General features: G+C 66.2%; 48 protein-coding genes and 2 pseudogenes (1 of these 50 running past the window's edge). 28 read left to right on the top strand and 22 right to left on the bottom strand.

What is annotated here, in order from left to right; translation table 11 throughout:
- Nucleotides 1–98, bottom strand: a pseudogene (locus tag ABN028_RS13050) (transposase); its annotated part reaches 10 nt to the left of the window's first position; the annotation flags it as partial.
- On the opposite strand from ABN028_RS13050, the gene ABN028_RS13045 reads away from it, so the two are divergent.
- The gene (locus ABN028_RS13045) at nt 82–492 is read left to right on the top strand and encodes a hypothetical protein (protein ID WP_349696791.1); all 411 of its coding nucleotides are present in this window, start codon (nt 82–84) and stop codon (nt 490–492) included. The pseudogene ABN028_RS13050 and the gene ABN028_RS13045 sit on opposite strands and share 17 nt — an antisense overlap.
- A 257-nt stretch (nt 493–749) precedes the next feature.
- Here the strand turns inward: ABN028_RS13045 and ABN028_RS13040 are convergent, their stop codons facing one another.
- Nucleotides 750–1,466, bottom strand: a complete 717-nt coding sequence (locus ABN028_RS13040) for a GntR family transcriptional regulator (RefSeq protein WP_349696790.1) — start codon at nt 1,464–1,466, stop codon at nt 750–752.
- 150 nt (nt 1,467–1,616) lie between these two features.
- Here ABN028_RS13040 and ABN028_RS13035 point away from each other — a divergent pair, with 150 nt between their 5' ends.
- From ABN028_RS13035 to ABN028_RS13005, 7 genes are all read left to right on the top strand, one after another.
- Entirely contained in the window at nt 1,617–2,705 is a 1,089-nt protein-coding gene (locus tag ABN028_RS13035) for a mandelate racemase/muconate lactonizing enzyme family protein (RefSeq protein ID WP_349696789.1), read from the top strand.
- Nucleotides 2,705–3,709, top strand: coding sequence for an ABC transporter permease (locus tag ABN028_RS13030; RefSeq protein ID WP_349696788.1), 1,005 nt, complete (start codon nt 2,705–2,707; stop codon nt 3,707–3,709). Before ABN028_RS13035 ends, ABN028_RS13030 begins: the two co-directional genes overlap by 1 nt.
- Nucleotides 3,706–4,641, top strand: coding sequence for a carbohydrate ABC transporter permease (locus ABN028_RS13025; RefSeq protein WP_349696787.1), 936 nt, complete (start codon nt 3,706–3,708; stop codon nt 4,639–4,641). The genes ABN028_RS13030 and ABN028_RS13025 overlap by 4 nt, the downstream gene beginning before the upstream one ends.
- A 37-nt stretch (nt 4,642–4,678) precedes the next feature.
- The gene (locus ABN028_RS13020; RefSeq protein ID WP_349696786.1) at nt 4,679–6,340 is read left to right on the top strand and encodes a type 2 periplasmic-binding domain-containing protein; all 1,662 of its coding nucleotides are present in this window, start codon (nt 4,679–4,681) and stop codon (nt 6,338–6,340) included.
- Entirely contained in the window at nt 6,337–8,691 is a 2,355-nt protein-coding gene (locus ABN028_RS13015) for a glycosyl hydrolase family 95 catalytic domain-containing protein (protein WP_349696785.1), read from the top strand. The genes ABN028_RS13020 and ABN028_RS13015 overlap by 4 nt, the downstream gene beginning before the upstream one ends.
- Nucleotides 8,692–8,723: 32 nt before the next feature.
- Complete coding sequence (locus ABN028_RS13010) at nt 8,724–11,201, top strand: X2-like carbohydrate binding domain-containing protein (RefSeq protein WP_349696784.1); 2,478 nt, start codon at nt 8,724–8,726, stop codon at nt 11,199–11,201.
- Nucleotides 11,202–11,386: 185 nt separating this feature from the next.
- Nucleotides 11,387–14,653, top strand: coding sequence for an NPCBM/NEW2 domain-containing protein (locus ABN028_RS13005; RefSeq protein WP_349696783.1), 3,267 nt, complete (start codon nt 11,387–11,389; stop codon nt 14,651–14,653).
- Nucleotides 14,654–14,764: 111 nt separating this feature from the next.
- Here ABN028_RS13005 and ABN028_RS13000 read toward each other — a convergent pair whose 3' ends face one another.
- Nucleotides 14,765–15,781, bottom strand: coding sequence for a LacI family DNA-binding transcriptional regulator (locus ABN028_RS13000; RefSeq protein WP_349696782.1), 1,017 nt, complete (start codon nt 15,779–15,781; stop codon nt 14,765–14,767).
- Between the two features lie 194 nt (nt 15,782–15,975).
- On the opposite strand from ABN028_RS13000, the gene ABN028_RS12995 reads away from it, so the two are divergent.
- Nucleotides 15,976–19,191, top strand: coding sequence for an NPCBM/NEW2 domain-containing protein (locus tag ABN028_RS12995; RefSeq protein ID WP_349696781.1), 3,216 nt, complete (start codon nt 15,976–15,978; stop codon nt 19,189–19,191).
- Between the two features lie 157 nt (nt 19,192–19,348).
- Here ABN028_RS12995 and ABN028_RS12990 read toward each other — a convergent pair whose 3' ends face one another.
- Genes ABN028_RS12990 through ABN028_RS12980 form a run of 3 tightly spaced genes read right to left on the bottom strand, consistent with a single transcriptional unit; the run spans nt 19,349 to nt 21,884 of the window.
- On the bottom strand, nt 19,349–20,395 hold the full coding sequence (locus tag ABN028_RS12990) for a Gfo/Idh/MocA family oxidoreductase (RefSeq protein ID WP_349696780.1): 1,047 nt from the start codon (nt 20,393–20,395) through the stop codon (nt 19,349–19,351).
- Nucleotides 20,392–21,396 carry a Gfo/Idh/MocA family protein gene (locus ABN028_RS12985; RefSeq protein ID WP_349696779.1) on the bottom strand — a complete coding sequence of 335 codons (1,005 nt, stop codon included), beginning with the start codon at nt 21,394–21,396 and terminating at the stop codon, nt 20,392–20,394. Before ABN028_RS12985 ends, ABN028_RS12990 begins: the two co-directional genes overlap by 4 nt.
- Entirely contained in the window at nt 21,393–21,884 is a 492-nt protein-coding gene (locus ABN028_RS12980) for a VOC family protein (protein WP_349696778.1), read from the bottom strand. Before ABN028_RS12980 ends, ABN028_RS12985 begins: the two co-directional genes overlap by 4 nt.
- 238 nt (nt 21,885–22,122) lie before the next feature.
- On the opposite strand from ABN028_RS12980, the gene ABN028_RS12975 reads away from it, so the two are divergent.
- The 11 genes from ABN028_RS12975 to ABN028_RS12925 all read left to right on the top strand — a co-directional run bounded on the left by ABN028_RS12975 (nt 22,123) and on the right by ABN028_RS12925 (nt 33,049).
- On the top strand, nt 22,123–23,058 hold the full coding sequence (locus ABN028_RS12975) for a carbohydrate ABC transporter permease (protein WP_349696777.1): 936 nt from the start codon (nt 22,123–22,125) through the stop codon (nt 23,056–23,058).
- Nucleotides 23,059–23,132: 74 nt separating this feature from the next.
- Entirely contained in the window at nt 23,133–23,948 is an 816-nt protein-coding gene (locus ABN028_RS12970; RefSeq protein ID WP_349696776.1) for a carbohydrate ABC transporter permease, read from the top strand.
- Between the two features lie 5 nt (nt 23,949–23,953).
- Complete coding sequence (locus tag ABN028_RS12965; protein ID WP_349696775.1) at nt 23,954–25,327, top strand: ABC transporter substrate-binding protein; 1,374 nt, start codon at nt 23,954–23,956, stop codon at nt 25,325–25,327.
- A 33-nt stretch (nt 25,328–25,360) separates the two neighbouring features.
- Nucleotides 25,361–26,002, top strand: coding sequence for a DUF624 domain-containing protein (locus tag ABN028_RS12960; RefSeq protein ID WP_349696774.1), 642 nt, complete (start codon nt 25,361–25,363; stop codon nt 26,000–26,002).
- Nucleotides 25,999–27,387, top strand: a complete 1,389-nt coding sequence (locus ABN028_RS12955) for a sulfatase family protein (protein ID WP_349696773.1) — start codon at nt 25,999–26,001, stop codon at nt 27,385–27,387. The genes ABN028_RS12960 and ABN028_RS12955 overlap by 4 nt, the downstream gene beginning before the upstream one ends.
- A gap of 5 nt (nt 27,388–27,392) precedes the next feature.
- On the top strand, nt 27,393–28,292 hold the full coding sequence (locus ABN028_RS12950) for a sugar phosphate isomerase/epimerase family protein (protein WP_349696855.1): 900 nt from the start codon (nt 27,393–27,395) through the stop codon (nt 28,290–28,292).
- 36 nt (nt 28,293–28,328) lie between these two features.
- On the top strand, nt 28,329–29,612 hold the full coding sequence (locus ABN028_RS12945; RefSeq protein WP_349696772.1) for a mandelate racemase/muconate lactonizing enzyme family protein: 1,284 nt from the start codon (nt 28,329–28,331) through the stop codon (nt 29,610–29,612).
- Nucleotides 29,612–30,301, top strand: a complete 690-nt coding sequence (locus ABN028_RS12940) for a FadR/GntR family transcriptional regulator (RefSeq protein ID WP_349696771.1) — start codon at nt 29,612–29,614, stop codon at nt 30,299–30,301. The genes ABN028_RS12945 and ABN028_RS12940 overlap by 1 nt, the downstream gene beginning before the upstream one ends.
- 5 nt (nt 30,302–30,306) lie before the next feature.
- Nucleotides 30,307–31,296 (top strand): NAD(P)-dependent oxidoreductase, encoded by a 990-nt coding sequence (locus ABN028_RS12935; protein WP_349696770.1) that lies wholly within the window; start codon nt 30,307–30,309, stop codon nt 31,294–31,296.
- Nucleotides 31,293–32,342: a zinc-dependent alcohol dehydrogenase gene (locus ABN028_RS12930; protein ID WP_349696769.1), complete on the top strand. Its 1,050-nt coding sequence runs from the start codon at nt 31,293–31,295 to the stop codon at nt 32,340–32,342. Before ABN028_RS12935 ends, ABN028_RS12930 begins: the two co-directional genes overlap by 4 nt.
- Entirely contained in the window at nt 32,339–33,049 is a 711-nt protein-coding gene (locus ABN028_RS12925) for a ThuA domain-containing protein (RefSeq protein ID WP_349696768.1), read from the top strand. The genes ABN028_RS12930 and ABN028_RS12925 overlap by 4 nt, the downstream gene beginning before the upstream one ends.
- 973 nt (nt 33,050–34,022) lie before the next feature.
- Here ABN028_RS12925 and ABN028_RS12920 read toward each other — a convergent pair.
- The 14 genes from ABN028_RS12920 to ABN028_RS12855 all read right to left on the bottom strand — a co-directional run bounded on the left by ABN028_RS12920 (nt 34,023) and on the right by ABN028_RS12855 (nt 47,255).
- Nucleotides 34,023–35,492 (bottom strand): amidase, encoded by a 1,470-nt coding sequence (locus tag ABN028_RS12920; protein ID WP_349696767.1) that lies wholly within the window; start codon nt 35,490–35,492, stop codon nt 34,023–34,025.
- 194 nt (nt 35,493–35,686) lie between these two features.
- A complete protein-coding gene (locus ABN028_RS12915; protein ID WP_349696766.1) occupies nt 35,687–36,817 on the bottom strand; it encodes an ABC transporter substrate-binding protein in 1,131 nt (376 codons plus the stop codon).
- Between the two features lie 48 nt (nt 36,818–36,865).
- Nucleotides 36,866–37,648 carry an ABC transporter permease gene (locus ABN028_RS12910; protein ID WP_349696765.1) on the bottom strand — a complete coding sequence of 261 codons (783 nt, stop codon included), beginning with the start codon at nt 37,646–37,648 and terminating at the stop codon, nt 36,866–36,868.
- A complete protein-coding gene (locus ABN028_RS12905; RefSeq protein ID WP_349696764.1) occupies nt 37,645–38,439 on the bottom strand; it encodes an ABC transporter ATP-binding protein in 795 nt (264 codons plus the stop codon). Before ABN028_RS12905 ends, ABN028_RS12910 begins: the two co-directional genes overlap by 4 nt.
- Nucleotides 38,436–39,296 (bottom strand): ABC transporter permease, encoded by an 861-nt coding sequence (locus tag ABN028_RS12900; protein WP_349696763.1) that lies wholly within the window; start codon nt 39,294–39,296, stop codon nt 38,436–38,438. Before ABN028_RS12900 ends, ABN028_RS12905 begins: the two co-directional genes overlap by 4 nt.
- 154 nt (nt 39,297–39,450) lie before the next feature.
- Nucleotides 39,451–40,149: a deoxyribose-phosphate aldolase gene (gene deoC, locus ABN028_RS12895; RefSeq protein WP_349696762.1), complete on the bottom strand. Its 699-nt coding sequence runs from the start codon at nt 40,147–40,149 to the stop codon at nt 39,451–39,453.
- Entirely contained in the window at nt 40,146–41,084 is a 939-nt protein-coding gene (locus ABN028_RS12890) for a nucleoside hydrolase (RefSeq protein ID WP_349696761.1), read from the bottom strand. The genes deoC and ABN028_RS12890 overlap by 4 nt, the downstream gene beginning before the upstream one ends.
- Nucleotides 41,081–42,022 (bottom strand): ribokinase, encoded by a 942-nt coding sequence (locus tag ABN028_RS12885; RefSeq protein ID WP_349696760.1) that lies wholly within the window; start codon nt 42,020–42,022, stop codon nt 41,081–41,083. The genes ABN028_RS12890 and ABN028_RS12885 overlap by 4 nt, the downstream gene beginning before the upstream one ends.
- Nucleotides 42,019–42,852 (bottom strand): nucleoside phosphorylase, encoded by an 834-nt coding sequence (locus ABN028_RS12880; protein ID WP_349696759.1) that lies wholly within the window; start codon nt 42,850–42,852, stop codon nt 42,019–42,021. The genes ABN028_RS12885 and ABN028_RS12880 overlap by 4 nt, the downstream gene beginning before the upstream one ends.
- Nucleotides 42,853–42,861: 9 nt before the next feature.
- Nucleotides 42,862–43,755, bottom strand: coding sequence for an energy-coupling factor transporter transmembrane component T family protein (locus tag ABN028_RS12875; RefSeq protein ID WP_349696758.1), 894 nt, complete (start codon nt 43,753–43,755; stop codon nt 42,862–42,864).
- A complete protein-coding gene (locus ABN028_RS12870; RefSeq protein ID WP_349696757.1) occupies nt 43,712–44,668 on the bottom strand; it encodes an energy-coupling factor ABC transporter ATP-binding protein in 957 nt (318 codons plus the stop codon). Before ABN028_RS12870 ends, ABN028_RS12875 begins: the two co-directional genes overlap by 44 nt.
- Entirely contained in the window at nt 44,665–45,540 is an 876-nt protein-coding gene (locus ABN028_RS12865; RefSeq protein WP_349696756.1) for an energy-coupling factor ABC transporter ATP-binding protein, read from the bottom strand. Before ABN028_RS12865 ends, ABN028_RS12870 begins: the two co-directional genes overlap by 4 nt.
- 94 nt (nt 45,541–45,634) lie before the next feature.
- Nucleotides 45,635–46,330, bottom strand: coding sequence for an ECF transporter S component (locus ABN028_RS12860; protein WP_349696755.1), 696 nt, complete (start codon nt 46,328–46,330; stop codon nt 45,635–45,637).
- 139 nt (nt 46,331–46,469) lie between these two features.
- Nucleotides 46,470–47,255: a GntR family transcriptional regulator gene (locus ABN028_RS12855; RefSeq protein WP_349696754.1), complete on the bottom strand. Its 786-nt coding sequence runs from the start codon at nt 47,253–47,255 to the stop codon at nt 46,470–46,472.
- Nucleotides 47,256–47,479: 224 nt separating this feature from the next.
- Between ABN028_RS12855 and ABN028_RS12850 the strand changes: the two genes are divergently transcribed.
- From ABN028_RS12850 to ABN028_RS12815, 8 genes are read left to right on the top strand one after another with little or no spacing between them, the layout of a single operon-like run.
- Nucleotides 47,480–48,049: an amino acid synthesis family protein gene (locus ABN028_RS12850; RefSeq protein WP_349696753.1), complete on the top strand. Its 570-nt coding sequence runs from the start codon at nt 47,480–47,482 to the stop codon at nt 48,047–48,049.
- Nucleotides 48,046–49,416 (top strand): aminotransferase class III-fold pyridoxal phosphate-dependent enzyme, encoded by a 1,371-nt coding sequence (locus ABN028_RS12845; protein ID WP_349696752.1) that lies wholly within the window; start codon nt 48,046–48,048, stop codon nt 49,414–49,416. Before ABN028_RS12850 ends, ABN028_RS12845 begins: the two co-directional genes overlap by 4 nt.
- Nucleotides 49,413–50,840: a dihydropyrimidinase gene (hydA, locus tag ABN028_RS12840; protein ID WP_349696751.1), complete on the top strand. Its 1,428-nt coding sequence runs from the start codon at nt 49,413–49,415 to the stop codon at nt 50,838–50,840. The genes ABN028_RS12845 and hydA overlap by 4 nt, the downstream gene beginning before the upstream one ends.
- A 17-nt stretch (nt 50,841–50,857) precedes the next feature.
- Nucleotides 50,858–51,862 (top strand): LLM class flavin-dependent oxidoreductase, encoded by a 1,005-nt coding sequence (locus tag ABN028_RS12835; RefSeq protein WP_349696750.1) that lies wholly within the window; start codon nt 50,858–50,860, stop codon nt 51,860–51,862.
- 11 nt (nt 51,863–51,873) lie between these two features.
- The gene (locus ABN028_RS12830; protein ID WP_349696749.1) at nt 51,874–52,686 is read left to right on the top strand and encodes a carbon-nitrogen hydrolase family protein; all 813 of its coding nucleotides are present in this window, start codon (nt 51,874–51,876) and stop codon (nt 52,684–52,686) included.
- Nucleotides 52,687–52,697: 11 nt separating this feature from the next.
- The gene (locus ABN028_RS12825; RefSeq protein WP_349696748.1) at nt 52,698–53,594 is read left to right on the top strand and encodes an MBL fold metallo-hydrolase; all 897 of its coding nucleotides are present in this window, start codon (nt 52,698–52,700) and stop codon (nt 53,592–53,594) included.
- The gene (locus ABN028_RS12820) at nt 53,591–54,487 is read left to right on the top strand and encodes an IclR family transcriptional regulator (protein WP_349696747.1); all 897 of its coding nucleotides are present in this window, start codon (nt 53,591–53,593) and stop codon (nt 54,485–54,487) included. Before ABN028_RS12825 ends, ABN028_RS12820 begins: the two co-directional genes overlap by 4 nt.
- Nucleotides 54,450–55,448, top strand: a complete 999-nt coding sequence (locus tag ABN028_RS12815) for an ornithine cyclodeaminase family protein (RefSeq protein ID WP_349696746.1) — start codon at nt 54,450–54,452, stop codon at nt 55,446–55,448. The genes ABN028_RS12820 and ABN028_RS12815 overlap by 38 nt, the downstream gene beginning before the upstream one ends.
- 535 nt (nt 55,449–55,983) lie before the next feature.
- Here ABN028_RS12815 and ABN028_RS12810 read toward each other — a convergent pair.
- Together ABN028_RS12810 and ABN028_RS35350 are read right to left on the bottom strand one after the other, a co-directional pair.
- A complete protein-coding gene (locus tag ABN028_RS12810) occupies nt 55,984–56,703 on the bottom strand; it encodes a transposase (protein ID WP_349696745.1) in 720 nt (239 codons plus the stop codon).
- A gap of 121 nt (nt 56,704–56,824) precedes the next feature.
- Nucleotides 56,825–57,214 (bottom strand): annotated as a pseudogene (locus ABN028_RS35350) (IS110 family transposase); the annotation flags it as partial.
- Nucleotides 57,215–57,671 lie beyond the last annotated feature (457 nt).

Here is a 57,671-nt window from a genome sequence, read left to right as displayed (position 1 = left end):
GCGCGGCAGAAGCTGAGCCATCCCGCGCCGTCGTCGGCGCTGGTGACGTCCACACCGAGGATCTCTCGGTGACCGTCGCCGTTGGCACCGGTTGCAGCGGTCGCGCTGATCGATTTCGATCTGGCCGGGCCCGGATCCGCGCTCTGGGATGTCGCGGCGGCAAGCCGCTTGTGGGTGCCCCTGCGACCCGACGCAGACATCGACGATCCGCGCCGGCACCGGACACTGACCTGGCCACGGGAGTTCGCCGACGCCTACGGCCTCAACGATGCGGACCGGCACGGCCTGGTCCACGCCGCTACGCTCAACCACACCTGGTGCATGGGCTACGTACGCCGGAAGGCGCAGGATGGCCATCGATGGTTTCGTCGCCGCTGGCGCAGCGGTGAAGCCGAGCTGACGGATCGGAGCAACAGCTGGTTAGAAACCAGGCAGCCACACTACGCGCCGCCGCATCTGCTACCCGATCCGAACATTCACCAGATTCCCTGAGCTAATTCAAAGCTGCTCACCCAAGAGCGTGCCATGCTTTTGATCTTCGTGCCGTACGTGACCAACCCAGGCCATGGCACCGGCTGTCGGCGCGTACATCGCTCGCCTGGGCTGCGTGTACGTGGCCTCCGGACATCTAGTCACCGCCAACGGCGGATCTATCCAGATGCGCCTCGATCACATCATCGCCAGGTCGCGGCTTCGCAGGACCTCTTTCGGTGCTGGCGGGCTCCTTAGAGCTCGGGAACGCGGGGGTCCTACAGGTCGGCGGAAGGCTCGTCGTATGCACCGAGCAGGCGCGACCGGGACGCCTCGAGGTGTGCACGCATCGCGTGCTCCGCGGCGGTGGTGTCTCGGGCGAGGATGGCCGCCATGATCGCTTGGTGCTCGGCTGCGGTGACCTCGGCGATGCCGTGTCGGAAGTAGAGCCGGTAGGCATGGGTGTGGGCGCGCAGTCGCTCGAGCGTGTCGGCGATCAGCGGATTGCCGCAGGCGCTCGCGATGGTTCGGTGCAGCCTTGCGTCCTGGTTGGAGAAGTCTCGGTACGCCTTGTAGTTGTCGCCGACGATAGCGGGTGCCATCTGACGGATGGCGTCGTCCATCTCCCGCAGGTCGTCGGCGTTGACGTTGGTCGCGGCACATGCCGCAGCCTCGGGCTCCAGCAGCAGCCGGATGTTATAGAGGTTGAGGAGCCCTTCACGGTCGAGGAGCGGAGCCACCGTGTAGCCCGCGTTGGGTCGGCGTACGACTAGGCCTTCGGCCTCGCACCGAAACAGCGCTTCGCGCACCGGCGTCGGCGAGACCTGCAGTTCGCGGGCTAGGCCGTCAATTGAAAGCCGCATCCCTGGCTGCAGGTCGGCGTCCATGAGCAGCTGCTTTACCGACTCGTACACACTCTCCCGCAGCATCAGACGGGGCGCCCGCTTCAACTTGGGCGCAGCGGACGGACTGGCGCCACGCCGCTTCTGCTTCACCACTGGTCCGTTCCCCACATGCCGGGCCGACGCTAGCACATGGCCATCCGATTTCATATCCGATCTTGACAAGTCCTGCCTCGCCGCTGCATGGTTCCAATATCGTATCCGATTGCTGTCGCGACGGAGCAGCTTGCGCGGAAGGGCTTCATGACGAAGATCGCGAACGTCCGGTGTCAGTTGGTCGATCTGGAGCCCGAGACGGCTCGTAGCGATGCGAGCCAGAGCTTCGTCAAGCAGGAGACGGTGCTGGTCACCGTCGAGACGGTGGACGGCATGTCCGGTACCGGGTACTCGTACACCATCGGCACGGGCGGTACCGCCGTGGTCGCGATGCTCCGCGACCATCTCGTCGACGGGCTGCTTGGAGCGGACGCTCGCAACGTCGAGCAGATCTGGCAGAGGATGGTGACCGGCACGCGTGCCACCACGGTCGGTGCCATCACTTCCTTGGCGATGGCGGCGATCGACGTCGCGCTGTGGGACCTACGCGGCCAGCGCGCCGACGAGCCTGTCTGGCGTCTGGCCGGCGGCGCGCACGACCGGTTGCCGCTCTACGACACCGAGGGAGGTTGGATTCACCTGACCTGCGAGGAGCTGGTACGCAACGCGCTCGCGGCCAAGGCGGCCGGTGTTCGCGGAGTCAAGGTGAAGGTCGGCAAGCCCTCCCTCACCGAGGACGCCGAACGGCTGGCCGCGGTACGAGATGCGGTCGGTCCGGCGTTCGAGATCATGGTCGACGCCAACCAGTGCTTCACCGGTGCGGAGGCGGCCAGGCGGGCGCATTCGTACGAGTCGCTCGGCATCGCGTGGTTCGAGGAACCGTTGCCCGCCGACGACCTCGCCGGGCACGTCCGCCTCGCTGCGGCCACGACCGTCCCGATCGCGGTCGGTGAGTCGCTCTACTCGAGCCTGCGGTTCGCCGAGTACGTCGCGGCCGGCGCGGCGGGGATCGTCCAGGTCGACGCGGCGCGGGTGGGCGGCATCACCCCGTGGCTCAAGGTCGCGCACACCGCTGAGTCCTTCAACGTGCCGGTCGCTCCGCACTTCCTGATGGAGCTGCATGCCAGCCTGGCGTGCGCGGTACCCAACGGCATGTACGTCGAGCACATCCCTCAGTTGGGCGCCATCTCGCGCGGCGGGCACGTTATCGAGGAAGGCTGGATCCGGCCACCGGAGTCACCCGGCATCGGCATCGACTGGGACCTCGACGCCATCGACAATCTCCGGGTGGCGTGATGGCGCCGATCACCTCGCCGCCGGGCGCGGTACCAGTTCTTGGCACGGAGGAGCCGGTCCAGCGGCGCCCGCCCGTGCGGTACCGGCGCAGGCGCTGGACCGAGCTGAAGAGGTCGGGGCGACGGCACTGGCAGCTGTACCTGCTGGTGATCGTGCCGCTGGCGTACTTCGTGATCTTCAAGTACATCCCGATCAGCAACGCGGTCATCGCCTTCAAGAGCTACAACGTTCTCGACGGTCCCTGGGGCAGCGACTGGGTGGGGTTCAGGAACTTCGAGCTCTTCTTTGGCAACCCGATGTTCGGAACGCTGCTGAAGAACACCTTTCTCCTCGCGTTCTACCTCGTGCTCGCGAGCTTCCCGATCCCCATTCTGCTGGCCATCGGTCTGAACGAGATCCGCCACGGACTCTTCAAGCGGACCGTCCAGATGGTGACGTACGCGCCGTACTTCATCTCCACGGTCGTCGTGGTCTCGATGACGGTCCTCATCCTGTCGCCACGGATCGGCCTTGTGAATGACGCGTTCGGTCTCTTCGGGATACCGTCGATCGACCTGCTGGGCGACCCGGACTACTTCCGGCACATCTACGTATGGTCCGACGTCTGGCAGACGACCGGCTACGCCGCGGTGATCTACCTCGCTGCGCTTGCGGGGATCGATCCGGCGTTGCACGAGTCGGCAAAGGTGGACGGAGCCAGCAGGCTGCAGCGGATCTGGCACGTGGACCTGCCGGGCATCATGCCGACCGCGGTGGTCATTCTCGTGCTCGGCGTCGGCAACCTGATGGCGATCGGCTTCGAGAAGGTCTACCTGCTGCAGAACCCGCTGAATCTGGCGCAGTCGGAGATCATCGCGACCTACGTCTACAAGACGGGGCTGCTGAACGCGGACTTCAGCATGGCGACAGCGGTCGGCCTGTTCAACTCCGTGGTCAACCTCGCGCTGCTGCTGGTCGTCAACGTGGTGGCCAAACGGATCACCGGGAACGGGCTGTGGGGATGAGCACTCAAACCTTGGGCAGGCTGCGCCGCGAGCGCGTGACCAGCGGGAAGAGGATCCGAGAGCCCTTCGGTGACCGGATCGTGCTGGTCGTCATCACGGTCATGCTGGCGATTGTCCTGCTGCTGGTGCTGATGCCGATCGTCTACATCGTCGCGAACTCGTTCTCCAGCCCTCGCGCGGTGAGCTCCGGCCAGGTGACCTTCTGGCCGGTCGACCTCTCGCTGGTTGCGTACCAGGAGGTTCTGACCAACCCGCAGGTTCTGCAGGGCTACTACAACTCGCTGATCTATGCCGTCGCCGGGACGCTGATCAGCGTCACGCTGACGGTGGCCATCGCCTATCCGTTGTCGCGCCGGACATTTGCCGGCCGCAACGTGCTGATGAGCGTTCTGCTGTTCACGATGCTCTTCTCGGGCGGCCTGATCCCGACCTACATGGTGGTCCAGGACGTCGGGATGTTGAACACCCGATGGGCGCTGCTGATCCCCAACGCGATCGGCGTGTGGCAGGTCATCATCGGGCGTACGTTCTTCGCCCATTCGATTCCTGACGAGCTGTACGAGGCCGCGATGCTGGACGGGGCGAGCGAGCTGAGGTTCCTGTGGTCGGTGGTGCTGCCGCTGTCCAAGCCGCTGCTGGCGGTGCTCGCTCTCATGTACGCCATCTTCCAGTGGAACTCGTACTTCGACGCTCTGGTCTACCTGAAGGATCCCGATCTCTTCCCGCTCCAGATCGTGCTGCGGAACATCATCATCCTGAACACGACCACGGCCGCCTCCGGTGACCTCGGACAACAGCTGGACCAACGCGAGCTGGCCAACGTCCTCAAGTACGCGCTCATCGTCGTCTCGAGCCTGCCCGTACTGATCATCTACCCGTTCATCGCGCGTCACTTCACCAAGGGCGTGCTGGTCGGCGCAATCAAGGGCTAGTCGGGGGGCCACCGTCATTCACCACAAGGAAGGAACCATGTCTCTCAAGATGGGAACGGCTTTGGCGCTGGCCGCGGTGCTGACCGTGGCGGCGTGCGGGTCCGGCGCGCCGGATGACAGCGCCGACGCCGAGATGACCAAGGACGGCAAGGTCGTCGTCGACGTGATGTCGCCGGCCGATCCGAACACGAACATGAGCAAGAACACTGTCACGAAGTTCATGAGTGGCAGGTTCAAGATCCAGTTCCGCTGGCAGCCGACGACGTTCGATGCCGGGCCGGCGAAGGAGAAGCGGCAGATCGCCCTGGCCAGCGGCGACTACCCGGACCTGTTCTTCCTGATCCCGTGGGTCGACGGGTTCACCCAGGCGGAGGTGCAGAAGCTGGGCACCGACGGCATCGCCGTACCGCTGGAGGACCTGATCAAGCAGCACGCGCCGAACATCCAGAAGGCGCTGGACACCAACAAGACTCTGAAGGAGATGGCCACAGCACCCGACGGCCACATCTACGCGATGCCGCAGTGGGCCGACTGCTACCACTGCACCTACCCGGACAAGCTGTGGATCAACAGCGCCTGGTTGAAGAAGCTGGACATGCAGATGCCCAAGACGACCGAGGACCTGCGCACCGTGCTCAAGGCATTCAAGACGCAGGACCCGAACGGCAACGGCAAGGCCGACGAGATCCCGATGACCACAGACGTCCAGGACAGCAGCCTGATCGCCTACCTGATGGGAGCATTCGCCTACGACCCGGTCGGTGCGAACAACGGCGTACGGTCGCTTCTCGCCCTGGACGGCGACAAGGTGGTCACGCCGGTCGACGACCCGGAGTGGCGCGAGGGGCTGAAGTACATCCACTCGCTGTACGAGGAGGGGCTGATCGACGCGGGCTCGTTCACACAGAACGCCGAGGCGCTGCAGGCGATTGGAAACGACCCGAAGGCTGTCCTCATCGGCTCCTCGCCGGTGCTGTGGCCGGGAATCTTCGTCCAGCTCGGCTCTGAGGACGGACGGGACAAGCAGTACGACGCGGCGCCGCCGCTGACCGGGCCCGACGGTAAGAACTACACCGGGCTGAACCACCCCACCTCGACCGGCTATACCTTCATGCTCACCAACAAGTCGAGCGAGAAGGCGCAGGTCCAGGCGATCAAGATGCTGGACTACATCTACACCGACGAGGGCCAGTTGATGGCCTGGGCCGGGCCCGAGGGTGTCAGCTGGACCAAGCCGAAACAGGGTGACATCGCGCTCGACGAGAAGGCCGAGCCGATGTACAAGCCGATGCCGTCCGAGGAAATTCCGCCGAACACGGCGTGGGGCGCCTTGGCGCAGTACAACAACACGCTGCGGTTCCGCAACGCCCAAGTCGTGCCGAAGGACATCTACGCCGAGGCGGGACTCGAGCGACGGTTGTTCGAGGCGACGAAGATGTACGAGGGTCACGAGGACCGGTCGCAGTACTTCCCCGCGGCCCAGGTCTGGATCGACCCGAGCGCCAGTTCGGAGATGGCGACGCTGAAGACCAACCTCGACAACTACGTCACGCAGGGCCAGCTGGCGTTCATCACCGGCAAGAAGAACATCGACACCGAATGGGACGCCTGGGTCCAAGGGCTGGGCGGCGTCGGCTTGGAGCGGTACCTCGAGCTGTACCAGCAGGCGTACGACAATTACCAGGAAGGCGCCAAGTGACCCTTGGTCTGCGTTGGCCGGCACCAGCCTCGGCGTGGTCCGAGGCGGTGCCGGTCGGCAACGGCCGGCTGGGCGCGATGGTGTACGGAGACGGGCGACTGCAGATCAACGACGCCACGGTCTGGTCTGGTACGCCGTCCGGTCCCGCAGAGGCACTCGGGGAGGTGCTGGCGGCAGGTGCTGGACCGGCTCGCCTGCAACAGGTGCGGGATGCGATCGAGGCGCGGGACTACCGGTTGGCCGAGACGTTGCTCATGTCCTTCGAGGGCCCGTACACCCAGGAGTTCCTGCCGTTCGCGGAGCTGCGGATGGACATCGCCGGCGAACCGGCGTACCACGGAAGGGTTCTCGACCTCCACAACGCAGTCGTCGAGGAGTCCCTGGCCGGCATCCGGCGCCGGACCTGGGCAAGCCGTCCGGCCGGGGCGATCTGCGTCGAGCTAACGGCCGATTCGCCGGTAGACGTATCGCTGCGGCTCTCGTCGCCGTTGCGGGTAGACGAGCAGTTGGGGGATGGCGGCGGCATGGCGATCGGTGTCGGCGTTCCGGCCGACGGTGCACCGCTGCACGAGCCGGACGTGGCCGAACCGCTGCGGTACCTCCAGCCAGGCGCGACGGTCGACGGCTATGACCCGTTCGCCGCGCTGGCGGTCGCGATCCATGCCGATGGGCGGTCGTCGTACGACAGCGACCGCGACGAGCTGGTCATCGAAGGCGCCACCAGACTGCTGGTGACGATCAGCAGCTCGACGTCCGCGGTGGACTGGTGGATGTCGGGAGTCCGTCGGGGCCGTGCCGAGCACCTCGACGCCGCTCGCCAGAAGGCGGGCGACGCCATCGGGGTCGGCGCCGGCGCCTTGCTTGCCGACCACCTGGAGGACGTACGGCCGCTGCTGGGTGCCGCCTCGGTGAGCATCGGGCCGCCACCCTCGGCACCGGTCGATGTCGCGGAGCTGCTGCGAAGTCGGGACGACGCGCTGATGGCGACCGTGCTGGTGCAGTACGGCCGCTACCTGCTGGTCTCGGCGTCCCGACCGGGCGGTCCTCCAGCCAACCTGCAGGGCATCTGGAACGACCAGCTCCGCCCGGCCTGGTCGTCCAACTACACGATCAACATCAACACCGAGATGAAGTACTGGGGCGCTGAGCCGTCCGGCCTCGGTGAGTGTCACGTGCCGTTGGCGGACCTGCTCGACCGGATGGCTGCCCGGGGCCGCGCGGTCGCGGCCGGCCTCTACGGCACCCGCGGCTGGGTGGCACACCACAACACCGACATCTGGGGTTGGGCGTTGCCGGTCGGGATGGGCCACGGCAGCCCATCCTGGGCGATCTGGATGATGGGCGGCATCTGGCTGACACGTCATCTGTGGGAGCACTACGAGTACGGGTTGGACCGCGAGTTCCTGCGGGTCCGCGCCTGGCCGGTGATGTCCGGTGCGGCAGAGTTCGGGCTCGACTGGCTGCACGAGGACGCCGACGGGCGGCTGCAGACCAGCCCGTCCACCTCGCCGGAGAACTTGTTCGTCGGCCCCGACGGACGCGGCGAGTCCCTCAGCACCTTGACCTCGACGGATCTGGCGCTGTTGCGGGACCTGTTCGCCAACTGCCTGGCGGCCCTCGACGTCCTCGGGTTGGACGATCCGCTCCGCGACAAGCTGGAGGCGACACTCGCGAGGTTGCCAGAGTTGCCGGTCGCTGCCAATGGCCGGCTGCTGGAGTGGAGCGAGGACCACGAAGAGCAGGATCCGCAGCACCGACATCTCTCGCACCTGGTCGCGCTCTATCCCCTCGGCCAGATCGCGCCGGGCTCGGATCTGGCCATGGCGGCAGAGAAGGCGCTCGACGCACGTGGTCCCGGCGCGATGGGCTGGTCGTGGGCCTGGAAGACCGCGTGCCGGGCACGGCTCGGCGACGGTGAGACCGCACTGTCGCTGTTCCGCGAGGCAACGGTGCCGTTCGAAGGGGACACCGGGCGCTTCGCGCCCGTCGACGGCTCGGAGTGGGGTGGTCTGCTGCCGAACCTGTTCAGCACCCATCCACCGTTCCAGATCGACGGCAACTACGGGTTCGTCGCCGCGGTCATCGAGATGCTCGTCCAAAGTTTTGACGGAACGATCCGGCTGCTGCCTGCCCTTCCGGCGGACTGGCCAGACGGTGAGGTGCGCGGCATCCGCGCCCGAGGTGGCCTTGTGGTGGATCTGTCGTGGCGTGACGGCCGGATCTCGACCGCGACCGCACGCAAGGTCACCGGCGTGGATCCGGAGTCGGTCCGCGTGGTGTACGCCGAGCGCGAGGTCGACCTGGTACTTGCCACCGGCGAATCAGTCGATCTGAAGAACCTCCTCCAGTGAGCTGCCCGACCAGATAGAGAGGTGTCCCGCTCATGACCAGACCCCCTCGACACAAGGCGGTGCGCGGTTCACTCGTGGGCCTCGCCGTCGTCCTCCTTGCCCCGCTCGGCCTGACCGCCACGCCAGCTTCTGCCGGGCCGGCGGCCGTCACGTCGCTCGGCACCACGACCACCGCCACCACGACCACCACGACCACCGCCTCGGCGGGCGAAGCACATCCACCGGCGGGAGAGCGAGCCAGCAAGCCCTACATGGGCTGGAGCAGCTACAGCATGCAGACGTACGTGAGCAACGGCGCCGCCTGGATCACCGCTGACCAGATCAAGGCCCAGTCCGATGCCATGCACGAGAAACTCCAGCCGTACGGCTACGAGTACATCAATGTCGACGCCGCGTGGAACGGCGGCACAGACGACTACGGCCGGCCCGTACCGAGCACGACGTTGTATCCCGACGGCCTGCAGGAAGTGATCGACCACGTTCACGCGAACGGACAGAAGTTTGGGCTTTACGGCATTCCAGGGATCACCAAGGCGTTGCTGGACGCTGATCTCCCCGTCTACGGTGCCCCCGGTTGCAGGACTGGTGATCTGGCCGTGCAACCGTTGCAGCAGGGCGACTACTGGGGCATCGGGCACCGGATCGACTTCTCAAACCCGTGCGCACAGAAGTACATCGACTCGATCGCCGACCTCTACGCCCAATGGGGCGTCGACTTCCTGAAGTTCGACAGCGTAACCCCGGGGTCCGGCATTTCCGATCTCTCCCTCGACGCACGCGACGACGTCAAGGCGTGGTCGCAAGCACTTGCTCGTCACGGGATCTGGCTCGAGCTCTCCTGGGCACTTGACATTCGCTACGCGGACTACTGGAAGCAGTACGCGAACGGCTGGCGGATCGAGTGGGACGTGGAGTGCTACTGCCCCGGCGAGGCGCTCACGACCTGGCAGAACATCGCACGACTCTTTCCCAAGCTTGCGGAATGGTGGCGCCATGGCGGACCAGGGGGGTGGAACGATCTCGACTCGCTGAACGTCGGCAACGGCACGATGGACGGCATCACCCGAGACGAACGGCGCGCCGCAGCGACACTGTGGGCAGTCTCCGCGGCCCCGTTCTACATCGGAAACGACATGACCCGGCTCGACTCCTACGGCCTGGAACTCCTCACCAACCGCGAGGTGATTGCGGTCAACCAGGCCGGACGCCCCGCGCAACCCCTCTCGACAAAGACCAACCGGCAGGTGTGGTTCGCACTCAACGAGGACGGCACCTACACCGTTGCGCTGTTCAACCTCGGGCGTACCGATGCCAATGTCGAAGTGAAGTGGGCCGACCTCGGACTGGACGGTGCCGCGAGTGTGCGCGACCTGTGGGCTGAGAAGAATCTCGGCACGTTCGACTCCAACTTCATCGGGGAGGTGCCGACACATGGGGCGCGCCTGTTCAGAGTAGCGCCGCAGAAGAACTCGAAGATCAGCGTCAACGACGACGATCTGCGGGTGTCCTACGACGGGGCGTGGAAACGTAACGAGAACTTCGAGGTTCCGGCAGTCTCGGAGCCGCTCGAGGTGGCGGTGACAGATTCGTCGTCCGGTGCGACGTCGGACGCCTCGGGCGTACGGACGATCGAACTGAACGACAACGACCCACAGATCGTCTATACGGGTGCGTGGAGCCGGAGCACCGGCCGCGGACTCGGCGACTTCGAGGACGACGTGCACTACACCGAAACCAACGGAGATTCCTTCCAGTACACGTTCGTCGGAACCGGCGTCGACTTCGTGACGGAGACCCACAGCTCGCAAGGCGATGTCGACATGTACATCGACGGTGAGTTCAAGCAGACCGTCAGCACCTACCTCGCCGAGGGGCGAGGTGCCCAGCAGGTGGTGTACACCATCTCCGACCTGCCCAACGGATCCCACACGATCCGCGGCGTCAAGCGTTCCGGCCAGTTCATGCTGCTCGACAAGCTGAACGTGCGGCAGGAGAGCCTGCTGAACCCCAGCACGGTGACCTTCGACAAGTCCGCTCAAGCCGACATCCCGGTCGAAGTCGCGCGCGACCCGGGCGAGCTCCTCGGGATCAGCCAAGACGGAGAGGCGCTCGTGGCCGGGGCCGACTACACCGTCGACGGTCGGGTCGTGACGATCAAGAAGGAGTTCCTCGCGGCTCAACCTGTCGGCGACACGGCGCTCGACTTCCGCTTCCGCGGTGACTACCGCGACGACGTCCACTACACGACCGAGAGCGGTGACGCGATCGAGTTCACCTTCCGCGGCACCGGCATCGAATGGCTCACGGCGCTCAGTCCGGACCAAGGCGAGGCCGACGTCTACATCGACGGCAGGCTCGTCGGACGCGTGGACCTCTCGAACGACGCACGAGTCACGGCTCGGCAGGCTTTCGCCGCCACCGGGCTGAAGGACACCGAACACACGCTGCGCATCGAGAAAGTCTCGGGTGATGTGCTCCGCAACGACATGATCCGGTACACGATCAAGTAGGCGCTTCCGGCGTCTTGAGTTGTTGGTACCGGTGGTTGCCGGGCCGCCCGTCGACGGGTTCACGGTGCGGGGATGCCTAGATCCCAGGCGGGGCGGTCCGGCCCTCGAGCGGTCCGACGAAAAGCCAGCGTTGCTAGCACAGTCGCTCGGGTCGCGCTCCAACCTTCAGAGTCCAGGAGTGCTCGATGCACAACACCAACACCCGTGTACGGTCGCTGGCCGGTCGGATCGGAGTGATCGGACTCTTAGCGCTCGCCATGTTCATACCACCGGTCACCGCAACTGGTGCAACAGAGGACGCCGGGCACGAACTCGTTGTGAATGGCGGGTTCGAAGCTGGGAGCGACCCGTGGCGGTTCACTTCAGGATCAGGACGCGCCACCAACAACCCTCACACGGGACAGGCGCTCGCCTACCTCGATGCCGGCACCGGGCATGAGGTGGCTCAACCGCTGACGGTGGACGTTGGCGGCAGCTACACCACAACGGCCTGGATCGCGACGAAAGGGGCCGGTGGAGTACTAGGACTCCGTGACCTGGACTCCGGCCAGGTACTGGCGTCCCTGACATTGCCGGTGGACACCTCCTATCAGCACTACTCGCTGGAGCCGGTGCGGCTATCCAACGGACAGCACGTCGAAGTCTTCGTGGGAAGCAGCAGCGAGAACTGGGTCAACTTCGACGACGTGTCGGTGTTTGCCGACGTCCGCGAGCTGCTGAGCTTCGACGTTGATGGTCAGCAGGGCCCATCGGTGATTGATCAGAGCGCCCGTACTGTCACTGTCCAGGTGCCCTACGAGTCAGACCGGAGCAGCCTCACCGCAGACGCAAAGCTCCCAGAGGGAACCACGATCTCACCTGATCCAACGCAGCCGCTGGACTACACTCGGCCGCGGCAGTTTGAGCTCACCGACAGCACCGGTCGCAGCACGACATGGACAGTGATCGCTGTGGAAGAACAGAAGAGCATCGTTATCGCCAGCTCGAACGACCAACTGGTCGAGGCGTTCAACTGGGCCAAGTGGCGAGCCAGGCAGCATGTCCAGACCGGCAAGCATGGTCCGGTCGACGTCGAGGGTCCCATCCCTCCCGACGCGAAGCAGGCCGACTACATCCCCTCATACTGGGCGGGCTACGCCCACCGGACCGCCTTCTACATTCGCGACTATGCACACCAAGCGGCCGGAGCGCACTTGCTGGGGCTCGACGCGGAGAACCGGTCGATGCTTCACGCCTACGCGGCGACTTCGACTGAGGCGCGCAACTGGTACCCGTTGTGGGCACTCAACTTCGACGGAAGCCCCTACTTCGTCGACCACCCGAGCGAGTCGTACTTCGTGCGTGAGGTGCCCGCGGTCTTCGAACTGGTCGACAAAGCCGCTGAGCAGTACCGCTGGACCGGAGACTCCGCCTATGTCGACGACCCCACTCTCTGGAGCTTCTACACCAAGGCGGTGACCGATTTCATCGAGCTGCACGACACTCAGCTGCCGAACGGGGTAGCCGAGGGCACAGGGCAGGGGATCTGGTACGGGGCCGCGAGCTACAACGAGCGATCCGACCACCAGATGATCGAGGCGGGAGACGGAATCGCAGCGCAGTATCAGGCCTTCCGCGGCTACGCAGAGCTCGCTCGTGCCCGAGGCGACGAGTCGCTCGCCGAGCAATTCGATACCCGCGCCGACGAACTCTTCGAGTACTTCAACACCGATTGGGGAGTCGCCCCAGGTGCCTGGGAGTACGCCAGGGGCCGCAACCCCGACGGCGCCCAGGTCGCGGGTTGGGGTCAAGAGAACTCGATGTTCATGGCCTACGACGAGATCATCGACCCGAACAGCCGGAAGGCGGACGACTTCATCGACTACATGTACCAGATGTACACCGAACGCCGACCGTCCAACATCGAGTCGAGCAGCTATGTCCCCGATGTCATGTTCGCCTATGGCCGTTCCGAGCAGGGCTGGGCATGGATGAAGGACATCATCGGCGCGCTGAATGAGCCACATGAGGTTGTCCAGCAGGGCACCAATGGCGACTACCCCGAAGTCAGCTTCACCCTCGTCTCCCACACGGTCGAAGGGCTCGCCGGAGTGGTCCCTGACGCACCCGGGCACGCCGTCTCCACCCTGTCCCGGCTGCCTGAGGAAATCGACTGGCTCAACCTCGACCACATCATGGTCGGTGAGCACGACATAGACGTGCGCCACGAGGGCAGCACCCGGACCACCGTGATCCACAACGCCGGTCCGCGGCCGCTGACGACGACAATCAGCTTCTACGGAGGCTACGCACAGATCAAGGTGGATGGTCAGCAAATGAAGGCCGACCACACCCTGCAGCGAGGGAAGTCTGTCAGCGCCGCCACCGTCACGGTGCCGCCCGGAGGACAGGTGACCGCTGAGGCAGTGGGCCGGAATGACCAGCAGCGCTGGGGCGACGCGATGACAACGCATCCGGAGGACTTCACGCTGCAGTCCCCTGAAGACGGCGCAGACCGCGTCCAGCCTCGGAACCCGATACTGCACTGGACTCGGTCGGCCAACGCGACCGAGTACCAGGTCACGGTAGCCCGCGACCCGCAGCTGAAGGACGTGCTCCGGAGCTGGACCCTCAAAGGCACCGCGGCTCCGACCAATGGCCTGGATCCGGGACGTCACTTCTACTGGTCCGTGACGGCGGTGAACGCCCGGACGGGGCAGAAGTTGCCGGTGCTCAGCGGTCCGCACACATTCCGAACGATGCCCACCGCGCCGCCCGCAGCACCAACTGACCTGAGGGCATACCGATCCGGAAGTCGAGTGGCACTGAGCTGGGAGAACGCGCCCGATGCGTTGACGGCGACGGTGGAGAGAGCCCCTGCCGGGTCAGAGGACTATGAAGTGGTCGCTGAGTCCGCGGCCGGCAACGGATGGGTCGACCGCGATGCTAGTGACGGAACCTGGCACTACCGGGTGACATCCGTGAACGAGCGGGGAGCAGGAGCTCCAGCGTCCATCGAGGAGCAGCCGTTGCCGACGGATCTACTTGCCACCGCGCTCAGTGACCGAGACTGGGAGTCCGCAAGCATCGGCTGGGGATCGTTGGGACGAGACCGCTCTGTCTCTGGCGGCCCGATCTCACTGGCTGGAGTTGAATACGACAAGGGCATCGGCACACACGCTCCCTCAGAGATCGTCTACCGGCTCGATCCCGGCGACGTTCGCTTCACCGCCATGGTCGGCGTCGACGACGTCCAGCGGAACTCGCCATACTCCTCAGTGGTCTTCCAGGTGGAGGTCGACGGCGAGCTGGTGTACGAGTCGCCAGTGCTACGCGGTGACTCCGAACCGCAACCAGTGGACCTAGACGTGATGGGCGTCGAGCGACTGGTGCTGCGTGTCACCGAAGCCGGCGACGGCAACAACTCCGACCACGCCGACTGGGCGGGGCCCACATTGCACAGGCTGCCGTAGGCGCTGTTACTCAGCTTGCTGAGAGCCTGTTCCTGAACCCGGTATAGGTCAACACCGTGCGGCGGGAGGTCCGGCGGCGAACGCGTTACATCATCAGTTTCATCACCCACCTCAGATGGAGGGCAGAGGTGCAGTGCTGCTGCGCAGTCTGAGTGTGGGTGTCGCGTAGAGGTGCGGGGCAGGTTGTTCGCCGTCCATCAGTCCGAACATCCGTTGGGCGACGTACGCACCGATACCGACATTGTCCTGGCTGATGGCTGAAAGTGGCGGGTTGCTGATCTCGCAGAGGGCCGAGTCGTCCCAGCCGAGCAGGGTGAGATCGCGCGGGACGCCGATCTTGAGCTGGCTGGCGACGGTAAGTCCGGCGACGGCCATGAGGTCGTTGTCGTACATGAGGGCGGTGGGCCGCGGCGTACTCATGAGCAGCGCTCGCGTCGCCCGCGCGCCGTCCTCGCCGGAGAAATCGGTGTGGAGGGTGCGAGCGGCGAGGCCGGCCTCTGCCATCGCCTGGTTGAAGGCGGTGTCTCGTACCCTGACGTGCCCGATCGGCGTGAAGCCGGCGACCCGCGCGATCTGCCGGTGCCCGAGGTCGATCAGGTAGCGGACGGCGTCGGACATCGCGGTGGAGTAGTCGACCCAGACGCTGGTCAGTTCGCCCGCCATCGAGGGGTCGCCGACGACGAGCGAGGGCATGCCGAGTTCGGCCAGGAGGGGAACTCGTGGGTCGTCGACCCGGAGGTCGAGCGCCACCACGCCGTCCACCCGTCGGGTGGCCCACCAACGTTTGTAGGTGGCGAGTTCGCTGTCGAGGTTGGGGACGACCTGGAGGAGCAGGGCATAGGAGCGCTCGCCCAACGCGCTCTCCAAGCCGGAGAGGAACTCCATATAGAACGGCTCAACGCTGAGTGCTCGCGCCGGACGGGTGAGAACCACGCCGAACGTCTCGGTCCTTGCTCCCGAGAGCATGCGGGCCGCCGTGTTGGGTGCCCAGCCGAGTGACTCGGCGACCTTGAGGACGTTTGCTCGGGTGGCGTCGGAGACGCCGGGTCTGCCGTTCAGGGCGTACGACACCGCACTGCTGGAGACTCCCGCCCGCTGGGCGATCTCGCTGATCGTGATGTGTCGCAATGGACGGCCACCTTCGGAGAGTGGGTCAGCCTGAAGCGCTTCAGTATGAGGCACCAACCTCGTCGCCTGCAAGCGCGGGTGTCGGCCATTGTTCCTGGGCAAACAATGGGTTGACAACTGAAGCGCTTCACCTATAGTCCCTGACCATCCCATATGGCGCGCGTCAGGCGGTCCGGGCTTCTGGAGGATGCCTCGTGAATGAGATCAGTCGTCGTGTGTTTCTTGGTGCTGCCGGTACAACTCTCGGAGCCGCCGTGGTCGGTGTGGCGGGTCGGGCGCAGGCTCGAGCAGCGGAAGCCGCGGCATCCGACGATCCGTCGATCCGCGGTCTGATCACCGATGGTCCGACGGGCTGGACCCTGGAGAACGACGTCGTACGTCTGGTGGTGAGCACCTCGGGTGGTGGGATCCGCGTGACCAGCGTCTCCAACAAGGACGCTGGACGTGAGTACCAGACCGCGGTCGGCGGACGGCAGCTGTTCGCGTATGAGTTCGACGGCGCACACGAGATCGTCTCCGACGACGGCAACTGGCAGGTCGGTGAGGCGGAGCTGTCCGACCTGGTCATGCACACACCTCAGGGCACGTCCGCTGTCGGACGGCGGATCGCGATCCCGCTCCGGCGAGCCGAACCGCAGCCGGTCACGGTGACGGTCGTGTTCGAGGTGTACAAGGGTCGGGCCGGTCTACGGTTCTCCACGCTGATCAAGAACGACGACAGCACCCGGAAGACCACGATAACCACCTCGACCGTGTTCGCGCTGGCCCTCGCCGACCAGGCGCACACGCTCTACCACGTGCCCAACGCATCCTGGAAGAGCACCAGGGGCTCGCTTGCTCCGCTGCCGGCAGACACGTCGTCGCACGGCAAGCGGGCCGAGCTGCCGAAGAAGGTGATCAACGTCTACGACTCCGGCGACGGCTGGAGCGTCAGCCCGGAGCTCAACTGGAAAACGATGCGCGGCAATGGAAAGCATGCCGAATACATGCTGCCACCTTTCGCGAGTATCAATGCTTGGCACGACATCGACCATGTCCGCGTCACGACGAATCCCGAGTCGCTGCAGCTGGTGTTATTTCCGGGGGAGGAGTTCGAGTATCTGTCGGTCAACGTCACCGTCTTCAGCGGAGACGTGGTCGACGCCAAGATGGCCGACCAGGAGCACTTCCGGAAGAGATTCCGCTACAACAATGTCACCACGTTGTTCAACACCAACGACTGGGACTATCGAGGTGGCCCGGGTCGCGACCTGCCGGAGGACTACTACTTCACCACGGTCATTCCCAAGGCTGAGCAGGCTGGCTTCGACATGGTGATGCTGGACGACCTGTGGAACACCAGCCGCGACACGCTCGAACCGAACCCGGCGATGGCCAGCAGCATCCGCAGCCTCCAGGAGTTCGCCGATTCGCTGGAGGACAAGGACCTTCTGTTCGGACTGTGGTTCAGCCTGACCGGAGCGGGCCACGCCTCCGGGCGGGATCTTGCCAACCCTGACGAGCTGGCGTACAAGAAAGAACAGATCGAGACGTTGATCAACCAGTACCACGTGGACCATCACATGATGGACCTCACGCAGTATTGGCAGAACGAACAGGAGACGGCGTACTCCCATCCCAGCGACAACGTTTACCGCAAGGCTGTCTTGACGCGGGCCATGGTCAACAGCCTGGTCGAAAGCTATCCGCACTACCTTCCTAAGATGACGACAGAGCTCGACATCTACCCGACGCAGGGCGACCGCAACAACGGCCTCCTCCACGTCACGTACAACGGCTGGAACACCGCCAACGGTGGCGTCACCGGGGAGAATCTGTCACTGCGAACCGCCATCACGCATTTCGGGCACCTTCCGATGGAAGCGATGTACATGAACCTCGGGCGGCTGACCGGGAGGATGGAGGACTACTACTCCTACATGGCCGTCCGGAACGTGAAGTTCGGCCAGGACCCAGGCAACGAGCAGCAGTGGCCAGAGTCCGCGATCGAGCTCATGGCCGTGTTCAACCGGTGGCGTAGGAGCGCTCGCGTGCGGGCGTTGACCGAGGAGCTGTTCCGCCCGGTCTATCTCGGCCGTGGATGGGACGGGCCCGAATGGGACTCCAGCAGCGGACCGTACGTCTGGATGTACACGGACGAGGAGCAAACGACGGCGCTGCTGATCGCCACCGCCGTTGGCACCGCCGCCACGAGGGTGGTTGCCGATCTGCGTTGGTTGGACGCCGGCGGGCGCTACGTCGTGTCTGACATCTCCTTGGACGACGACGGCACCCACACCTACGCCTACCGCGGGACCTTCACCGGCGTTGAACTCAGGGAGCCTGGGCTGCCGCTCGACCTGCTCGCTACAAGCTCCCGTGGGCAAGCCCTATGGATCCAGCGGGTGACCGGGCCGGGCCTGCAACTGGCGTACGTGGATGAGAATGCAACCGACTACGCCGTCCAGGCCACCGACTGGGACATTCGCGTCGCGGTGTCAGGCCAGCCTGGAAAGACCGTGACCGTGATCACCGCAGACCCGGCGGGCGACCGCGGACTCGTCCGTACCGTGGATCTCAACCCCAAGGGCCGTGGAGTCGCCGTCGTCGCGGCAGCGCAGATGGCGCCGCCGACCCGAGTCGTCTTCACCACGCTGAGCGTCGAACTGGACCGGACGTCGGTAGTACCCGGGGACCAGCTGGCAGTGACCGCGACATTCGTCGTCGACGACTTCGGGCCGCTCACCGACGTCGACATCAACCTCATTGCTCCGGGTCGATGGACGCTACGGGGTGAGCCAGCCCATGCCCAGACGATGGCGACCGGCGACGAGCTTCGTGGCGAGTGGACACTTTCGGTTCCCGCCGAGACGACGACCTACGGCTTCGTCGAGATTCCCGTCATCGCCAAGTACAAGGCCGGGAAAGGCCCGGACGCGGCGAGGGAGGCGGAGGAACTGGCCCGGGTGTTGGTCGCGCCCGAGGGCGTCGCCTACGTCAGCGACCTGCCATTCGTCTCCGAACGCAACGGCTGGGGTCCAGTCGAGCGTGACATGTCCAACGGCGGAACCCAGTCCGGTGACGGCACACCTCTGCGTCTCCGCGGAACGACGTACGACAAGGGCCTAGGCGTTCACGCGCCCTCCGAAGTGGTCCTCGATCTGGCCGGCGCCTACACCCGATTCACCGCGTACGTCGGCGTCGACGACTCCCGTGTGCCTTCCGGCGCGGGGTCGGTGGTGTTCGAGGTCCTCGGCGATGGCGTCGTCCTCGCCCGGACCGGCGTACTCACGCCCAGCGACGCGGCGTACCCGCTGGACGTCGCCGTCGACGGTGTGGCGAGCTTGATGCTTCGAGTCAGCGACGGCGGCGACGGAATCAACAACGACCACGCGGACTGGGCCGACGCCCAGCTCCATCGAGTGGTGTAGCTCCGGGCCAGGGCACATCTCTCCTCGCGGCGTGCGCGTTCTGCACTTTGACGTGCTGGTCAAGGATCAGCTGGAGTACTCGGCTCCACCGGAGTGAGCTGGGTCTGGCGGGTTGATGCCGCGGTCGATCCACGACCACAGGGCCGCGATCGATCGGTCATAGGCGTGGGACCTCCAGCTGGTAGACGACCCCCTCCTGGCAGTGCCCAGGGGAGAGGCTGATCGTCTGTCCTGTGCGCCAGGATGCGTCGGCCGCGGTGGCAAGGTCGAACGCCGCGAGGGCGTCCAGGCCGGTGACCTTCGGTGTTGTGCCATTGCGGATGCACTGGGCGAAGGCAGTGAGCTCCTCGGCGTATGCGACTGGGTAGCGCTGTTCGAAGTCGGCGTTCACGCTGTGGGCCGCCTGCCCGGGAGTTAGCCACTGATAGTGCAGGTGCTGTGGCCGGTCGATCCGGGCGGTGGCGTGTTCGCCCATCACTTCGGTGGAGCATTCGTACCCGTACCCGGCGGCGCGGCTGTTGTCGATCACCCCGAGTGCGTCGTTCTCGAACCGCAGGACGACAAGGGCTGTGTCGATGTCACCGATCTCGCCGATGGCGGGGTCGGCCACGGCGGTCCCGTACGCGGTGACCTCGACGATCTCGCCGATCATCCAGCGGGCGGTGTCGAGGTCGTGGATGGTGACGTCGACGAAGAAGCCGCCGGAACCCTGGAGGAACTCGACCGGTGGTGGTTTCCGGTCGCGAAGGGATGTACGGAAGAGGTATGGGCGGCCCAGTTCGCCGGCGCGGATCCGGTCGACAACGGCTACCCAGTCGGGATCGAATCGGCGATGGAATCCGACCTGGAAGCTCACCCCCGTCTGGTCGACGGCACTGATGGTCTCCACGGTCGTCTGCCGGTCGAGGGCAATCGGTTTCTCGCAGAACACATGCTTGCCCGCCTGCGCAGCTTGAACCGCGAGTCCGGGATGCGTCCCAGTGGGCGTCGCAATCACCACTGCCTGCACAGAATCGTCGGCCAGGACGTGGTCGATGTCCGTGGTCCACGGGACGTCGTGTTCGGCGCCAACCGACGCGGCGCGGCCGGGGTAGGTGTCGGCAACGACAACGAGTTCGGCGGATCGGCGCCGCTGGGCGAGGTTCGCAGCGTGGATCCGGCCCATCCGTCCGAGCCCGATCACGGCGAGTCGTACCCGGCTCACTTGCCCACCTCCGAGTGCTCGAGTCGTACGGGCCGGCACTCCCGCCTGGATGTGCTCGCTGCATCCGCGACGACGAAGGCCGCGAGTGCGTCGCTGGGAGGACAGGGGTTCTCGCCGCTACTGCCGGCGAGCCTGATGAAGCGACGCATCTCGGCCTGGTACGCCGCCCTGAACCGCTCGACGAAGCCGCCTGGTGGTGCTGTCGCGGTCGCAACGCCTTCTGGGTTGGAATCGGTTGGTGCACTGACGACGCCGATGGCCGCGATCTGCTTCGAACCTGCTACCTCGAGACGTACGTCGTAACCGCTCGCGGAAATTCGCGAGCTGGTCAAGACAGCGAGCGTGCCGCGGTGGAGACGAAGGACGGTCGCCGCCGTGTCAACGTCGTCGGCCGCTGCGTACTCAGGTCGACCCGTGAGGTTTCCTCCGGCCGCAAAGACCTCAACGATCTCCTGACCCGTGAGCCACCGCACGATGTCGAAGTCGTGCACGCTCTGGTCGCGGAAGATACCGCCAGAGCCCGAAACGTACTCGGCCGGCGGCAGCTGGTCATCCCCGACAACCATGCGCACGAGATACGGCTCCCCGACCTTGCCGGCCGCAATCCTTCGGCGCAACGCGAGATAAGCGGGGTCGCTACGGCGCTGGAAGCCCACCATGACAGGGACGCCCGACCGCTCGACCGTTGCGACCACCTCCCGGGTCGTCGCCAGGTCGGACGCGATCGGCTTCTCGCAGAAGGTGGGAAGGCCACGCGCTACCGCGGCTGTGACAAGGGCCGCGTGAGTCAGGGTCGAGGATGCAACGACGACCGAGTCGATGTCCATGGCGAACAACTCGTCTGGGGTGGAGGCAACCGAGGCTCCGATCTCGTCGGCCAGACGATCGGCCTTCTCCCGTTCGATGTCGCAGACGACCACCGCGTCCACGGATGACAGCCCTGCCAGCGTCCGAGCGTGGAGCGTTCCGATCCGTCCGGCGCCGAACACACCGACCTTCATGGAGCGAGCCGTGCGTACGCGGTTGGGTCGAAGAAGTCCTCGCCGGGTCGGTACTGCCGTTCGGCGGGGTAGGTCGGCTGCTGGGTCCGCTCGGCGCCGGCGCTGAAGGTGAGCTCGAGGAGGACGCCGCTGGGGTCGTGGACGAAGATCTGCCACGTGCCGATGGTGGGAAGGGCGTTCTCGCGCCAGGGGACCTGGGCCTTGGCGAGCCGGTCGCGCACCCCGTGGTATCCGTGTGCGACCACTGAGACGTGGTCGACTGCTCCTGATCCGGTGGCGACGCGTCCGTCGGGGCCGGTCGCCGCGTCGCCGGCGTAGATGTGGAAGAGCGCCAGTCCGCCTGGGCAGGTCGCTCTTATCCAGATCCCAGGAAAGTCGAGTGGCGGCCGTTCATCCTCGGCCATCCCGAGGAGATCGACGTAGAAGCGGCGTGTGGCCCCCAGGTCGGCGGTCTTGATCGCCACGTGGAACAGCGTCGACAGCTGCACGAGGGTCCTCCTTGATTTCGCTCAGATGACGTCTTGTTAACGGTGACCGCCTAGTCTAGTGTTTGGTCCGACCAGATCGGTAGACCAATTTTGAAGGGCCAGATCTCATGTGGTCGTCGATGTTTCTGAGCTCGACCGGATGGGTGGGCACGTGACCTCGGTCGACGCCCGCCACCGGCACTCTGGGAAATCGGCGCCTGGATCGGATGGGTCCCGGGGGGCGGCAGGCCGGAAGGGAATGACCGCGAAGCGCCGTGAGGCTCTCGCCGGTTACCTCTTCCTCGCTCCGAACGCCGCCGGGTTCCTCGTGTTCAGCCTGATCCCGATCGGCATGGCATTCGTGCTGACTTTCACCGAGTGGGGACTCGTCGGGCCGCAACGCTTCGTCGGCATCGACAACTACACGGCGGCGCTGCAGGATCCGCTGTTCTGGAAGGCCGTCCGGAACACCGTCTACTTCTCTGTCGGCACCGTGCCGATCGCGGTCGTGATCGCCTTCTTCCTTGCTCTGCTGTTGAACCGGGCCGTCCGCGGGCTGGTCGTGTTCCGCACGGCGGTGTTCCTGCCGTACGTCACGTTGACCGTCGCGATCGCGACGGTCTGGATGTGGATCTACAACCCCGACGTCGGCATCCTGAACTACCTGCTCAGCCTCGTAGGAATCGACGGACCCAACTGGCTCGCCGATGCCACGTGGGCCATGCCCGCCCTCGTACTCATGAGCAACTGGAGGGGGATCGGCTATCCGACACTGATCTTCCTGGCAGCCCTGCAGACGATTCCCCAGGACTACTTCGACGCGGCCAAGGTCGACGGCGCGAACTGGTTCCAGCGGGTGAGGTACGTCATCGTCCCCATGGTCTCGCCGGCGACGTTCTTCATCTTCGTGACGTCGTTCATCGGCACGATGCAGGCGTTCGACCAGTTCTACATCATGACGAAGGGCGGGCCAGCGTTCTCGACGACCACGATCGTCTACTACGTCTACCAGAACGCCTTCGCATTCTCGAAGATGGGCTACGCCTCCACGCTGGCGTTCTTCCTGTTCTGCCTCATCTTCGTGGTCACCGCGATGCAGTGGCGCATGGGCAGGCGATGGGTCCATGGGGAGCCAGCTGGTGGGCATGCCGGCGCCCGGCTCGCACGCCCGCGTGGACAGTCGGGGGTGCAGTGATGTCCACAACCGGCGAAGACACTCGCGCCGCCCGACGTCGACCGGCTGATGGTCGCCGGCGCAGGTCGGAAACCGTGCAGACCATCCTCGTCTACGCGGCCTGCGTCCTCGTGGCACTGGCCTTCGTGGGCCCGTTCCTGTGGATGATCTCGTCGTCGCTCAAGAGCATCGCGGACATCTACACGTTCCCGCCGCGGTTGCTGCCGTCGCAGTGGCGATGGTCGAACTACACCGACGCGTGGAACGCACTGCCATTCGATCGCTTCTTCGTCAACAGCCTGGTCGTCTCGGTCGCCACGACGGTCGGAGCGATCCTGACGTCGTCGATGGCGGGGTACGCGTTCGCCCGGCTGCGGTTCCCGGGTCGGGACAAGATCTTCCTCGGGTACGTCGCGACGATGATGATCCCGTTCCCGGTACTCATGGTTCCGCTCTTCGTCATCATGCGGTCGCTGTCGCTCGTGGACACGTTGCCGTCCCTCATCCTCCCGGCGATCTTCACCGCCTGGGGGACGTTCCTCATGCGCCAATTCATCCTCGGCCTGCCGACCGAGCTCGAGGAGGCGGCCAGGCTCGACGGTTGCAGCTACTGGCGCATCTACTGGCAGATCATCCTGCCACTGATCCGTCCCGTCACGGCGACTCTGGGAATCTTCACGTTCCTCTGGTCGTGGAACGAGTTCCTGTGGCCGCTGATCATGATCAACACGGTGGACAACAAGACGTTGCCGCTCGGGCTGTTGATGTTCCAGACGCTCAACCCCGGACGCACGCCATGGAATCTGATCATGGCAGCCGCGACCTTCACCGTCGCGCCCCTGCTGTTGATGTTCGTTCTCGGCCAGCGCTACTACGTGCGCGGCATCGCAATGACAGGAGTCAAGGGATGACCCACATGCCAACCACCGCGCGTCCCGCTACCACCATCGGATCCCGCCACCTGACCCGGCGCGGCCTACTTGGCGGCGCATTCGGCCTGGCCGCAGTAGGAACATCGCTCCCGGCGCTTGCGTCCTGCGGCGGCGGTGGAGGCTCGACGGCCGAGGTCACCGCGTGGCAGGCGACCTCGTGGGAGAGCGCGGCGGAGATGAAGAAGTGGTTGAAGTACATCGGCGCCTACTTCAAGGACCACGAGCCACAGGTCAAGTGGAACGTCGACTACGGCACGAGCTTCGACCAGTATTTTCAGAAGCTGCAAACGTCGATCGCCGGTGGCGGGGACGTCGACATGTGCTGGATGCACGGCCGGTTCGTCCCGCAGTTCGCCGGTGGCGGAATGCTGGAACCTCTCGACGACCTGATCAAGAACTCCCCACCGCCGGAATGGCCGGACGACTACTACCCCTCCCAAGTCAAGGGTTTCCAAAGCGATGGAGTCCAGTACGGCATGCCGTACGACCTTGCCTCGGGCGGGTTCTACGTCAACGTCGACTGGTTCGAACGCGCCGGTGTCGACCTCCCGACCGAGGACTGGACCTTCGAGGACCTGCTCGAGGCCGCGAAGACGCTCAAGGCCGCGGCGAAGGACCCGGAAAAGTCCTGGGCGATGACACTGCCCACGGCCACCGTGCCGATGTACTGGTTGGTGCGATCGTTCGGCGGCGACTTCTTCGCCGACGACACCCGCAGCCGGTTGACCGAACCAGGGACGGTCGAGGCGTTCCAGTACGTCCACGACGCCATGTGGAACGACAAGGTGATGCCGACACCGGCCGACCTGGCGACGGCCGACGCTGCCGGTGCCGGCGACCTCGCGCTCTTCGGCTCCGAGCGGCTAGCGATCATCTTCAACCTCAACGACACGGCATTCGCCATCGAGGACTTCGTCCAGGGCAAGTTCTCCTGGACGGCCGCACCAACACCACGGGGTAAGGACCGGCGGTTCCAGCAGGTGGGTGGTTCGTCGTTCTCCATCCCCAAGTCCTCGCGGAGCCCGGAGCTGAGCTTCGAGATCATGAAGTACCTGATGTCGGCCCCGGACGTGCTCCCCGACGTGGGGAAGCTGGGCTCCCTGACCCCGGCGCGGATCAGCTTCGCGAAGTACGGACAGCCCGCCGCCGACGTGCTGCCCGCCGACGACTTCGCCCACACGTTCAGCGATCTGGTCGAGCGTGACGGCGCCGAACAGTCGTTCTTCGCCAAGTACGCCGAATGGGAGAGCTCGATCTTCACCGTGAAGATCGACGCTCTGTGGACGAACTCAGAGCCCGATGCGGCGACGATCCTCGCCGACATGGACGCCGAGACGCAGGCATTGCTCGGAACCTGAGGCGGGCGGAGCATGAGTCGGAGGAGGTCCGGGGTGGACGAACCTGAGGAGGGAGGAGCCGGGGTGCGCATCGACTCCCAGCTCTACCGGGCATTGTCCGGGCTGACGGAGCTGGCCTGGCTGTCGGTGCTGTGGCTCGTGGCCAGCCTGCCGGTCGTCACCGCGCCCGCCGCGACCGCGGCGATGTTCCGGCTGGCCGGCCTTCGGGCTGACGGGGGGACGGGGCGGACGTCCTGGCGGTTCCTCGCCTCCTTCGGGGCGGATTTCGGGCGCAGCACCCGGACCGGCGGGGCGTGGTTGCTCGCTGGAGTGGTCCTGGTCGCCGACTTCCGGGCGCTCGACCAGGTGCCGGACCCGGCCCGGATCCCCCTGACCGGTGTGCTGGTCGCCGCACTCGTCGCGTACGCCGCCGCCACGCCGTACCTGTTCTGCCTCCTGGCCGCCGGCCGGACCTCCGGGCCCGCGGCGGTACGGCTGGCAGTTCTCACGATGGCGGCCAACCCCGCCCAGACCGCCCGGATCCTGGTGGTGGAGGCCGCGTGCCTCAGCGCTGTCGTGGTCGTCTGGCCGTTGTTGGCGATCGTTCCCGCAGTCGGTGCAGTGGCCCTCCACCGGCTCTGCGAGGCCCCACTGTCGCGGTCGTTCGGCCTCGTGACCAGGACGGGTGCGCCATGACAGGCCGGCCGAACGTCATCGTCCTCATGACCGACGACCATGCCACGCACGCGATGAGCTGCTACGGCAGCGTGATCAACCAGACCCCGCACCTGGATCGGTTGGCGGCCGGAGGTGTGCGGTTCACGAACGCATTCTGTACGAACGCGTTGTGCGCGCCGAGCCGGGCCAGCATCCTTACCGGCACCTACAGCCACGTCAATGGCGTCCGCACCCTCGACGACAACTTGGACAACCGGCAGACGACGTTCCCGTCCCTGCTGCAGGGCGCCGGCTACCAGACCGCTCTCGTCGGCAAGTGGCATCTGGGCCACGGGGAGCGGCACGACCCGGCCGGCTTCGACCACTGGAACGTCCTGCCCGAGCAGGGCGTCTACGACGATCCCGAGCTGATCGAGAACGGCACGCCAACCCGTCGCCGGGGCTACGTCACCGACCTGCTCACCGACCTCGCGCTCGACCGGCTGGACGGCCGGGACCCCGCCAAGCCGTTCCTGCTCATGCTCCACCACAAGGCGCCGCACAGTCCGTGGGTGCCGGCGCCACGACACGCCACGCTGTACGAGGACGACGCCCTCCCCGTCCCGGCGACGTTCGACGACGACCACGCCACCCGCGCCGAGGCGATCAGGATCGCCCGGATCAGGATCGACAGCCACCTCAGCGCCGAGGAGCTCAAGCAGCCGGTCCCGACCGGCCTCACCTGGCCCGAAGAGCGGCACTGGAAGTACCAGCGGTTCGTCAAGGACTACCTGCGCTGTGTGGCCGCCGTCGACGAGAGCGTCGGTCGTCTGCTCGACTGGCTCGACGACGCCGGACTCGCCGACGACACGATCGTCGTCTACACCTCCGACCAGGGTTTCTTCCTCGGCGACCACGGCTGGTTCGACAAGCGGTTCATGTACGAGGAGTCCCTGCGGATGCCGCTCCTTGTCCGCTACCCCAGGGAGGTTCCCGCCGGCGAGACGCGGGACGCGATGGTGCTCAACGTCGACTTCGCGCAGACCCTCCTCGACTACGCCGGTGTCCCCGCGCCGGAGGGGATGCAGGGGCGAAGCTTCCGGGCCGTGTGTGGCCGAGACCAGATCGACGGGTGGCGTGAGGCGTTCTACTACCGATACTGGGAACACCTGTCGGCGATCAACGTGTGCGCCCACTACGGAGTACGGACGAAGCGACACAAGCTGATCTACTACTACGGCGAGGGTTTGGGCACGACCGGCTCCAGCGACCGGCGGATGACTCCCGAGTGGGAGCTGTTCGACCTGGCCGAAGATCCGTGCGAGCTCACCAACGTCTACGGCGACGCGCGATACGCCCAAGTCCGCGAGGACCTCACAGCCCGACTGTGCGATCTCAAGGCCGAGGTAGGTGACCTGCTGTGAGTCGAATGCACCTGTCCACCCACACGTGGATGCGACCCGAACCGCTGGAGGTGACGCTGCGCCGCATCGGTCGCTTCGGCTACGGAAGCGTGGAGTTGAGCGGCGAGCCGCACCGGTACGACATCGCCGACACCCGCCGGCAGCTGGCCGACACGGGGATCAGCTGCTGGGGAGTGGTCACGATCATGCAGGAGCCGCGGAACCTCGCGGCGAGTGAGGAGAAGCAGCGGGCCCGAACAGTCGATTACTTCCGGTCCCTGGTGGACCTGGCGGCAGCCCTGGACGGCCAGGTCGTCACCGTCGTCCCCGCCACCGTGGGCAAGATCGTCCCCGACGCCACTCCCGAGGAGGAGTGGCGGTGGGTGGTCGAGGGACTGCGCGAGGTCTACGCCGACTGCGAACGACACGGGATCCGGCTCGCGCTGGAGCCTCTGAACAGGTTCGAGACGTACTTCCTCAACCGGGTCGACCAGGCCCTTGCCCTCGCGGCCGAGGTCGGACCGGAGTGTGGAGTCGCACTCGACACCTTCCACATGAACATCGAGGAGGCGGACTTCCTCGACGCGATCCGCTCGGCGGCAGGCCGGATCTGGGACGTCCACGTCGCCGACAACAACCGCTTCGCGCCCGGCATGGGCAGCTTGGACTGGACCGCGATCGTGTCCACCCTGCAGGAGGTCAGGTACACCGGTGCCCTCACGGTCGAGTTCGTGGCGCCCGTGGACCGGACCCCCGTCTCGCCGTACCCCAACCAGGTCGACAAGAACCAGCCGAACGTCTCGGCCGAGGAACTCGCCTACATCCGCGACCACGGGAGCAGCCTGCTCACCGAGGAGTTCTACACCTCGCTCGTCCAGCGGTCGGCGGAGACCCTGCGCCCGCTGTACGAACGGACGAACACATGAACGCGACCAGCGATACGACGAATCCGTCGTATGCACATGCCTGAGGAGACCCGCGAACCAGTGAAGCAGGATGCGACGACCACCGAGCCAGCTGACCAACCCCGGGACATGCCCGGTCGGGCGCTGGCGGCCGCGGAGCCCGCTCCGGGATCGCGAATCTCCCGCGTCCAGGCGGCGTGGGTACGGATGCCCATCGAGGCTGGTTTCCAGCACGTGAGCGACTTTGGCCGACTCCGCACCTTCGACACCGCCGTCATCCGCATCGAGACCGATGACGGGATGGTCGGGTACGGAGAGGCGAGGAATGCTGCCGGCAGCGCGGGCACGTACGCGGCACTCGTGGCTGCTGTCAACCACGAGTTGGCACCCGAACTCATCGGGCTCGATCCGCGGAACGTCGTGGCGATCTGGGACCGGATGTACAACGGGACAAGGGCTGGCTACGCGGCCGACCGCGGCCATGTGTTTCCCGTTCTCGGCCGGCGCGGGATCGCTGTCGCGGCGATGAGTGGTGTCGACATCGCGCTCTGGGACATACTGGCCAAGTCCCTTGGTGTCCCCCTGTGGCAGGTGCTCGGTGGCCGCAAGGCCACGCACCTCCCGGCGTACGCGTCGGGTGGCTGGGCAGATGTCGAAGGCATCGGCGCGCAGCTCGCCGGCTACGTCGAGACCGGTGGGTTCCGGTCGGTCAAGATGCGGGTCGGCGCGATGGACGGCACGGTCCGCCGCTCAGCCGCCCGCGTCGAGGCGGCCCGGAAGGCACTCGGGCCCGAAGTCGCGCTCATGTGCGACGCCCACGGCACGTTCACCGTCGCCGAGGCCAAGCACTTCTGCCACCTGGTGCGTGACCTCGACGTCGCCTGGTTCGAGGAGCCCGTCACCGGGGACGACAAGCAAGGCATGGGGGAGGTCCGAGCGTCGACGCACATCCCCATCGCCGCCGGTGAGAGCGAGTACACCCGCTTCGACTTCCGCGACCTGGTCGAGCACCGGGCCGTGGACATCCTGCAGCCCGACCTCGCGGTCTGCGGAGGAATCACCGAGGGCCTACGGATCGGCGGCCTGGCCGCAGCCCACAACCTCCGGATGGCACCCCACCTGTGGGCCGGGGCACCAGCCTTCGCGGCTGGCCTCCACTTCTGCGCGGCGAGCGCGTCCAGCTTCGTCGTGGAATATTCGCTCGGGGCCAACCCGATGCTCCACGACCTCGTGGAGGAGGACTTCCTGGTCTGCGATGGAATGGTGGAGGTGCCCGACAGACCGGGGCTCGGGGTGACGGTCCGCGAGGACGTGGTCGAGGCGTACACGGTGGAGGTGTGATGGACAACGCCCGCGGTGTCGTCGACCAGCTGGTGCCCTTCCTCGTCGTTCGAGGATACGAGCCAGGGGAGCGGATCCCCTCAGAGCGCGACCTCGCGGAGCGGTTCGGGGTCAGCCGTGGCCAGGTCCGCGAGGCACTCGCGTTCCTCGGTGCGCTCCGCGTGATCGAACGACGAGAGAAGTCCGGCATCTTCATGGCAGCCGAGCCGAGCAGCATCGAGGCGCTGGCGCTCTTTGCCCAGATCGGCGTACCACTCTCGGCCGAGGAAGTGCACCAGAGCGTCGAGATGCGGCGTATCCACGAGATCGAAGCCGTCCGGCTGGCGTGCGAGCGATGGACCGATGAGAACATCGAGCGAATCCAGAAGATCCTGGACGAGGAAGAGACGAACGCCAAGGCTGGTAAGTCGATCGCCGAGCAGGACCGGCTCTTCCACGCCGAGATCGTCAAGGCGACGCAGAACGGCATCTTCTTCCGGATCGTCAACATCTTCTACCTGATGACGGCCGAGCGGCGGCAGTTCTACTTCCGCGATCCACAGCGATGCCGACGCTCGCACCGGGAGCACCTGCGGCTTTTCGACGCCATCGTCAATCGGGACACCGAGAAAGCCGTCGAGCTGATGTCCGCGCACCTGCAGGGCGTGGACAGCTACTGGCGGGGTCTCCTGGGCGAGGAAGGTAGGTAGCCGAGATGGCGGTGGTGTTGTCCACCCATCCGCTACATGCCCGGGCCGCCGGGGTGATCGAGGACGTCGCCGAGCTGAGGACGGCGCCAGAAACCACTGCGGCCGCGCTGACCGAGCAGGCCCGCGACGTCGACGTCGTGATTGTCCGGGCACCACTGCCGCCGGTCCTCTTCGACCAGGCATACCGACTTCGCGCGGCCATCCGGCACGGCGCTGGTGTGGACATGATCCCACTTGACGCTGCGACGAACGCCGGCGTCCTGGTCGCCAACGTTCCGGGCGCGAACGCCCGCTCAGTCGCCGAGTACGTCATCTTCGCTGCTCTCGCGCTCCGCCGACGTTTCCGGACGATCGACGCCGACCTCCGTACCGCGGGCTGGGTCGCCGGTCGCCAGCACGCCGAGCATGCGGCCGAACTCCACGGTGGAGTTCTCGGCGTGATCGGCACGGGGAACGTCGGCACCGCCCTCGCCGACATCGCGTCCGCGGGCTTCGGCATGACCGTCGTCGGCTACGACCCACGGCCATCGGCAGCGCCCGCCGCCATCGGCTATGTCGACCTCCAGGAGCTCGCTCGCGTCGCGGACGTGGTGGTTTGCTGCTGTCCACTGACGGAGGAGACCACCCACCTTGTGGACGCGACGTTCCTCGCCTACATGAAACCGGACGGACTGCTCGTGAACGTCGCACGCGGCCCCGTCGTGGACGAGTCCGCACTGCTGTCGGCGCTGCGGGCGGGTCGGCTCGGTGGTGCGGCTCTCGATGTCTTCGAGACGCAACCGCTGCCGGCTGACCATCCGTTCCTCGACCTGGACAACGTCCTCCTCACCCCGCACCTCGCCGGGATCACCGACGCCAGCATGGAACGGATGGGGCTCGGCGCCGCACAGGAAGCACTTCGTGTGCTCGCGGGCGAGCTTCCGCGCAACCTCGTCAACCCCGAAGCGGTCCCCAGGTACCGCGTCCGCGAGCAGGCATGGAGGAGCAGCACGTGAAGAGCGTCGCCATCACCGGTCCTCGATCGTGTGAGATCCGCGACGTCCCCGAACCCAAGGCGGCGCGGGACGTCGTGAAGATCCGCATTCTGAGCGCCCCGATGTGCACCGAGGTCCAGACGTACGCCGCCGGCGGACCCGCCGACGTTCTCGGGCACGAAGCCGCCGGTGAGGTCGTCGACGCCGCCGACTCCAGCCGCGTACGGGCAGGCGACCGGGTTGTCGTGATGCCGCAGTACGCCTGCGGAAACTGCCAACTGTGCCTGTCGGGCGAGCACATCCACTGTCCACATCAGCGTGACGTCCTTGCCGCAACCGGATCGGAGACCGGAACGGCGACGTACGCGCAGTACTGCCTCAAGCCCGACTGGTTGCTGTTCCCCATCCCGGTCGACCTCTCCTACGACGAGGCCGCGATGGCCTGCTGTGGGCTAGGGCCGACGTTCAACGCGTGCGAGCGACTGCGGGTGGACGCACTGGACACCGTACTCGTCTCCGGCTGTGGCGCTGTCGGCCTCGGCGCGGTTGTCAACGCACGCCTGCGGGGCGCTCGTGTCCTCGCCCTGGAGCCCCATCCCTACCGAGCCGAGCTTGCTCGCAAGCTTGGTGCGGAGGCCGTGATCGACCCCCGTGACGACGACGCCGCGGACCAGGTGTCCGCACGAACGAGTGGTCGCGGACCCGACGCCAGTATCGAGACCAGCAGCGCACCGACCGCCCCGGCATTTCTCGCCGCCGTAACCAGACGCCGGGGACGAATCGGGTCCGTCGGCTGGGGCGGACCGGTCGAGGCGGCGCGGCTGGTCGAGCGCGGACTGGAGTTCCACGGCGTCTGGCACTGGAACCATCTCCGAGATGGGGACCGGATGGTCGAAACCATCAGGAGGGCGCGCCCGGTGTTGCGGCATCTGGTCACCCATGCGTTCCCGATGGACGGCGTACGCGACGCATGGGAGTTGCAGCTCACCGCCCAGTGCGGAAAGGTCGTTCTGCACCCGTGGGAGACACCGGCCGCACCAGCGGCGGCAGAGGACTCAGACCGATGAGCCGGATCCTCATCGCCGCGGGCGAGCCGGAGTACGAATCGCACGAGACCATGTCGTCGTTCGCGCGCGACTGGCGAATTGCTGGTCACGACGTCGATCTGTGCACTCCCACCGTCATCGACGACGAGCCAGACTTCCCGACGTCCGAATTCACCGGCCTCGAGGCATTGCCAGCCGCCGACCTCCTCGTCATCTACACCCGGTTCCGGGTCCTTCCCGACCAGCAAATGAGCCTCCTGGAGGACTACCTGGATGCCGGTCGGCCCGTGCTCGGGCTGCGGACGAGCAGCCACGCCTTCCACTTCCCGACCGACTCGCCATGGTCGACGTGGAACGACGGATTCGGTCGGGAAGTCCTCGGCACGCCATGGGTCTCCCACCACGGGCACAGCTCACGCACCTTCGTACAGGCATCTGATGGGGTCTTGACCCATCCGATCCTCGAAGGCATCGAGTCACCGTTCGAGGCTCGCTCGTGGCTCTACCGGGTACGAATTCCGGGTGAGAAGCAGGCGCAGGTCCTGCTTCATGGTGACCCCATCGAACCCGAAACAGATCCAGAACCTGGCCCCGTTGCATGGACGACGTCCCACCGCGGTGGTGGTCGCGTCTTCTACACCAGCCTCGGCCACAGGGACGACTTCGATGTCCCCGCTGTACGGCACCTGCTGTACAACGCCGCCACTTGGTGCCTCGGCAGCGAGTAAGTGCGAGGCGAGGACACCACCACTGACTGACAGTGCAGACGGTCGGCCATTACCAGCGGTTATTGGATCTTCGGTTGTGTCTGCCGGAGGCTACTGGTGTCGCGGAGGATTCCCGTAGCTAGCCGGCTGCTACTCAAGGACTCCCGGCACGGGCACGGGCGAGTAGAGGTCGGGGTATGAGTTTGTCGGAGGAGGAACGCAGCAGGCTCGCCGAGGAGTTGGCGGTGGTGCTGGAGGATGTGGATCGGGTCAGGGGGAGGTCGACGTCGCTGACCAATTCAGGTCGCCGGATCGTCGCCGCACATCGCCAACGGCCTGGTCAGCCGACGCGCCACACTGTGGCCACACGACCGGATTGCGGAACGTGCGCAGCTCGTCGACGATGCCGGGCTCGATCTGTGGATCGGTGCACAGGGCGTGGTGACGGACGGTAGGAGCAGGTAGTCGGTGCGCAGTTGGTCGGCGGTGAGAGCAGCGGACGTGGTCGCGCAGGCCGTGGTAATAGTTCGTGTTCGGGTTCGCGGCCAGCCACTCTTCCCCGCGGTGGTCCATCGCCGCAGCGTTATCGCCTGGCGTGGTGGGATGTGCCCAGGAACTCCGCGCCCACAGTCGTCAAGTCAGGGTTGTCGAAGTCCAGCTTGAGGTCTTGTCACGTGGCCGGCATTTCTCGACCGGGGCAGCAGCGGTCATTGGCGGTCCGCTCTACAACGTCGTCACGTTCTCGATGGGTGGCCCTGCCGGCGACCCGATTCAGGACGTGCTGCAACCTCGACTGATCCAGGGGTACGGGACGGACCCGCACGACCACCCGTAGGCCCACGACCAGCGGTTACTCCTCCTGCTTGGGCTGGACGCTTGGGCTGGCGTTTGGCTGATGACCGTGCCGGTGGAGGGCGTCGGTGGTCTGTTGTTGATGACGCCGAGGGCGTCGCTCTCATAGCGGAGGTGCTGCGAGTCAGTGCCGGCGATGTGATCAAGTCGGCGGTGAAACGCAGTCAGCGAGAGGCGGGCGGAAAGTGTGCCAGTGGGTATGGCGCTGATAGGCCTGGCCAGCCCGAAGGATGGTCGCCTCGTCGAACGGCCGTCCGACGAACTGCAGGCTAATCGGCAGTCCGTTGCTGGCAAAGCCGCAGGGCAACGCGAGGGCTGGAAGTCCGACCGCATTGGCAGGCGCCGTCGCTCGGCTGAGTGCCGTCAGCACCCCGACCTCCTGGCCGCCCAGCAGGGTCGTCTCGGCGCCGTACGCCGGTGCGGTCACGGGGAGGGTCGGCGTCGCGAGCACGTCGACGACTGACAGAGCGCTCCGGAATCCCTCGGCGACAAGCTGCCGTACCCGCTGTGCGTTGACGTATGTCGTGCCGGCGATGAGTTCACCGGCGAGGATTTCCTGCCGGGTACTCGCGGTGTAGAGCTGAGGCGTGGTGCGAACGTCGTGCTGGTGAACGGCGGCCGCCTCGACCCCGACGACAGTGCTCACACAATCAGCAGCCAATTCGACGTCGGGCACCTCGATCTCGACGAGTGATGCGCCCGCGTCTACCAGGACGTCCAACGCGGCGTGTACGGCGTCGCCAACCTCTGGATCCACCAGGTCGAAGAAGAAGTTCCTGGGTACGCCGATCCGAAGTCCCTCGACACCGCCGTCAAGGTGGCCAAGACAGTCCGACAGCGGCTCGTTGATGGAGCAAGGATCCGCCGGGTCATGACCAGCGATGCTCGAGAAGACAACTGCCGCATCGGCGACCGTCCGCGTGATCGGGCCGGTGTGGTCCAGGGACCAGGACAACGGGACCACACCACGCTTGCTGACCCGTCCATAGGTGGGCTTCAGCCCGACCAAGCCGGTCAGGCCGGCGGGCATGCGGATTGAGCCACCTGTATCGCTGCCGATCGAGGCGAGACACAGCTCGGCTGAGACCGCAGCGGCCGAGCCGCCGCTTGATCCGCCCGGAGCGGCGGCCAGATTCCACGGGTTGCGGGTCGGCAGGGACAGGACGCTGAAGGCGAACTCATGCGTGACGACCTTGCCCAGAATGATCGCACCAGCGGCCCGCAACCGCCGGGTGACCTCCGAGTCGGTGGCGGCGCGGTGTCCTTCACGTATCGCCGAGCCAGCCATCGTTGGGCGGCCGGCCACGTCGAACAGGTCCTTGAGAGTCACCGGTACGCCGTGCAAGGGGCCGAGTGCCTCTCCGCGACCAATCGCGGCCTCGGCCTGCCGCGCCTGGGTGCGGGCGTGTTCTGCGTACACGTCCACGTAGGCCTCGACCAGCGGGTCCAACCGTTCGATGCGTTCGAGTACGAGGTCGGTGAGCTCTACGGGTGAGAGCGTCCTGGACCCGAATGCCGCGACGGCTTCCACCACTGTGGGAAGTCCGCTGACGGACACCTGGCTGGCCAACCCTTGGCCCGTTGGCGCCGCGGCCCTTCGCGACGTCGTCATGCGGGCCACCGAGGGTCGAACGAAGTCCTCGGCTCGACATCACCGACCGGAAGGCGTCGATACAAGTCGGCCACATCGGCCTTCCGCCGGAAGGTGAGCACCGCGCGGGCTTCCTCTTCGTCCACGGAAACTCCGCTACCCGCCAACGTGCTACGCACCCGCAGTACGGCCGCGGTTTCGCCGTCGTCCATCTCCTATTCCCCACCCTCGGTGAGCTTCACGGTCTTCGCCCTGAAGTCCGCACCGGTGGCGTCGACTCCTGCGTCCTCGAGTTCGGCGACCGCCTTCTCGCTGAGATCCGTCCGGTAGGCGTCGCCGGACGGTTCACCCTTGAGCACGTTGCCGTCGATCGCGATCTCGACCGTCTGGTCCCAGGCGGCCGTGTCCATCGCGCCGATGCCGTCCGGTGAGGGCCAGATCAGCTTGTTGATCTCGTTGAGCTGCCAGGTCTGGTGCCCCGCGCCGAGTGCACTGCCGTTGTCCAGCACGGTGTCGACGCATGAGTCGAACTCATCCCGGCAGGACGCCCAACCCTGGTACGTGGCCTTCAGGAACCGCACCGCGACGTCCTCGTTGCCGTTTTTAGCAAGCCAGTCGCCGTTGGCATAGATGCCGTCCTCGAGGCTGGCGAACCCGATCTCCTGCAGGTCGATCGTCACGAAGTCCTCGGGTTGGTAGAGCTTGCCCGTCTTCGGGTTCACCTGTTCCAGCACCTGGGCGTACTCGTTGTAGGTCTTGGCAACGGCGACATCGACCTCGCGCTTGAGCAGTTGCGACATGTCGAACGACTGCTGGATGATCCGGGCGTCCTTCTCGGGTTCGATGCCGTTCGCGCGCAACGCGGCGTACTGCACGAGCTCATTGCCCTTGCCCCAGCTGCCGAGCTTCTTACCGCGGAAGTCCTCGATGGTCTTGATCTCCGAGTCGGCCCACGCGACCTCGAGGTAGGCGCCACGCTGGAAGACCTGGCCGATGTTGACCAGATCGGCTCCCTCCTCACGAGTGGCGAGGGTCTTGGTGACATGACTGACCGCGAACTCGGCGTTGCCGGACGCAAGAACCTGCTGGGGAACGACGTCGACGCCGCCTTCCTGGATCGTCACATCCAGGCACTCGTCGGCGTAGTACCCCTTGTCCTTCGCCTGGTAGTAGCCCGCGAACTGAGCCTGCGCCACCCACTGCAGCACCACCCGCACCTTGGTGGTGGACTCGCAGTCCGTGTCGCCGCCCGCCGACGGGCTGGACTCCGCTTCCATCCCTCCGCAGGCGGCCAACGCGAGCGCGCCGGCGGCCAGGATGCCGAAGAAGCGAAAGGAACTGAGCATGGGCCGGGGCTGCGCTCGGGACATCGTCGTAACCTTTCGTGGTGACTCTTACGACCAGGACATGGGAGAACGGGAGGACGTGTGCCAGGGCATGACGATTCGTTCCAGCAGGACGACCACGCCGAAGAGGCCGAGGCCGAGAGCACTCGCCATGATGATGCCGGCCCAGGCGACGGCGAACCGTGGAACCGCCGCCTGATAGGCGATGTAGACGCCGAGCGCGTTCGTCGGCCCGCCGAAGAACTCTGCAATGATCACGCCGATCACGCTCAGGGTCGTCGCAAGTCGCAGCGCGCTGAACAGATAGGGCAGGGCGCCAGGGAGGCGAAGTAGCAGCGAGACCTGGCGCGGCCGCGCTGCCAGCGAGGTCATCAGCTCCACGTGCAGGGGCCGGGCTTCGAGGAGCCCGCGGGCGGTGTTGAGGAGTACGGGAAAGAAGACCATGACGCCGGCGACCGCCGCCTTGGACATCAAGCTGGCCGAGCCGAACCAGTTGTTGAAGATCGGCGCGAGAGCGATGATCGGTGCGCAGTTGACGACCACCACCGTCGCCAGCACCGGAGGTGCGACGGACGAGAACCGCGCGATGAGCAGCGCGACCAGCAGTCCGGCCACCACGCCGCCGAGCATCCCGAGCACCACGGCGCTCGCGGTGACCCGAGTCGCGTCGAGAATGGTCGGAAATCCACGCGCGAACGCGCCGGCGACATCGCTCGGTGCCGGCAGGAGGAAACGCCCCACACCCGACATCACGACGAAGAGCTGCCACAGGCCGAGCCCAGCCACCGCAAACGCCAGCATCGGCCCGAGCTTCCCGGCGAGTTGCTTCATGCCGGCACCTCATCGGCGAGCACCGCGTGTAACGCGTTTCGTACGTCCGTGGCCGCGGCGTAGAACTCCTTGCTGGTGCGGGTTTCCGCCGTCCTCGGCTGCGGCAGGTCGATCGGGATGACCTTCGCCACGCGGCCGGGACGCGGCGACATGATCACGACCTCGGTGGAAAGGAACACCGCCTCGGCCACGCTGTGCGTGACGAAGACGACCGTCGTGTGGGTGTCCCGCCAGATCCGGAGCAGTTCCGCCTGCAAGTACTCGCGATTCATCTCGTCCAGGGCACCGAGTGGCTCGTCCATGAGCAGGATGCGCGGGTCGAAGGTCAACGCGCGGGCCACGGCGACACGCTGCTGCATTCCCCCGGACAGCTGCCATGGGAAGTGCCGAGCGAAGTCGCCGAGGCGCACGAGTTCCAGCATGTGCCGCGCCTTTTCCCGACGCGCGGCCTTGCCGATGCCCATGATCTGCAGCGGCAACTCCACATTGCGCAGCACGCTTCGCCACTCCAGTAGGGCGGGCTGCTGGAACACGATGCCGTAGTCCCGGGCCAGCCGTGCGGCACGGGGCGTCTTGCCGTTGATCTCGACCGTGCCGGTCGTTGGCGGGATGATGTCGGCGAGGATCCGGAGCAGCGTGCTCTTTCCACACCCACTCGGACCGAGCAACGACACGAACGAACCTTCAGGTACGGACAGTGCGATGTCGTCGAGTGCCTGGACGTCGCCTCCGCGGCCGCCGGCAAACGTCTTGCCGACGCCATCGAGGGCGATGACCGTGCGTTCGTTCATCTCGAACTCCTGTCGCGGTGTCGCAGGGTGAGGGCCTCGACGAGGTTCAGCGTCTGGACGAAGAGGACTCCGGCAACGGCGGCGATCGCCACTGCGCCGTATAACTTCTCCGGCCCGTTCGCGTAGTAGTAGGTGAAGGTGAGGATGGATCGGCCGATACCTCGTCCGCTGCCGGCAGAGATCTCCCCGACTATGGCGCCGACCACGCTCGCCGTCGCGGCCAGCTTGAGTCCGGACAGCAGATGTGGCAGCGCGGCGGGAAACCGCAACCACCACAGGGTTTGGAGCCTGCGCGCACCGCATGTCCGCATGAGTTCGAGCTGGATGATCGGCGTCGACTCGAGCCCGCGAAGCGCGTTGATCGTTACCGGAAGGAACGAAAGGTAGGCGGATATGCCGGTGACCGCCGTCCACGCCGGCAGGCCCACCTTCCCGCCCCAGATGACCACCATGGGAGCGATGGCGACCAGCGGCACCGTCTGTGAAACCACCAACCACGGCAGCAGCCCGCGACGAACCAGGCCTACTTCGGCGAGCAGGACCGCCAGCACGAGCCCGATCGTCGCGCCGAGAGCAAGGCCGTACAGCGCTTCGCGCAGGGTCACTGACGCCTCGCCCAGCAGGTAGAGGCCGAGCGACTCGTTGGCCCCACGCCGGGCCGGCTCGAGTAGACCGCCGACGATGCGCCAGACATGGGGCAGCGAGAGGTCGTCGGTGGCGATCGGCCAGGTCAGGCCGGTGGCCTTGTATCCCTCCCACATCCCGAACACCCCGAGAAACACGGCGACGAACGAGACCGTGTTGCGTATCGCGGGCCGCGGCCATCGGGTCGCAGGCGTCTCGGGCAAGTCAGCCACCCATCCTCTGCGGGGCGGTTCATTGTGTGAACCGGCGGATCAGTTGGACGGGTCAAAGGCTAGAGGCGCTGGAAATTCGTGAGAATGACCTTCTGTGACGGCCAGGTAAACAATCGCGCCGAATTCCTTGGTGATGGATCCATGGATGCTGCCTTCAGTAGTCCGATGCCGTGGCTTTCGGCGAAGTCGGCGAACGAGTCACCAGGGCCACGCCGTTACTCGTGCCGACCAGGTCGGCGCCCGCGTCAAGGAGGCGGCGAGCGTGCTCAGCGGTGTTGATCCCACCGGACCCCTTGACGCCGACACCGGCTGGTGCCCGGTCGCGCAGGAAGCGGATCTCCTCGGGGGTGGCCCGGCCGACCTTTCCGCTGCTGGCGTTCTTTAGGTAGGCGACTCCGGCCGACACCGCGATCTCCACAGCCTGTTCTCGTTGGTCAGAGTCCAGGAGCGGCAGCTCGAGCATCACCTTGAGGGGTACGGCTCCCGCGGCAGCCACGATCGCGGACAGGTCGTCGGCGTAGGCACTCTTGTCACCGGACCTGAGCGCACTGATCTGGACGCCGACATCGATCTCGTCGACGCCGAGGTCGACTAGTGCCTGTATCTCCGCGACCTTTCCGCGGGTAGTCATAGCTCCAAACGGAAAGTCGACAGCTGAGGCCACCTTGATCCGCGTCCCTGTCAAGCGTTGCTTGACGCGCGGAACCCAGCAGGCGGGGACCATTGCGGCGTCGAATCCATATCTCCTGCACTCGTCGCAGTGCCGGTCGATGCTGGCGGCGTCAACTCCGGCGTCGATCAACGTATGTTGGATGTACGGAGCGAGCGAAGGTCGTGACGAGTCCGTGCTCATGCGTTTCGGCCCTTGCTGAGAAGCTCGACCATCGCGGCGAAGAAGCCCTCGGCATCGATCTCGTCGACGACGGTGGCGTTGGGTGCATGGCGTTCGCTGCGCCGGTCGACGAGGGAGTAGCCGCGGGTGAGTTCACCCTGTGTTTCGACGTCGACGTAGCACCGGCTGGCACGGGTCACCAGGTCGGGACGAACCAGCAACATCGCCGTGAGCGAGTCGGGGTGCGTGCTGCCCCTGATGCCGCGGGTCTCGTTGACCTCGAGCGTCGGGCGGTTGACGATGGAGAAGAACTCCGCCCGCGGTGTGTCCAACGCGTCGATCGCTCTCAGGCGTTCGCGACTCCACACCGCCTGGGCAAGCGTCAACGTCCACGTCACGATCGTTGGTTGGAATCCCGACCGGAGTACGATTCGCGCCGCCTCTGGATCGACGTAAAAGTTGTACTCCGCGGCCGCGGTGACGTTGCCGACCGAATTGTCGCACCCGCCCATGACGAAAAGTGACCGCACCTTCTGCGGAAACTCCGGATCCTGAACGACCGCCGCCGCGATGTTGGTGAGCGGGCCGATGGCTACGATGTCGATCTCACCGGGTGATTCGTTCACCATCCGGAGCAACGCTTCGACGGCGTGCTCGGTCTCGGGCCGGCCCGCTGGGCGCGGGAAGTCCCAGTTGCCCTTGCCGTCCCCGTGTGCGTTGGCACGGTGCCATGGACGCAGCATCGGCCGGCGACAACCGGGATGGACCGGAACCTTTCCCGCTCGACCGGCCATGTCGATCGTCAGGAGTGCGTTCTCGATCTGCTGGTCGAACTCCACGTTGCCGGCGACGATGGTGACAGCCTCGAGGTGCGCGTCAGGATGGCACATGCCTACGAGCAGGGCGAAGCAGTCGTCGGCGGCGGTATCGGTGTCGATGATGATGCGGCGAGTCATGCTCTCCTCATTTGGTGGGATACCTCTTGCCGGGTGGGCAGCGACTCGATGACGCCCCGACGCTGGACGGACCAGGCGGCGACCATGCAGCCGAACGCCGCCGCATCGATCGGGCCCGCTCCCTCCGCGATCGACACGGCGTACGCGGCGGTGAATGCATCGCCAGCTCCGGTCGTATCGACGACCGGTGCGGCCAACCCTGTAACGCGCGTGGGCTGGCCGTCCGCACTCACCCATGCGCCGTCCTTGCCCACGGTGACGACCGACGTACACCCGAGAGCGGAACTGAGCGCAGAGGCAAGACCGGCCGCCCGGTCGCCCGGCACCTCACCCGGCGTCAGAGCGGCACAGACCTCGACCGCCTCGTGTTCGTTGGGCACCAGGTGGTCGACCAGCCCGCGAAGTTGCGGGACGTACGCAGCGGGCGGAGCGGGAGCCGGAGCGAGCACCGTCGGAACCTCGTACACCTTCGCCATCCGCAGCGCTGCGATCGACGCATCGGCCGGAATCTCCATCTGGAGTACGCTGACGTCGGCGTCGGCGAAGCACTGGTCGAGTCCGTGGAAGCTATCCGGGCCGAGGGTGTCGAGGGCACCTGGAGCGATGGCAATCCGATTCTCGCCACCGGACTCGACCAGGATGGCCCCGGTCATCGTCGGCCGTCCCCCAGACGGCAGCAAGGTGACGTTGACACCTTCGGAGTGCCACAACTGCTGGGCGGACCGGCCGAAGTCATCGTCTCCCACTGCTGTGATCAGGTGGACGGTCGCGCCGAGCCGGCGCGCGGCCACAGCTTGGTTGGAGCCCTTCCCGCCGTGCTCGACGACGAAGTCGTCGGCTACCACGGTCTCTCCGGGTCCGGGTGGGCGAGGCATCCGCCAGGTGAAGCCGACGCCGTAGCTGCCGACCACAAGAACCCGCGGAGCTGCGCCCCTCATGGCTGCGGCCCGCCGTCTGCCGGCGACGCGGGGCCGCGCGCGTCTTCAGCATGGTCCCGGGCGAGATCGGCCGAGATCAGTTTGCGCATTCCCGCGATCGCCGCGTCGATGACATGGTCTAGGTCGCAGGCCTCGCGCTCGTCATCGGTGAGTGGCCTACGGTCGTGATGTCCGGCGATGAGCACGATCGCGCCGGCCCGCGCCCGGAGCACGCCCGCCACGACGAAGAGCCCAGCGGCCTCCATCTCCGAGCAGACCGCTCCGCCGTCAACCCAGGCTTGCCATCGGGTCAGCAGCCGTGGCGCCACCGGCATCCGTTCGGGCTCGTGCTGGCCGAAGAAGGAGTCCTTGGTCTGCGCGACACCCAGTCGCATGGTCGCGCCACTCGCGCGGGCACCCTCGGCGAGGGCCGAAGTGACGTCCAGGTCGGCGACGGCAGGAAACTCGATCGGCAGGTAATGGCTAGTCGTACCTTCGTCGCGGATCGCCGCGGTCACCACGGCGAGGTCACCAGGTGAAGTGTCGCGCTGCATGCCGCCACCGGTGCCCACGCGGACGAACGTGTCGGCGCCGACTCGTACGAGCTCCTCGACCGCGATCGCGGTGGACGGACACCCGATGCCGGTGGACGTCACCGATACCGGGACGCCGTCGAGCTCACCGGTCCACGTGACGTACTCACGGTTGGTCGCCACATGCCGGGGATTGTCGAACCGGGAAGCGATGCGTTCACAGCGCCCGGGGTCACCGGGGAGGAAGACGTAACGGCCGACATCACCCGGACCCACCTGCAGGTGATGTTGGAGCGCCGAGGGCGGCTGTGCCGGCATGGTGTCCTTTCAACGACGGAACGACAGAACCAGCGTGAACGTGATGAGGCTCAGGAAGACCACCGCCGCTACGCCCACAAGCGTCACAGCGAAGGCTGCGGGGAATACCAGGTCATGGCTCGCGTCCAGCCGTCCGTTCAGCAGGATCGCGACCAGGCCGCCGACGGTGGCCGCCGCTCCCAACGCCCCGACCGCCCAGTCGCGCGGACCGGTACTCACCTGGCGATAGCTGGTGCGCTGGCCGACGGCGCCGAACCCCCTCGACTCCAACGAGATCGACAGCTGTTGGACGCGTTCGATCGCGCCAACGAAGACCGGCACGAAGCTCGGCAGTACGGCACCGAATCCACGGGCTCGCATACCGCGGGACCGCTGCGCGCTCATGATGATGCCGAACTCGCGCTGGAGCACCGGAATCAGTTGCAGCGTCATCGACACCATGAAGTTGAACGCATAGGGAACACGGAGCCTTGCAAGCACGGTGAAAAGGTCGCTCGGATGGGTCGTCATCACCATGGCCAGCGAGACGATCAACACACTCACTACCCGACCGAGCAGGACCAGACCGTTGTATATCCCTTCCTGGTAGAGAGTGAAGGGACCGAACGCACCGATCACCGACAGACCGCCGGTCGCAGTGGGAGCGATCGCCTGCAGGCAGATCAGCGACGAGCCGACCGGCAGGAGCACGAGCAATGCCTTGCCGACCCGGCGGATCAGCCCCGCCGACAACACGAGGAGCAGCCCGAACGCCGCCATGGCAAACAGCAGGAGCGGGTTGCGGGCCGAGAACGCGATCGCGAGGTAGCCCACCACCCACACGATCTTGGCCAGCGGGTTGAGCCGGTGCAGGAACGACTCACCCGGCACCATCGAGATCGGCAGTGCGGCCGAGGTGGACATGTGACCTCCTTCCATTTGTGTCGTACGGCGGCGCGACGGAGGGTGCGGGCCCGGGACCCGCCGCGGAGACGGTAGCGCGGTGCCGTTCGGCGACCGCGGCCGCCAGTTCCTCCGGCGTGAGAGGGACCGGACCACCGTCTCGCGCCACCGTCCTAAGTCCGACCCGCGTGGCCTGCGGTGCATGCAGGTTGGTACGCGCCATCAACGCATTGTCGGCGAAGATCTCCCGCGGGCTCGCATCCGCGATGATCTCTGTGTCGCGCATGACGACCACGCGCTCGACGACATCCGCGAGCAACGGCATGTCGTGGGAGACGCACACGAGTGTCGTCCCCTGCTCACCGAGCCGGCGAAGCAGGGTGTTGATCATCCGGGTCGTCCGGTGGTCCTGACCTGTCGACGGTTCGTCAAGCACCAGCATGGGTGGGCGCATCGCTGAGATGGACGCGATGCCAACGAGCTTGCGGAGCGGGAAGCTCAGCCGATACGGATGGACGTCAAGGACCTCGGAAAGGCCGAAGAACTCCACGGCCTGAGCCACCCGGCCGGCGATCTCGTCGACCGTCAACCCGAGGTTGCGCGGCCCGAACTCCAGCTCCTGCTGGACAGTTCGGGCGAACAGCTGATGGTTGGGGTTCTGGAACACATAGCCGACGTGCGTTGCCATCTCCTGGACCGACTTCCGCGCGGTGTCGATGCCGTGGACGACGACCCGACCGCTGGTGGGCTTGAGGAGGCCGTTGAAGAGCTTCGTCAACGTCGTCTTGCCTGAGCCGTTCTGGCCCACCAGGCCGACGATCTCGCCAGGGCCGATGCGGAGGTTGATGCCGGTGAGTGCGACCACTCCGCCTGTCGGGTAGACGTACGACACATTGTCGACGAGGACGGCCGCCTGGTCCGGGTGATCGGTCACGTGGAACCTCCCAGGACCCTCTCGATTCCGCCGACGGCCTCCTCGGTCAGCACCGGAAGGGAACCGTTCCACAGGTGATGCTCGTCGCGGAGAACCTGCGCTGCTCTCGTCACCTGGGGAGGTCGCAGGTCGAGGCCGTCCAACAGTTCCACCTGCGGCAGAATCTCATGCGGCGAGCCGTTGAGAACCACCCGTCCCTGGTCGAGGACGACGATCCGGTCGGCATATTCCGCCATCACCTCGACCTCGTGCTCGGCGATCACCACCGTCATGCCCTGGTCACGATTGAGCCGGCCCGCGATGTCGAACACGTCCTCCTTGCCTACCGGGTCGAGGTTGGACGTCGGCTCGTCGAGCACGAGCACGCGCGGCTTCATCGCCAGGACGGCGGCGATCGCCAGGCGCTGCTGTTGCCCTCCGGACAGGCCGAGTGGCGGCCGATCCTCCATGCCCTCCAGTCCGACCAGCCGAAGCTCCTCGGGAATTGCCCGCATCATCTCGTCGTGCGGAGTACCAGTGTTCTCCAGGCCCAGAGCAACCTCCTCGGCCGCGGTGAGCTGGCTCATCTGGAACTCCGGGTTGTCGAAAACGATCCCGACGATCTTGGACATTTCCCGAACGGCGTAGTCCGCGACCTCGAGACCGGCGACCCGGACCTCGCCGGTCAGGTCACCTCCGAGCATGTGCGGGACCACGCCGTTGATGCACAGGCCGAGCGTGGTCTTGCCCGCGCCGCCACGACCGAGCAGAGCGACGTACTCACCTTCGGCGATCTCGAGATCGACATCGCGCAGGGCTGGCGTCTCGCTTCCGGCGTACGTAAAGGAAACGCCGGCGAAGGAGATGATCGGCTCGGTTCTGTGTGGATTCATGACCTCACTTCGTTCGGTCGTGTGCTGCCTGGTCCGTGGTGGTCGCGGGGCCGGTGGCCGGGCCACACCGGCCCCGCGACGTCGGTGATGGTCCTTAGTTGAGGAGCAGGAAGAAGATGACGAACGCGACGCCGACGACGATGCCGGTGGTTGCGTACAGGATCGTCTGCATTCCCGTCGCCTTGATCAGGTTGACGCGGGAGGTGAGGTTCGCGGGCAGTGCCTCGATGACCGCGAGGGCGACGAAACCACCGATGATCTTGTCGGCAAGGGACGTGAGGATGTTGCTGGAGAAGACCGACGTGAACAGGTTGCTTCCCATCGCGACGAAGGTCGCCGTCAGCGCGTCGGAGGCGACACCTGTGGCACCGCCGAAGACCAGGACGATGATGGGCGCGGCGACCAAGGTGCAGGCGAGCGCAACGATGATGTTGAGCAGGAAGAAGCGCGGGAAGGTCGATCCCAGCTTCCACGAGCGCACTCCGTACCCCCACAACAGCGCGCCGACGACGTTGACCAACGCGAACGGAAGGACGGTCGGCCCGCTCAGCAACGACGAGCCGGTGTTGGTGATGACGCCGACGAGCGCGCCCCACCACGGACCGAGCACCATCGCGGCGATCGCGGTGCCGATCATGTCGAGGTAGACCGGCAGGTTGAGGGCTTTGTGGATGTAGGACCCGACGATGTTGAGGGCGGCGCAGACCGGCACGAGCGTGATGACGTACGTCATCGGCAGGGTCGGCCCGCTCGCCGGACGCGACGTCCGGGCAACGGGTTGGGAAACCATGACGTGACCTCCAGGGACAAGGAGTGGTCGTACGGACCGGGTGTTCGTACCGACCGTGAGTTCGTGCGGTCCGGATGTTCGTGCGGACCGGGGAGGAACGGGGACACGCGTCGAGCGGCGCCGCTCGATCGCCGCAGGCCTATGCGGGCTCGAAGGGAGTTGCGGGGAGGTCGCGTAGCTCGGTGAGCGCGGGCCCGCGATGGACGTAGAGGTGAAGCGCGTCGCTGCGCAGCGAGACGACGGAGTACATGACGGGGGCGCCGCCGGAGAGTTCGTGCACCTGGCTGAGTACCAGGAGCAACGCGCCCTCTTTGACCTCGAGCTTGCCGGCCAGGTGGTTGTCGGCCTGCGCAGGCTCGATGCGGGCCAGACCGCTCGCGACCGGCTCCCGATGGACCCGTTCGAGGAGGTCGTACACCGATGTCTGGTACTGCGACGGCTCATCGGTGAGGCCTGCGGCCTTGACGAGGTAGTCCGCACTGTGGGCAACCGGTAGGTCGTTCGCGGTCCTGGTGCGGTGGATGACGATCACGGGCGTACGAGGCGCGATCCGTAGGGCGGATGCAACCGCAGGTGGCGCGGGGATCGTGGCGGCGGCGAGGTCGGTTGTGCCCGGCTCCATCCCCGCCGACCGGATCACGGTCGTCACGGAGAGGTTCGCTTCGAGGAGCATGTTGATGCTCACCTGGCCGGTACTGCGGACGAAGGTGCCGCGCCCCTGTTCGCGGCTGACGAGTCCCCTCGCCTCGAGGTTGCCGACCGCCGCACGGATGGTGGTGCGGCTGGTCGAGAACTCCTCGGCGAGCTCGGGTTCGGTCGGCAGCTTGGCGTCGAGCGGATACGTTCCGTCGACGATTCGCCGCTCAAGCTCTCCGACCACGAGCTCCCTCAGGGACATCCACGCCTCACTTCTCGACCGGCTCATCTAGCTCTCCCCTGTCCGGACCGGAGGTCGTCCGACGCCGGATTCAGGATACGAATGACGAATGACGGTAAGGCCCCACCCGGACTCGACGCAAGGACTCCATGTGACTTCTTCGGGTCAGTCAGTGGGCCAAGGGTCGACTCAGCGAAACACAGGCGCAATAATCGCTCGGTAACTTCCTAGACCAGTGGCTTACTGAGTGGACCAAGAGGGGTTGTTCGGCTGTGTCACTCGAAGTACGCAAGATCGTGTCCCAAATTGTGGACGTCCGTCGGGAGTACGGACGACCGCTGCAGAAGGCGCGTCGCATCGCCATCGTTGGCGTGGTGATCGCTAATCCGTTCCCAGCGGGTTATGTCGAGGACGTCGTGTCGACAGCCGATGCCGTCGGAGCCGAGCTCGGCGGGCTGGTCGGTCCGGCCTGTGTCGACCTGCTGGGCGGTGACGGGTCGATCGTCGAGGCGTACGGGAAGGCCGCCCTCGTCGGGATGGAGGGTGAGCTCGAACACGGCTCGGCCCTGATCCACAACCTGAGGTTCGGCAACGTCTTCCGCACCGCGGCCCAGGGCACGGAGCTGCTGCCCGCCGCGGAAAAGGTCGGCCTGCCCGGCGCCCCCATCGACGTACCGCTCAAGCACAAGCTCGACGCCAAGACCCGATCGCACCACCAGACGGTGACATTCCGGATCGAGGACGCGCCGCTGCCGCGGGAGATTCTCGTCCTGTGCGCCGCCGCCAACGGCGGCCGACCGCTGGCCCGGCTGGCGGCGTTCGGCGCCGAGGTCAAGCAGTGACCCTGCGCGCAGTGCCGGGCATGGCCGACGCCTCGGACTCTCTTGCCTGGGTGGCGAAGGCCCAACGCAACCACGTGCTCACATCGTGGTCGAAGCAGTCCGGGCCCGATCCGCTCGTCGTAGTCGGGGGCGAAGGGTGCCACTTCGTCGACGCGTCTGGGCGGCGGCACCTCGACTTCATGTCCCAGCTGGTCAACCTCAACCTCGGCTACCAGCACCCCCGACTGGTCGACGCGATCAAGCAGCAGGCGGATCAGCTCTGCTACATCGGCCCGAACCTCGCCAACGAAGCCCGCAGCCGGCTCGCCCTGCAGCTCGCCGAGCTCGCGCCCGGCAACCTCACCGCGTCGTTCTTCACGACCGGTGGGGCCGCTGCCAACGAGAACGCCATCAAACTCGCCCGGCACTACACGGGCAAGCACAAGATCATCACCCGCTACCGGTCGTACCACGGAGCGAGCGCGGGTGCGATCACGCTGTCCGGTGAACCCAGGCGGTGGCCGGCCGAGCCGGGCATGCCCGGAGTGGTCCGGATGCTCGACCCCTACACCTACCGTTGTCCGGCGGGTCATCCCAATCCCTGCCCGGTGTGTGCGGGTGGGCCGCACCTGGAGGAGATCCTCCAGTACGAAGGTCCGGAGACGGTGGCGGCCGTGTTGCTCGAGACTGTCACCGGTACGAACGGACCGATCGTCCCCCCGGACGGCTATTTGCGTTCGATCCGCGAGGTCTGCGACCGGCACGGCATCCTACTCATCCTCGACGAGGTGATGGTCGGTTTCGGCCGGCTCGGCCGCTGGTTCGCCTGTGAGCATTGGGATGTCGTGCCCGACATTGTGAGCGTTGCCAAGGGACTCAACTCTGGTTACGTTCCCTTGGGCGCGATGATCGTGTCAGAGCCGATCCGCGACTGGCTGCGCGATCACACGTTCTCCGGCGGCCTCACTTACAGCGGTCATCCGCTCGCGTGCGCGAGTGGAGTCGCGTCCATCGAGATCATGCGCGACGAGAAGGTCGTCGAGAACGCCGCCGCGCAGGGGCTTCTGCTCGAGCGGCGGCTGCACGAGCTCGCCGCCCGCCACCGCAGTATCGGTGACATCCGTGGCATGGGTCTGATGTGGGGGATCGAGCTCGTCCGCAACCGCGAGACACGGGAGCCGCTCGCGCCCTTCCACGCAAAGGGCACCGCGGCCGCACCGGTAGCGCAGGTCGTCGCCGCGGCAAAAGCCAAGGGCGTGCACTTCGGCGCTCACGACAACGTGGTCCGGCTGGCGCCGCCGCTGATCATCTCTGCGGCCGAGATCGACGAGGGTATTCAGGTGCTCGACGACGCTCTCAGCCTTGCAGACAAGGCAACCGTTCCATGACCAGGAGCCCCCGCAGGACGCTGATCCAGGGCGGCGAGATCGTGACCGCGAGCGATCGCTTCCGCGCCGACATTCTCGTGTCCGGCGAGCGGATCAGTGCGATCGGCGACGGCACCAGCTGGGCGGTCAACCGGATCGTCGACGCCGCCGGATGCCTGGTGTTCCCCGGCGGTGTCGACACCCACACCCACCTCGAACACATGAGCGCCAACGGTCTCACGCGTACGGCCGACGACTTCTACTCCGGCACCGTGTCGGCGGCGTTCGGTGGTACGACGACCATTGTCGACTTCGTGCGCTGCCAACAGGGCTTGGGGATCTACGAGTCCTACCAGCGCCGGCTCGAGTCGGCGTCCGCGCAATGCGTGGTGGACTTCGGGTTTCACCCCATTGTCCCGCCCACGGTCGGTGACAAGGTCTTCGACGAGTTGGCGCGGCTCGCGCGCGAAGGCGCGACGAGCTGGAAGTTCTTCATGGCCTACCCGGGCACGATGGTCGACGACGGCGGGCTGATCGAGGGCTTTCGCCGGTGTGCCGAGGAAGGCGTACTCCCCTTGGTCCATGCGGAAAACGGCGCGCTCATCGCGGATGCTACCCATCGGCTGCTTGGCGACAGCCAGACCGCCGAGCACTTTCACCATGCTGCCCATCCGCACGTCGCGGAGCGAGAGGCCGTGCATCGCGCGGTGACGTTCGCCGAGGCCGTAGGAAGTCCGCTGTTCGTCGTCCATGTTTCGTCGCGGCTTGCGGCTGGTGAGATCGCCCACCACCAGTCCCGCGACGTCCCGGTCTTCGCTGAAACCTGCCCGCAGTATCTGCTGACCAGTCTCGAGGATTATGCTGAGCTCGGATTCGAGGCGGCGGCGTACGTCTGCTCGCCACCGATCCGTGAACGCGCTAACCAGCAATACCTCTGGCACGCTGTGCAGACCGGCGCGATCTCCACGATCGGGACGGACCACGCGGCTTTCACCCTCAGCCAGCCCGACGATCTGCCGCCACAGAAGCCGCAGGGACGCGGCTTCTTCCCCAAGGTGCCCAACGGGGTGCCCGGGCTCGAGGACCGGCTGATGGTCATGTGGGAGGCGGGGGTGGTGGGTGGGCGGTTCGACGCGCACCGCTTTGTCGACCTGACCGCCACCCGGCCGGCCAAGCTGTTCGGGCTGTATCCCCGCAAAGGGAGCTTGACGCCCGGTTCCGACGCGGACATCGTCGTCTGGGACCCCGCGGCGGCGCACGTCATCTCCGCGGCCACGCACCACACGCGGGCCGACTACAACCTCTACGAAGGCATGGTGGTCTCCGGGCGACCCGTTCATGTCCTGTCCCGCGGTGACATCGTCGTCTCCGACGGAGAACTCCACGCCAAGCCCGGGCGCGGCCGTTACCTCGCCCGCTCTGCCCCGGATATCACGGTTCATTAGGTTGCACAGGAGGACCGATGCGTATTCCTCTCGGCGTTCATCTCGGTGAGCGCTTCACCCTCGACGAGACATGGGCGGTCGCGGACTTCGCCGACGATGCGGGACTGGACTCGCTCTGGGTCGCAGAAGGCCGGATCACCCGCGACGCCGTCACCCTCATGACCCTGCTAACCAACCGCACGAAGCGGATTCGGATCGGCTCCGGCGTGGTAAACAACAAGAGCCGGAACGCCGCATTGATGGCGGTGACGTTCAAGACTCTGGACGAATTCGCACCCGGCAGGATCGTCCTCGGCATCGGAGCGTGGTGGGAGCCGCTGGCCAGCAAAGTCGGGCTTCCGTTGCGGAAACCACTCAAGACGATGCGCGAGTACATCACCGTGGTGAAAACGTTCTTCGCGAACGAGGTCGTCACGTTCGATGGTGAGTTCGTGCAGATGGACGGCGTGCGTTTTGACCGGATGTACGCCGAGAACAAGCCGGTGCCGGTGCCGGTCTACACCGGGCCGGTCGGCATGAAAATGCTGGAGCTGTCCGGCGAGATCGCCGACGGCGTCTACCTGGACTTCCTGCTGCCGGTTTCCTACCTTGACGAGGCGATCCCGGCAATCAACCGCGGGCTGGCGAAACGGCCGAAGCCGAGGGACGACTTCGACCTGACCCAGATCATCGCGTGCAGTGTCGACGATGCGGATCCGCAGGAGGCTCTCGACCACTGCAAGGCGTTCTTGACGCTCTATCTCATGCAGCAGCCGCATATCGCCAAACACTGTGGTGTGGAGCCGGGGCTCGTCCAGCGTATCCAGGAGATCGCCGGGTGGCCGGCGGAACCGGAGGACATCAAGCGGGCCATGGTGCTCGTCCCCGACGAACTGGTTCGCCGGGTCAGTGCCTGTGGCACCACCAGCCAGGCTGCGGAGACGATCGAGGCATTCCACGCCGCGGGCATCAGGGTTCCGGTGCTCAACCCCCTTGGCAAGAAGCTCGAGACCGTGCAGGCCCTCGCCAAGACATTCGCGTGAGGAGTAAAGATATGCGTGTGGCGGCCGTGCAGTACCACCCGTCCGATGATCGGCAGGCCAATCTCGAGCGGGTCGGCGACCTGCTCGACGAGGCGGCAGCTGCGGGTGTCAATGTCGCCGTGCTTCCGGAACTGTTCGCCGTGCCATTCGTGCAGGGTGTGCCGGCCGATCCCGAGTTCTTTTCCTACGCCGAACGGCTCGAAGGCCCGAGCAACACCCATGTGGCCGCGAAGTCCCGCGAGCACGGCATGACGATCGTGTCGTCGATTTTCGAAACCAGCAAGACTTCGGGCGTCTACCACAACACGGCCTGCACCTTCGTCGCCGGCGGGCTGGTCTCGGTCTACCGCAAGTCACACCTACCGTTTTCCGATGCGTTTCCGGAGAAGTTCTACTTCCGCCCGGGCGATGAACCGCCGTCCGCCGTCGAAGTCGATGGGATGAGGATCGGCACCATCATCTGCTACGAACGTCACTTTCCCGAGATGGCGCGGCGGGTCGCGCTGGATGGCGCCAGCCTGCTCTGCGTGCCGATCGCCTCGGCGACCGCGTACTCACGGTCGATCTTCGAGATCGAACTCCGCGCCCACGCGGTCTTCAACTGCATGTACGTCGTCTCCGCCAACCGGATCGGCCCGGAAGGCCCGAAGGAATACTTCGGCGGCAGCGCGATCTACGGCCCCGACGGCGAGACACTCGCCGAGAGCAGCGACAGCGGCGACGGTGAGCTCGTCCAGGCCGTCATCGACCCGGGCGCGTTGGCCAGCAAGCGTGCGATGGAACGCCCCTTCCTGCGGGACCGCCGACCCGAGCTCTATCTCTGAGGGAGCCATTGATGCAGAAGATCGCCGAGAACATCCACGTCGAGCTCGGGAACCTCGGGTCGAACAACGCCGTGATCACGACGGCTGAGGGCAACGTCCTCATCGATGCGCCGCACAAGCCAACCGACGCGATGCGGTGGCGCGCCTTCGTGGACGAACTTGGCCCGACCAGGTACCTCCTCCACACCGACCATCACATCGACCACACGATGGGCGGATACTTCCTGCCAGGCACGGTCGTCGCACACGAGCTCACCCGGCATGGGATGCAGCACGACTTCCCGGATCCTGCGTACGTCCGTGATCTCATCGCGCTCATCGACCCGGGCGGCCTTCCTCTGCTGAAGAGTCATGCGCTCCGGCTGCCGGAGATCACATTCTCCGACGAGATGGATCTCTATGTGGGCGAGGTCCACCTACGGCTCATCCGGCTGAGTGGGCACACACCCAACACGATCGGGATCCTGCTCCCCGAACAGCGGATCTTCTTCTCCGGTGACAACGTGTGCGAGGCGAGCCTCCCGTCGTTCCAGGAGGCGTACGTCGATGAGTGGCTGGCCAGCATCCGGCGCATCGCCGAGCTCGACTTCGACGTGCTCGTACCCGGCCATGGCGAGGTCTGCGACAAGGACACGGTGACGGGGTTCGAGGCGAAGGCGCACGATCTGGTCGGCCAGGTGCGCGCGGCAGTGGAGTCGGGGGTGACGGAGGAGGAGGCAGCCGACACGATCCGGTTCGAGGACCGGATCCACGTGACCACACCGTCGTACGTCGGCTATCCGGACGACATCGTGGAAAGCCTGCAGCGCCGGTCGATCGCGCGCATCTACCGGCACCTTGTCGACACGGCGCGGTCAGAACAACCCACTCAGGCGCCTAGCATGACTGCCATGGAGACCACGGCATGAGTGACATCGGGCTGGTACAGAAGACCATCTGGATCCTGCGGGCGGTCGCCGCGCGCCCAGAAGGCATCGGCCTGTCCGACGTGGCGCGGGCGTCGGGTATACCCAAGGCGACCAGTCACCGCATCCTGACCATCCTCGAACGCGAAGGGTGGCTGACCTCTGATCCCGACAGTCGGCGGTTCCGGGTCTCACTCGGCCTGCTGTTCCTGCTCGGGGGCCTGCTCGACCAGGAGTCGGCGTACGGACATGCCCAGAGCGTTCTCCGCGACCTCGCCGAGAAGACGCAGGAGACGGCCGGGCTCGACCAGTTGATGCCTCCGTCGGTGATGGTGGTCGCACAGGTGCAGGGGCCGTTCCTGATCAGCCACGGCATGAGCCCGGTCCCGCGGATGCTTCCCGCGTGGCGTACGTCGACGGGAAAGGCGTTACTCGCCTGGCAGGATCCAGAGAGCGTCCGGGAGGAGTTCACCGCCGACCTCGAACGCCAGCCGTCGCCGAGATTCCGCGACTTCGACGCATTCCTCGCTGAGCTGGCCGGGATTCGCGAACGGGGCTACGCCTATGCCTACAACGAGTTGGAGGAAGGTGCGGCCGCCGTCGCGGCACCGGTGCACGTCGGCAACGCGGTGCCGTACGCCATCTGGATCGGTGGGCCGACGTATCGCGTCACCGAGGACCTGATCCCTTCCCTGGCCGAACACGTGGTCGAGGCGGCCGGGCGAATCGGCAGGGTGCTTGAGATGAGCCGGCGGAGCGGGGGGTTCGGCGATCAGCTCCAGCCGACGTCAGGCCGTCTCGTCGCCCAGCGGGCGGTCCCGCGCACCGGTACGGCAACGGACTCCGCCCTGTCGGCGGATGCCGGACCGGCCGGCGCCGACGACACCGAGGGGTAGCCCGGTGGTCCTGCTGCTCACCGACGAGGACGTCGGGAACTTACTCAGTCTCGACGCTGCAGTCGCCACCAGCGAGGAGGCGTTCCGGCTTCTTGGTACCGGCGCTGCCGAGAATGGCGTACGACAGCGGGTTTCCCGCGACGCAGCGGTGCTCAACCTGATGGGTGCGATCGCTCCGACGCTTGGGGTGATGGGCGTCAAGACCTATCCGGTCGTACGCACCGATGTCACGCAGGGATCGGCGTTCACCTTCCAGCTCTTCGACCTTTCGACCGGACAGCTCGCGGCCCTGCTGCGGGCCAACGTGCTCGGCAATATTCGTACCGCCGCCGCGACCGCGGTGGCCACACGCCAGCTTGCGCGCCCTGACAGTCGTACGCTCGCGGTGTTCGGCACGGGGTGGGTGGCGCACGGCCAGGTGCTGGCGACGACCCGCGTACTCCCGTCGTTGGAGCGTGTGCTGGTAGTCGGGCGTTCGCCAGAGCGGACGGCCACGTTCTGTACTGAGATGGCTCTCGAGACCGGGCTCGAGGTCGCGCCGAGCGAGCCGGAAGTCGCCATTCGAGCGGCTGACGTCGTGATCACCGCCACCGGGGCGCGCACGCCGGTCTTCGACGGGACCTGGCTACGCGCGGGCACGCACGTCAACGCGGTCGGGTCGAACTACGCCGACAAGCAGGAGCTCGACGCGGAGGCGGTCATCACCGCCGATGTGGTAGCGGTGGACAGCCTCGATGTCGCCCGCGCCGAATGCGGCGACCTGCTGGCCGGCCTGTCCGACTGGTCCGGCGTTGTCGAGCTCGGCGCGGTGCTGGTGGGCAACGCGGCCGGGCGTGGAGTCGACAACGACATCACGGTCTTCGAGTCACAAGGACTGGCGCTGCTCGACCTGACGGCTGCCCGCTACGTCGTACGCCGTGCCGGCGAGGAACGTGTGGGTATCGGTCTTGAGACTTGGTAAGAGGATTGCAGCCTCGACCCAGCGGCAGTCGTTTGTGCTGCTATTCACCCGTGGGCGTGCCCCCTCAATGCGCGGGCATTCGGATCGCGGTGTAGGAACAGCGCCCGTAGGCATTCGAGCTCGCCCACGTCGACGTAGCCCGATGCGGGCGGCGCGGTGGTCGCCTGGCCGGCGCGGTCACTCATGCCTGCGCTCGGCGATTCCGTCGGAAGCGGCGCAGTCTCGATGTCGCGGCGTATACGCGGCGACATCCGGCCGCCAGACATGAATGCGCTGGTGGTATGAGGGTTGGTGGTTGTCTGTAAAACCGTCGGCTTCGCCTACACTGGTAAGGCGCTTTGTGTCAAGCGCTTGGTCGGCGCCTCGTCCGTCGTCTGTCCCTGCATAGCGGTGACGGGGGTGTGCCCGGCAGCGTGTAATCGGGTTGAGGAGACGACGGACGGGGCTGCCCATGATGAGCGTCGAGGTCATCGATGTGCCTCAATGCCGCGAAGGGCTCGCCCCGACCGTCCGCTTGATCCGCCGCGGGGAAGGTTCAGGCGGCGAGGTCGGTGGTCTTGGGGTGTCGTGTGCCGTGGGTCGCGATCAGCGGGTCCCAGGCGACGCCGGTGGTGATGACCGCGTGCAGGTGCCGCAGGATCGCGGCCGCGATCACGGTCTGGGCCTGGGTCGGGGTGAGCCTGTTGGTCTCCCGAGTGGTCAGGTGGCGGTAGCGCGCGGCGTAGACGGTGTTGGTCTGCAACGCTCCCCAGACCGCCCGCCAGGCCGCAACCCGGAGCCGTGGTCGGCCCTGGCCGGTGAGCTTGGTGCGGCCGGTGTAGGTGCCGGACAGCTTCTCCCGCGGGGCCAGGCCGGCGTGCTTGACCATCGCCCGGGCGGTGAGGAAGCGGTTCGGGTCGCCGGTCTCGGCCAGGATCGCGGTCGCGCCGACCGCGGAGATCCCGGCGATCGAGGTGGCCAGCTCGGTCAGCTCGAGCTCGTCGAGGACCGCGACCATCCGGGCCTCGGTGTCGGCCAGCCTTCGCTGGTTGTCCGCCCAGTCCTCCAACAGCAGCTGGGTCCGCTCCAGGGCGCCGCGGCGGTGGGCGAGCACGCCGGTCGGATCGGCGAGTGCGGCGAAGAGCTTGCGCACGATCCGCAGGCAGGGTTTCTGCCCGCCCCGCTTGATGATTTCCCGACGCACCGCGGCCTCCAGCCGGGCCAGGCCGAGCCTGCGGGTGCGGGCGAAGTCGCCGCCGGCACGGTCCAGGATCACCGACATCGTGGCGGCCCAGGTGCGCGATCGGAACGGCTGCCGGGCGGTCTTGCAGGGCGGCCGGCCAGACGCATTCGAGAAGGTCGCGCATCTGCTGGACCTGGGCCACCGCCTCGACGATCAACCGCTCCCGGCGGGAACCCAGGTGCCGCAGCCGGCCCCAGGTCTCCTCGACCGGCTCGGGCACGTAGCAGCGCAGCTGGGCGGTGAGCCGGGCGATCAGGATCGCGTCCTTGTCGTCGGTCTTGTCGAAGGTCAGGTCCTCGCTACGACGGGCCCACGAGGTCTGCATCGGCTGCACGCATACGAACGGCATCGACCGGTCCGCGGCCAACTGGCCCAGCACCCGCCACCGGTGACCGGTCGGCTCACACGAGACCGTGACCCCGGCGAACCCCTTCGCCTCAGCGCGCTCGGCCGCCCAGTCCAACGCCACCCCCAGATCCCAGGCCCGGCAGCGAAAGGTCCTCCGGGCCAGCACTTTCGAGTCGTGGTCGGTGACCACCACCATCTGCTTCTTGTCGGCCAGGTCGATGCCGACGATCGCGTTCTCCAGTGGCACCAGCTCGCGTAGTCGAGCCAGCCGCGCGTTGCGGTTCCGATCACCCCTGGACACGCCGTTAGCGTTGGTCATGAACGTCCTCCTGTTTGCGATGGGACACCAAGCCCGACAAGCGCATCAGGAGGACGTTCCTACGCCCCGGATCGACACGCAGAACGTCTTTCTATGCCGCGTTCCGCGTGGTCATGCCGATGATCGGATGATCGCGAGCCCGATACCATGACCGTCGGAAGCCCGCCATCACGGCGATTCGCGGTCCTCCGGCAACTTGCCGCGGCTAGTGAAGACTCCCATGGCGGTTTCGGCCTCGCAGCGCAACCGCTCCCAGGCCGGCATAGCCTGGACGTCTCTGAGTGATGGGTAGTCGTCAGGCACTACCCCGGCCGTCTCCTGCCACACGACGTGG

Origin of the sequence: Actinopolymorpha sp. B17G11, assembly GCF_040196095.1 — a bacterium.
Lineage (GTDB): Bacteria > Actinomycetota > Actinomycetes > Propionibacteriales > Actinopolymorphaceae > Thermasporomyces.
Note: the sequence above shows the minus strand (reverse complement) of the source record. Positions and strands in the feature narration are given on the sequence as shown.

Coding starts and splice junctions, on each gene's coding strand:
- ABN028_RS12905 (WP_349696764.1), bottom strand. CDS start 38,439: ATGAACGAACGCACGGTCATCGCCCTCGATGGCGTCGGCAAGACGTTT.
- ABN028_RS12875 (WP_349696758.1), bottom strand. CDS start 43,755: ATGTCCACCTCGGCCGCACTGCCGATCTCGATGGTGCCGGGTGAGTCG.
- ABN028_RS12935 (WP_349696770.1), top strand. CDS start 30,307: ATGGCGGTGGTGTTGTCCACCCATCCGCTACATGCCCGGGCCGCCGGG.
- ABN028_RS12950 (WP_349696855.1), top strand. CDS start 27,393: ATGCACCTGTCCACCCACACGTGGATGCGACCCGAACCGCTGGAGGTG.
- ABN028_RS12910 (WP_349696765.1), bottom strand. CDS start 37,648: ATGAAGCAACTCGCCGGGAAGCTCGGGCCGATGCTGGCGTTTGCGGTG.
- ABN028_RS12865 (WP_349696756.1), bottom strand. CDS start 45,540: ATGAATCCACACAGAACCGAGCCGATCATCTCCTTCGCCGGCGTTTCC.
- ABN028_RS12825 (WP_349696748.1), top strand. CDS start 52,698: ATGCAGAAGATCGCCGAGAACATCCACGTCGAGCTCGGGAACCTCGGG.
- deoC (WP_349696762.1), bottom strand. CDS start 40,149: ATGAGCACGGACTCGTCACGACCTTCGCTCGCTCCGTACATCCAACAT.
- ABN028_RS12885 (WP_349696760.1), bottom strand. CDS start 42,022: ATGAGGGGCGCAGCTCCGCGGGTTCTTGTGGTCGGCAGCTACGGCGTC.
- ABN028_RS12890 (WP_349696761.1), bottom strand. CDS start 41,084: ATGACTCGCCGCATCATCATCGACACCGATACCGCCGCCGACGACTGC.
- hydA (WP_349696751.1), top strand. CDS start 49,413: ATGACCAGGAGCCCCCGCAGGACGCTGATCCAGGGCGGCGAGATCGTG.
- ABN028_RS12855 (WP_349696754.1), bottom strand. CDS start 47,255: ATGAGCCGGTCGAGAAGTGAGGCGTGGATGTCCCTGAGGGAGCTCGTG.
- ABN028_RS12880 (WP_349696759.1), bottom strand. CDS start 42,852: ATGCCGGCACAGCCGCCCTCGGCGCTCCAACATCACCTGCAGGTGGGT.
- ABN028_RS12915 (WP_349696766.1), bottom strand. CDS start 36,817: ATGCTCAGTTCCTTTCGCTTCTTCGGCATCCTGGCCGCCGGCGCGCTC.
- ABN028_RS12965 (WP_349696775.1), top strand. CDS start 23,954: ATGCCAACCACCGCGCGTCCCGCTACCACCATCGGATCCCGCCACCTG.
- ABN028_RS12815 (WP_349696746.1), top strand. CDS start 54,450: ATGCCGGACCGGCCGGCGCCGACGACACCGAGGGGTAGCCCGGTGGTC.
- ABN028_RS13020 (WP_349696786.1), top strand. CDS start 4,679: ATGTCTCTCAAGATGGGAACGGCTTTGGCGCTGGCCGCGGTGCTGACC.
- ABN028_RS13035 (WP_349696789.1), top strand. CDS start 1,617: ATGACGAAGATCGCGAACGTCCGGTGTCAGTTGGTCGATCTGGAGCCC.
- ABN028_RS12975 (WP_349696777.1), top strand. CDS start 22,123: ATGACCGCGAAGCGCCGTGAGGCTCTCGCCGGTTACCTCTTCCTCGCT.
- ABN028_RS12945 (WP_349696772.1), top strand. CDS start 28,329: ATGCCTGAGGAGACCCGCGAACCAGTGAAGCAGGATGCGACGACCACC.
- ABN028_RS12955 (WP_349696773.1), top strand. CDS start 25,999: ATGACAGGCCGGCCGAACGTCATCGTCCTCATGACCGACGACCATGCC.
- ABN028_RS13005 (WP_349696783.1), top strand. CDS start 11,387: ATGCACAACACCAACACCCGTGTACGGTCGCTGGCCGGTCGGATCGGA.
- ABN028_RS12985 (WP_349696779.1), bottom strand. CDS start 21,396: ATGAAGGTCGGTGTGTTCGGCGCCGGACGGATCGGAACGCTCCACGCT.
- ABN028_RS12925 (WP_349696768.1), top strand. CDS start 32,339: ATGAGCCGGATCCTCATCGCCGCGGGCGAGCCGGAGTACGAATCGCAC.
- ABN028_RS12940 (WP_349696771.1), top strand. CDS start 29,612: ATGGACAACGCCCGCGGTGTCGTCGACCAGCTGGTGCCCTTCCTCGTC.
- ABN028_RS12820 (WP_349696747.1), top strand. CDS start 53,591: ATGAGTGACATCGGGCTGGTACAGAAGACCATCTGGATCCTGCGGGCG.
- ABN028_RS13010 (WP_349696784.1), top strand. CDS start 8,724: ATGACCAGACCCCCTCGACACAAGGCGGTGCGCGGTTCACTCGTGGGC.
- ABN028_RS12920 (WP_349696767.1), bottom strand. CDS start 35,492: ATGACGACGTCGCGAAGGGCCGCGGCGCCAACGGGCCAAGGGTTGGCC.
- ABN028_RS13025 (WP_349696787.1), top strand. CDS start 3,706: ATGAGCACTCAAACCTTGGGCAGGCTGCGCCGCGAGCGCGTGACCAGC.
- ABN028_RS12835 (WP_349696750.1), top strand. CDS start 50,858: ATGCGTATTCCTCTCGGCGTTCATCTCGGTGAGCGCTTCACCCTCGAC.
- ABN028_RS12860 (WP_349696755.1), bottom strand. CDS start 46,330: ATGGTTTCCCAACCCGTTGCCCGGACGTCGCGTCCGGCGAGCGGGCCG.
- ABN028_RS12830 (WP_349696749.1), top strand. CDS start 51,874: ATGCGTGTGGCGGCCGTGCAGTACCACCCGTCCGATGATCGGCAGGCC.
- ABN028_RS13030 (WP_349696788.1), top strand. CDS start 2,705: ATGGCGCCGATCACCTCGCCGCCGGGCGCGGTACCAGTTCTTGGCACG.